Here is a 56,738-nt window from a genome sequence, read left to right as displayed (position 1 = left end):
CAGTGTCCGTGCCCTCTGCGGGTCGCGCACGCTGACGCCGACCCGGGCGGCCGGCACTCGGGTGAGCAGCCTCTCGACGATCTGGCGTCCCAGCTGTCCGGTGGCTCCGGTCACGATGATCATGATGTGCGCTCCTGTGCTCACGAAGACTGGTTCCAGTGGAATCAATTGAACGGTACCACTGATAATAACGACGAAACCACACGTGCGATATCGTTGATTCATGGCATCGCGTGAGCATGGTCAAGAGGGCGTTCCTGCGGGCAGGTCCGGCACCGCATCCCCAGCGCGGGAGCAGCCCCGGCAGCGAGTGATAGACGCCGTCATCGGGCTCCTGACGCGCGAGGGCCGTGACGCGGTCACGACCCGAGCGGTCGCCGACGCGGCGGGCTTGCAGCCCCCCGCCATCTACCGGCTGTTCGGCGACAAGGACGGGTTGCTCGACGCGGTGGCCGAGTACGGCTTCACCGCGTTCCTCGCGACCAAGCGCGTCGACCCCGACCCGCAGGACCCCATCGAGGACCTGAGGGCGGGCTGGGACATGGCGACCGAATTCGGTCTCGCCAACCCCGCGCTCTTCACGCTGATGTACAGCGAACCCACCCGGGCCGACTCCGCCGCGTTCAAGGCGGGCATGGAAATCCTGAGAGGCCGAGTCCGGCGGCTGGCCGCAGGCGGCTGGCTCCGAGTGGATGAGGAACTCGCGGCTCAGATCATTCATGCCACGGGGCGTGGTGCGGTGCTCACCTGGCTGTCGTTGCCTCAAGACCGGCGCGACCCGGCCCTGTTGACCGCGCTGCGCGAAGCCATGGTCGCCGCCGTCACCAACGAGCGGCCGGCCGTTCGGCACCCGGGCCCGGCAGGCGCCGCCCGCGCCTTGCGCGCCGCGCTGCCCGACCAGACGAACCTCAGTGTCGCCGAGCAGCACCTGCTGGGGGAGTGGCTGAACCGCCTTGCCGCCGAAGGATGACCGGGACGGCCCGTGCGTCGACGTCTACGTCCATGTCCCTGTCGGAGGGCGCAACAGCAAAGGCCAGGAGAGATCTCTCCTGGCCACTCTCAACTTATAGCGGGCCGGGGGGCTTGCCGCAAGGCCCCCGTGCGGGCGCAGAATCATCGGCCGAGGCCACAACCTGCGGAAATGAGGGCACTACGTGCGTGTGTTGTTGTCGACGTCCCGGGGACGCGCTGGCGTCGAACCGGCCAGGCGATCGGACGGGTGCGTTCCGCACCCCCGGGCGGGCCGGCCGAACCGCCCGCCGGAACCCAGGCATCCCGGCGCGGAGGCGGGCCTCATCAGGGGTTCCGCAGAAGTGGATGCGCCGGTGATTCGACGGGGCGGCGCAGAGCGCCGGAGCCCCGCTGTCTCGGAGGTGTCGAAGTGAGCGAGCGGTATGTGAGGGACCTCCGCGAGGTGGACCAGACACAGATCGCAGCCGTGGGAGGCAAGGGCGCGCACCTGGGCGAACTGTCCCGGATCGAAGGGATCCACGTACCCGGCGGTTTCTGCGTCACCACTGACGCCTTCCGGCGCATCGTGGCGGAAGCACCGTCCATGAGCGATCTGCTCGACGACTTGTCGCGCTTGAGCGCGGACGACCGGGACGGAATCCGCACGCTCAGTGAGCGGATCCGTCGGACGGTCGAAGGGATTGTCGTCCCGGACGATCTCGCGGAGGCGATCAGCGGTGCGTATGCCCGGCTCGGTGGGCGAGCCGCCTGTGCCGTCCGGTCCAGCGCCACGGCGGAGGACCTGCCGACGGCCTCGTTCGCCGGTCAGCAGGACACGTATCTGAACGTCGTGGGCCCGACGGAGATCCTGCGGCACATCGCCCGGTGCTGGGCCTCGCTCTTCACCGAGCGGGCCGTAACCTATCGCCGGCGCAACGGCATCGACCATCGGTCGGTGCGCATGGCCGTCGTCGTCCAGCAGATGGCCTTCCCGCAGGCGTCCGGCATCCTGTTCACGGCCGACCCCGTTTCGGGCAATCGTAAGGTCGCCACCGTGGACGCCGGCTTCGGCCTCGGCGAGGCATTGGTTTCCGGGCTTGTGAACCCGGACGTCTTCACGGTGCGGGGCGGCGACATCATCGCGAAGACGATCGCCGCCAAAGAGCGCGCCATTGACGCCAGGCCCGACGGCGGTACGCACGAAGTGGCGATCGACGCCGACCGGCAGCGGCAGCCCGCGCTGACGGATGCGCAGGTCCTGCGGCTCGTCCGGCTCGGGCGGCGGATCGAAGCGCATTTCGGGCGTCCGCAGGACATCGAATGGTGTCTGGTCGACGACGACTTCCGGATCGTCCAGAGCCGGCCGATCACGACGCTGTTCCCCATCCCCGAGGCCGACGACACGGAGAACCACGTCTACGTCTCCGTCGGGCACCAGCAGATGATGACCGACCCCATGAAACCCCTCGGGGTCTCCGTGTGGCAGCTGACGGCCATGGCGCCGATGCACGAGGCGGGCGGGCGGTTGTTCGTCGATGTCGCCCGGCGTCTCGCCTCGCCCGGCACCCGTGCCGGTCTCCTGGACCTCATGGGAAGGGGCGACCCGCTGGTCAGGGACGCCCTGGAGACCGTCCTCGAACGTGGTGACTTCATCCCCTCGCTCCCGGAGACGGGCCCCGGCGCGCAGCCGCCCGGCGGCTCGGGCGCCATGGCTGAGCAGACCCCCCACGGGCCCGACCCGGCCATCGTCACCGAGCTGATCGAGCGCAACCGGGCCTCCAACGCCGCCCTGGAGCGGGACATCCGGACGAAGACGGGGCCGGCACTCTTCGACTTCCTTCTGGAAGCCTTCGCTGAGCACAAACGAGTGCTCAGCGATCCGCTGAACCTACAGGCGATCATGGCCGGGATGGAGGCCACATGGTGGCTCAACGACAGGCTGTACGAGTGGCTCGGCGAGAAGAACGCGGCTGACACGCTCACGCTGTCCGCCCCTGACAACATCACGTCGGAGATGGGTCTTGACCTGCTCGATGTCGCGGACGTGATCCGCCCGCATCCGGAGATCGTGACGTTCCTACAGGGCGTTCACGAGGACGGCGTTCACGAGGACGGCCTTCACGATGGCCTCTCCGGCGGTGGCCATCACGACGACGGCTTCCGCGCCGATGGCCTTCCCGACGAGGGAGTCCAGGACCAAGGTGTCCGGAGCGGGAGCTTCCTGGACGCATTGGCGAAGCTCCCGGGCGGCATCGAAGCACATGACGCCATCGCGGCCTACCTCGACCGATACGGCATGCGCTGTGCCGGCGAGATCGACATCACGAGGCCTCGCTGGGCGGAGCGCCCCATGACACTCGTGCCCGCGATCCTCGACAACGTCAGGAACTTCGAGCCCGGTGCCGCCGAACGGCGCTTCGAGCGGGGTCGGCAGAAGGCGCTGGAGAAGGAACAGGACATCCTGTCGCGCTTGCGGGCGCTGCCTGACGGCGCGCAACGCGCCGACGACACGAAGCGGATGATCGATCAGGTCCGGGCCTTCATCGGGTACCGGGAGTACCCCAAGTACGGCATCGTCAGCTGCTCCTTCATCTACAAGCGGGCCCTGCTGCGCGAGGCCGAGCTTCTCGTGCGGGCCCGGGTGATTGCCGAGCGCGAGGACATCTACTACCTCACGTTCGAGGAACTCCGGGACGCCGTCCGCTCGCATCGGGCGGACGGCCGGCTCATCGAGCGGCGCAAGGAAGCGTTCCGGGCGTACCAGGCCCTCACCCCGCCCCGGGTGCTCACCTCGGACGGTGAGGCGGTGACGGGTACGTACCGGCGTGACGACGTCCCGGCCGGTGCACTGGCCGGCCTTCCGGTGTCCGCCGGTACGGTCGAGGGCAGGGCCCGCGTCATCCTGGACATGGCGGACGCCGACATCGAAGCGGGAGACATCCTGGTCACGACGTTCACGGATCCCAGCTGGTCCCCGCTCTTCGTCGGTATCGCGGGGCTGGTGACGGAGGTGGGCGGTCTGATGACCCATGGCGCGGTGATCGCGCGGGAGTACGGATTGCCGGCGGTCGTGGGTGTGGAGCGGGCCACCCGGTTGATCCGGGACGGGCAGCGGATCCGCGTGCACGGAACCGAGGGGTACATCGAGATCCTGTCCTGACGGCGGGCCCGTGAGCCGCAGCGGACCCATGGGCACCGGCTTCCCGCGTACGCACCGGCGCCCTGGTGCACCGGCTTCCCGGTGTGTCCTGCACCAGCGCCCCTCAGGTGTGCCGGTGGACGCCACGGATGCGGATCGGACCGCGAGCCGTCTGCGGGTCGACCGGTCGGCCGCCCTGAAGGACCTCCACCTCGCCCTTCGCGACCAGTCGGCGAGCCGCGCGCCGGGTCGGCTCCATCAGCGCGCGCCAGCCGTCGTCGTCCCCTTCGTACGCCGCCCGCGCGGCGTCGGAGGGGCAGATCGAGGAGCTTGCGGACCGCGCCTTCAGCAGCTCCAGGATGGTCCGCTCAAGTCGCCGGTCTGTCTCTGTTTCGCCGTCCGCCACGCTTCCAGTGTCGCCCGGGCGATCGCGGGTGCAAGGCGGCGTGGCGCACACGGTTCGAACGGAGCCGGTGTCCCCGTGATCCGGTGTCCATGTGATCCGGCGTCCCCGTGATCCGGCGTCCCCGTGATTCCGAGTGGTGAGGCCATCGCACGTCCTCTTTCGCGATTGACCCTTCGCGCAGATGTACTGATGGAGACGGGGGCGCACCCCGACCTATAGTTACCGGCTGTCCGCCGATCCGGCGTCGAGGGAGGCCGCTCATGGCCAATGCGTTTCAGGAACTCAAACTCAAGGCGATGTTCGCCGCGTTCGACACGGACGGTGACGGATTCCTGCGTGAGGAAGACTTCGCCGCGCTCGTCGACCGCTGGTGCCGGCTACCGGCGGTGGGCCCGGGAACGGAGCTGCGGGCCCAAGTCGAAACGCTCTTGATGGGCTGGTGGGCAGCACTGCTGGAGGCGGGGGACGCCAATGGCGACGGCTCCGTCGACATGGACGAACTGCTCTCCCTCGTGGACCGGCTGCCCACGATGATCGCGGAGGTCACGGCCACCGCCGACACCATCTTCGATGCCGTGGACGCCAATGGTGACGGCCGCATCTCCCCGGATGAACACCGCATGCTCGTCGAGACCTGGAACGGTCAGCCCGTCGACATGACGGGTGTCTTCGAGAGAATCGACCTGACGGGTGACGGTCACCTGAGCCGCCAGGAATTCGCGGTGCTGTGGCGTCAGTTCTGGATCAGCGACCGGCCGGAGGACCCGGGCAACTGGCTCTGCGGTCGGATCCCCGGCCAACGAGGCGCCTAGCGAGCGGGGTTGGGGCAGTTGGCGGTCCGTCCGGTTCGAGCGTACCGCCGGCTGCCCCAGTGCGTTCGTGTTCACGATGCGCGTCGACGCCATGTGCGTAAATGAGTGCGTGAACGATTGATCGAGTACGGGGGGAGGTGGCCGGCTCGGCGGGTCCGGCCTCTGTGACCGCCGAACAAGGCTATGGACAGCTTCGAGATCGATGAGTATTTGGTGCGCTCGCTTGTGCGCGAGCAACATCCCGACCTCGGTGAACTGGAACTGCGTGAGGTGATCGGCGGCTGGGACAACCAACTGTGGCGGCTCGGTGACGAGTTGGCGGTCCGTTTGCCACGCACTGAGCGGGCGCCGTCGCTGTTGCGCAAGGAGTTCCGGTGGCTGCCCGGCCTGGCACCGAGTCTCACCCTCCCGGTGCCGACTCCGCTGCGGATGGGGGAGGAGTCCGTACGGTTCCCCCGGCCGTGGACCGTCGCGGCCTGGGTGCCGGGTGAACCGGCCGATCGCGCGCCGATCGACGACGTACGCGGTGCAGACGTATTGGCGCGCTTCCTCAGGGCGCTCCACACACAGGCGCCCGCCGGGGCGCCCGTCAGCCCGGACCGGGGCGTTCCGCTCGACCGGCTGTCGGAGGGCTTCGAGCAGGGACTGGCGGAAATCGCCTCGGGCTCGGGGGATGACCTGCCGGGGGCCCGTCTGGTGACGGACGCTGAGGTCCGGCGCGTCCGGGACATCTGGCGCGAAGCGGTCGCGGCTCCCGACTGGGAGGGGCCGCAGGTGTGGCTGCACGGCGACCTTCACCCCGCGAACGTCGTCGTCTCGAACGGCACCCTCTGCGGCGTCATCGACTTCGGTGACATGTGTGTGGGGGACCCGGCAGTCGATCTCGCCGCCGCATGGGTGCTGCTACCCGCGGGGGCGGCCGTGCGGTTCTTCGACGCATACGCTCACGCGGACGAGGCGATGATCCGGCGCGCACGGGGGCTGGCCCTGCTGAAGATCGTGTTCCTTCTTCTCATGGGCCGGGCCGGGGACCGGGGCCTACCCGGCGGCAAACCGGCCTGGGGCCCCGCGGGCAGGGCGGCGCTCGACCGTGTTCTGGCGCCTCAACAGACGCTGAGCTGACCCGAGAAGGTTTGCCCCGCCGGGGTTCGTCCCAGCCCGCACCGGGTGTTCGGCCGCTGGGACGAAGCCCCTCTTGGAGATCCTGCGCGATCCGCTGTCGCGCCCAGACGGAAGGCGGACGGACGGCAGACGGAAGGCAGACGGAAGGCAGTGTCGACGCGTGACGGCCGTACGGTCACCGCGACTGCGCCCTCCGCACTTTGACGACATGAAGTACGCACCAAAGTGCCTTCCCCGCAAGGAAGTTGGTGCATACGGTCGCCCTTGTCAGTCGAGACGACAATGTCAAGGAGACAGCATGAACCCCAACCTTCGTGCCGCGGCCGCCACAGCCGCGCTCATCACCGGGCTCCTCGCCGCCGGCGGCGTCGCCAACGCGGCCGAGAGAACCGACGCCCAGAACCTCTCCGCTCACATCCAGAAAGCCGTCGTCGCCGAGCAGCAACTCGGCGGGACCACCGGCGGGCCCATCCTCGGTCTCATCCTGACCGCCCCTGACGGCGCCGAGACCGCGTCCTCCTGACGGCCCGGAGGTGCGCATCGTGGACGATCACGGCGAAGACCACATCACCTGGTGCCCGAGCGGCGACGCCCACCGTCCGGAATCCCTGGTCCTGGGCGTCAGATCGGGAGAGAACGGCCAGGTCGTCTATCTCGACGAGCCGGTGCCCGCGGCGGACGTGCTGTCGAGCATCCCCGAAGGCATCGCGCCCCACCGGATCCTCCGGTTCGCCTCGCACTGCACGTCCGGCTGCGCGAACCGGGTGGGCGACGACTGCGGTCTGATCCAGCGCATTCAGACCCTGCCGTCGGCACACGGCACAGGACCCGTGCCGCGGTGTCACCTCCGTCCGCGCTGCAAGTGGTGGAACCAGACAGGAGTGGACGCCTGCCACCGCTGCCCGGCGCTCGCCACCCTCAACTCCGCCGACGACCGGCTCGCCGCGCTGGTCGCCGATCCGGCCACGACCATCGAGCAGTTGGAGAACTGGATCGCCGCGGCCGAGTGAGTACATGAGCAGGTGGGCCGCACGGCCGAGTGGCCTGATGACCAGCTGGACCGCACAGCCGGGCTCCAGGGGACCAGGGGCACGCCGGCGGGAGCGTGCGCCCACCTGCCGCCTCCTGGTGTGCACACCAGGATTCTGCCCGGACCGTGGACGCCCTCGTCCATCTCGCCGCCGCCCACGTACCCACGTCGACCCCGTACCGGCCGGTCGCCTCACGGGATTCGGTGCGACCCGGGGCAGCGACTGCGTTCGCCGGAGCACGAGTTGGGCCGGACTGCCAAGACCGCCGTTTCGAATCAGACACAGCGGCTAAACGGACTCCATGTCGGAAACAGCGAAGAACAACGAAACCACGAAGAGCACCGCGGCCAAGACCACTGCCCGTACGGCGAGTAGCGGAGCCAAGGCCGCCGGGGCCGCTGGGAGCAAGGCGTCATCGGCCGCGAACAACGCCAAGGCGGCAGCCTCGGAGGGTACGGACCACGCCACCAGCAGCGTGCTGGCCCTGCGCTCCAAGGCCAAGGCCGGTGGCGAGATGCTGTCCACGATTCCGGGCAAGTCTGTCCAGGTCGCGTCGACCGCGTGGACCGTGGTCCGCAACCGCAAGCAGATAGTGGCCTGTGCGGGAGGTGGCGCCCTGGCGGCCCTGGCGGGTGCCTACGCCCTCGGACGCGTGGCGGTCCGGCACGGCCAGGGGCCCTTCACGCGCGCTACCGGCGGTCGTTTCTGACCGGTGGCGTGCGCGCGTCCAACGTCGGGCGGGCAGCCGCGGTGGACGCATCCGTGTCCGCCCCTCGTACGCCGACTTCCCTACGGGAGGCCCGCATCGGCCGTCGATCGGGAAGCACGCGGCGCCTGGGCCCGGAGGGGCGCGACCACGCTGATGCCGGCCCCCGCTCGTGGGGGCCGGCTCAGTCGGCTGTCCGGCCCGGCCACCTGGTGAAGCGCCGCAAGCCCCTTCGACTGCGCTTGAGGGGTGTGTCCTCCGGAGCGGCGGCCCCCTGGGCGGCGGTGAGAGCCGCCGCCGGAGGCCCGGCCGGGGCCTCCACGTACTGGCTGCCGCGTTCGAGCCGGTTACGGACGGCCAGGGCCATGGTGTGGTGGGCCTGGTGCTGCACCAGGCCTTCCGCGGACAACCGGTCCCACATGTAGAGCAGTTCCTGTCCTCGGGCGGCCACCTGGCCCTGGTCCTCCAGCCGTTGCCATGCCGCGGTGGCGCGGGCCACCTCGGGCGCGGCCCGATGGAGGTCGGTGCGGCACCGGATGCGCGCGACGGTCAGCGCCAGGACGGTGGAGACCGTGTAGTCGCCGCGCAGAAACGCCATGTACGCCTCGATCGCCCGTGCCTCCAGCGAGAGGTCGTCCTCCACGCCCCTGCGCAGTGTCAGGTGCTCCCGCAGAGCGCTGGCGAGGACGAACGCGGCGTGCAGCTCCTCCCGTTGGGCGTGCTGGATGATCCGCTCGACGCGGGCGAGCGGAGGGAACGCCTGCTCCTCCGCGGCGGTTCGCTCATGGCCGGGCGCCAGATCCTCCGCGTCGGCGATCGTGTAGCTGGAACCGTCCGGGTGCACCCGGAGCCGCGCCACCTGCTGAACGGTACGGTCGATGACGGTGGCCGCCACCGGGGCCCCCAGGGTGCGGGCGAACATGGCCACGGCGTCAAGGATCGCCTCGTTGGGCGGCCGGGTGCCGCCCATCGTCAGCAGATGGCCGTTGACCACCGTCGACCCGTCCTCGGCCACATAGGCGTCCAGGCGGACCAACGGTTGAGCGCTGAGCGCCGGCAGGTTCCTCTCGTCACGAGGTGCGGGCAGGTTCCCCTCGTCGCGGGGTGCGGGGAGTTGGGACATTCCGCTCAGCCTCCGGGTCGGACCACGCCGAGAATGGGCATGGATGCGGCCGGCGCGGTCGTGATCGTACGCCCGGGCCGTGGAGCGTGGACGATCTGTCCGCCTCCGATGTACATGCCCACGTGCGTGGCGTCGTTGAAGTAGATGATCAGGTCCCCGGGTTGAGCGGACGAGAGGCTGACGTGGCGAAGGCCCTGCCACTGGGCCTGCGAGGTACGGGGGATGGGGTGTCCGGCATGGGCCCATGCTACGGAGGTCAGCCCCGAGCAGTCGTACGACGAGGGGCCCACGTCACCCCACCCGTACGGTTTGCCGATCTGGGCCATGGCGAACGCGACGGCCTGCCCTGCCGCTCCGCTGGCCGGTCCGCCGCCCGTGGGCCCGCCGCCCTTGCTGTCCGACGGCCCGCCGTTCGAACCGGAGCCGGGCCATTTGGCCTTGGCCTCGTCGGTCTGCTGCTTCTCCAACTGGGCGAGCCCGGCGACCTGTTCCTTCTCCAGCCCCGCCTCGATGCGCTCGGCGTCGGCGATCTTCTTCTGGATCTTCTCCTTCGCCCCGGCCTTGTCCGCGAGGGTCTTCTTCAGCTCCCGCAGGTCCTTCGCGGCGGCCTCGGTCTGCCGGTCGAGCTCGGAGCGGGCGGTCTTCTGGGACTCGTAGATGTTCACGAGGTTCTGGCTGGCCTGGCCGGCCTGAGCGGCATCGGAGAGCGCGTGTTCGGGATGGTCACCGAGCAGCAGCTGGATGCCCGTGGAGCCGAAATAGCCACCCCGGTACTGCGTTCGGGCCGCCGCGCCGGCGAGATCGTGCAGGACGCCCACCCGACTCTGGATGTGGGCGAGGTCACTCTGGAGGGACGTCAGCCGCTTCGACTGCTCGGTCGCCTTCTCGTTCGCGGCGTCATAGGCCTCGGTCGCGACCTCCGCCTCGCGGTAGAGGCCGTCGAGCTGGCTCCGGATCTGTTCCAGGGTCCCGCCGTCGCCCGGCTTCGGGTCGTTGGGAGCCGCGTAACTGAGCCCGGGCATCAAGGTGATCGCGCAGACAAGGGCCGTCACGGCGGCCCGGCCTCGCAGCTGTCTACCGCCGGTCGACACGTTCATCAGCGCCACTTTCGGAGGCCGGGTACGAGAGTTCGGATGACGACCTACCATCACGGTGGTCAAGTCGGGTCATACGGAGATCCGTTCGGCCCACGAACACACTACCCTCACACGCACGGCCGCTCTCCGTGTCCCCATGTGTGTCAATGTGCTTGCGGCCAATTCATCGGCCACAGTTGGCCGATTCTCGCCCCTGGCCGGGAGTGGGGGAGGCCGTGAACGGTCGTCGGCGGCCTCGCCCGGGCCGGGTGCGCGCGGTCGACGCCCAGGTGCCGAGTCACTCGGCCCGTTCATCCCGTTCTCGGCACAGGAGGCGCCATGCGGACCGTGGCAGAGGTCGAAGAGTTCGCGCGCCGCGCGCACGAGGGGCAGGTCGACAAGGTCGGCGTTCCCTACATCGAGCACGTCCGTGCCGTTGCCGCCGGTCTCGTCCCCTTCGGGGACCACTTGGTGATGTCGGGACTGCTGCACGACGTCATCGAGGACACCGACTGGACGGCAGAGCGGCTGCGGGCCACCGGGGTGCCGCCGCACGTGGTGTCCGTGGTCGAGGCCGTCACGAACCAGGCCGGAATGCCCTACGAGGAGAAGATTCGACGCGTCACGGCTGATCCCCACGCCACCCTCGTCAAGATCGCCGACAACGCGCACAACAGCCACCCCGCCCGCACGGACCGGCTACCGCCGGACCAGCGGATCCGGCTCGCGACGAAGTACCGGTCCGCGCGTGACCTGTTGTGGGCGGCCGCGGACGAACGGGACATCGAGGCGATCGTCTCGATCGTCAACCCGAGCCTTCTGGGCGAACTGGCGGAGCGGCGCGCGGCGCGGTGAAACAGCGGCGCGCGTGGCGTGCCTTTCCCGGATACGGCCCATGGCGTCCGTGGGCGCGAGCCCATCGAGTACGGGCCACGTGATGAGGTCAGGGGCGAAGGCCGACGCGCCGGAGCGTCAGGGCCGACAGATCGGCGAGTACGTCCGGATCCGCGCGGCGCCAGGCGTCGGCCAGGCCGCCCGGCGGGGTGGGGAGGGTGGCCAGCGGCCGTTGCGGGCCGGTGAGCGCCCGCAGGGCGAGCAGGTCCGCGCCGCCGGGTGCGTCGAGCAGACGACGGGTGGTGGCGGTGCGGCGGATCCAGCGCATGCGCGGAATGAGCCACAGCACCAGGATGACGGCGGTGGGCAGGACGATCAGGGCGACGGTGGTGAGGGTGGCGATATGCCCCACGGTGTCCTGCAACGATCGGCCGGCGTCGGAAAGACTGGTGCCCGCGTCGGCGGCGGACTGGAGCGGTTTCTTCAACGAGCCCCCTACGAAGGGCACCTTCGAGGCCGCGTCGCCGGCGTCGCCGAGGTTGGACGCGAGGCTGTCACCCGCGCTCTGTGCCTTGCGCCCGGGCTCGGCCAACGTGAGGATCGCGTCGCGGACGGCGAGGGCGAACTTCACCGTGACCGCGATCAGGAGCAGGGCGATCACATCCGCGATCAGCTGACGACTCCGGCGAGCTGGGGTCTGGGCGTAGAGACGCATGGACGTGCTCCTGTTCCGACGATGGCAGCGGTGAAACAGCCGACGGGTGGTGCGGGGGGTCGAGCGTGAAGGAGTGACCGCGGTGCGCGGCGGGCGGACTTGACGGTACGCGGGGAGGGCGGTGCTCATGGAGGTACGCGCCCATGGGGTTCGCGTCCGTGAGGGGGTGCGCCCGGAATGGGGTGCGGGCCGTGATGGTGGCGCGCGTGGCCGCCGGTGCCGGTCGAGGGCCGGTCGCCGAGCGAACGCGCCACTTGTCCGCCCGGGCGGTTGTCGCTCCGCCGTTCGGTGACGTTCGGTGGCGGATGGGCGGAGGGGACCCCGGTGGTGCGGGCGCGCTGGTACCGCCCGCTCAGGCCGTCTGCTCGCTGCCCTTTGGCGGGCTCATGACGGGGTGATGCTCCGAGCTCGGCGTCAACTGACGCTCCATACGCTGGAATCGGTCGATGTTGGCCCGGCGCATCCACCACACGCCACCGACGAATCCGGCCCCGATCGCCATCCAGGCGATGGCCGCCAAGACGCTGCCGCGGACGAGAAGGAGGATGCCGAGTCCAACGAAAACCAACAACATCCCGGCCGTGAAGACCCAGATCAGCTTGCCGCGCATCAGCTTCAGGCGTCGGCGCACCAACCGGAGCATGGCCTGGCGCAGAGCGGGGTCGTCGGGAACGGCGCCGCGACGCACCCGCCGCTCCAGAACCGGCACGTCGTCGGTCTCCAGACCGGCCTCGCGGGCATCGGCCCGCCGGCGGCGCAACATGAGCGCGGTGAAGGTGATCGCGTAGAACCCGGAGCCGACCAGGACGGGCACCCAGTTGTCGAGGCCGAGAGAGAGCAGCCGCATCCCGACGCCGATGGCCAGCGCCAATAACCCCACGACCCACCACTTGTCGATCCACCGCCGCTGCGACCTCAAGTCCGTTGTGCGGTCCGTCATTTCGGTCCCCTCCCGACCCACGCGGGCACGTCCTCCCGCACGCCCATGACGGCCGGGTACCCCGTGGCCTCCGTGTGACACGGGTCACGCCAGGGCTGTGGTCGCGGGGCTGTCGGTAGGTCGGTCCGGCGCTGCGTCAGCTGGTGCACGGCAGTCCAACCAGGTCTCAGGGAGCGGCCGTTCGGCGATGAGGAGCGAGTGTCCGGCCATGCTGTGAATGGACGGATCGCCCGCAGTCCCGCAGGCACCGCCGTGAATGGACGGATCGCCCGCAGTCCCGTGGACAACGCCGTGAATGGACGGATCGCCCGCAGTCGCGTGGACGGCATCGAGCAATCGCCGGTACGCGTCAGGGCCGCGTCGCGCCGGAGCGGCGACCTCGGGCCGGGCCCGGGTCACGATGCCCCGGGACGCGAGGAGGCGCCGCACGTGCGGGCCGTGCTCTTCGAAGAGCGGTGTCACATTGTGGAGGGTGGCTGGTCCGTCGGGCGATCCCCGGCGCGGGACCGGCGCCGGTGAGACACTTGGCACTGTGGAGTTGAGCCAGGCATGCGTGGCCGCCGGTATCGGTGCGGTCGCCGTCAGTGAGCACACCGGACCCCCTCGGCTGCACCGGGCGCTTCCCGTCCTCTCGTGCCGTCTGGTCGTGAGCCTCGGGACTCCGATCGACGTCCGTTACGGAGACCAGGCCCGGCGGGTTCAGGCCGTGGTCACCGGCATGATGCGGCCCGGGACCGGAACGCCGTCCCTGACGCTGCGCCCTCACCAGCCGATGGTGTACGTCGAGCTGTCACCCGTGGCCGCCCAACGGCTGACCGGCGTGCCCCTCGGCGAAGTGGACGCGGGTGGGCTCGACGCCCATGACCTCCTGCCGTGGCTCGGCCTGGTGAGCGAGGAGCTGGCCGAACTGCCGGCCGAAGGGCGCGTCACGCTCATGCGCCATCGGCTCCTCGACCATCTGGCACGGGCCGGCCGGCCCGATGTCTCCCCGTACGCGGTCGAGGCGCTCAGGGTCATCCGCGTCGGCCACGGCCGGATACCGGTGGAGGACGTGGCCCGGCAGGTTCACCTGAGCCCGCGCCGGCTGCGGCAGGTGATGGGGAGCGCGGTGGGGATCGGCCCGAAGTTCGCCTCGCGCGTGGCCCGGCTCACCGCCACCCTCGGCCGTGCGGGAGAGGGCGCCGGTTCCTGGGCGGACATCGCCGCGGAGTGCGCCTACCACGACCAGAGCCACCTGGTGCGTGACTTCCAGGACCTGATGCGGACCACCCCGACCGCCTGGCTCGCGGAGGAAGGCCGAAATCTACAAGGCGAAAGCCGCCCCCTCCCGTGACGATCGAGTCATGACCAGTGAACTCCAGCCCAAGCTGCTCGTCTCCGACGCGGACGCCGCGATCGATTTCTATACCAAGGCCCTGGGCGCCACCCTGACCGAGCGGGTGGCCGACGACCAGGGGCTCGTGATGCACGCCGAGATCTCCCTGGGGGCGGCCACCTTCGCGCTGGCGCAGAGCGTCGAGGAGTGGGGATGGTGTGACCCCGTGTCCGTGGGCGGGTCTCCCGTGCTCCTCCAGATCGACCTGCCCGACCCGGCGGCCACCGCGGACCGTATGGCCCAGCTCGGCAGCGAGATCGTCATCCCGATCGAGGACCGTCCCTATGGCAAACGGCAGGGCCGGGTGAAGGACCCGTTCGGCCACCTGTGGGTGCTCAGTGGCGACACCCCCTCCTGACCGCACCCGGCCCACCGCCGTACCACGGGGCGAAGCTCTCGGCCCCTGGGCCGGGCGGCCTGGCTTCCCGGGGCGGTGGGTCGTACGTGCCGTACGAGGTGGCCGCCCTGGACGACGCATCGTGCGCGCGGGCGGTCCGACTCCCCGACCGGGCCCGCATGAAGGGGCACGGCATAGGGTCACGTGGTGTGTCACATCCGGTGACGCACGTGATCCGTTCTCAAGGAGCCGCAGTTGACCCCGTACTCCCTCGCCCTCTACGTCGATGCCGTGACGACCGGAACTGTGCTGGGGCTGCGGCCCACGGATTCGCCCGAGCGGGTCACCGAGGTGCTCGGGCCGCGCTTCGGGGACAACGACTTCGGCAGAAGCATGGTCCGTGACTACGGCCTCGTCGAGTTCTACTGGCACCGTTCGCGGTCCGCCGATCCCTGGATGGGCCATCACTTCACCTTGCAGGTCCACCGGTTGGCCCGTGGGGCCCGCGGCAGCGTGAACGAGAGGCTGCGCGAACGGTACGGGCGGTTCACCCACCGCCTGCGGTTCGAGAAGCTGCGGCGCCTCCTGGAGCGACGCGGTGTGCCGTTGGTGGAGGTACCGGATCCGGGGAACGCTCCGTACTACCGCACCTTCTGGCAGCCCGATTCGCGGGTGGCTGTCTCGGTCATCGCCGCCTACGGGGAGTACAGCACCCCTGACCACATGCGTGTGGGCGATGTGTACAGCATCCTGGCTCCCCTGACCGCGGACGAAGTGAAGTGGCGCCGGGCGCGTACCGTGTGACCGCCGTACGTATGCGAGCGAACTGCCGGATCCGTCCCGGCCGTTGACCCGCCCGGTCGTTCGGGGGCCATCCGGCACGGTGGGCCCTCCGACCACTGGTCCGGCCGGACGTTTCCGCCGGTCGTGGTGGGTAGCCTCCCCGGATGACTGTGACATTCGACGACGCCGTCCGTGCTCGGCTGCGAGCCCCCAACATCTGGTACGTCGGCACCGTGTTCGCCGACGGGGCACCGCAGGTCAGCCCGATGTGGGTGGATCTGGAAGGTGAGGGGGAGCTGGCGTTCAACACCTCGGTGGGCCGGGTGAAGGAGGAGAACCTGCGCCGGGATCCCCGCGTCTACCTGTCACACGCGGACGCCGACGACCCCTTCGACCGCGTGCAGATCAGCGGTGTGGTGGCCCGCTTCATCACCGGCCAGGAAGCGCACGAGCGGATGGACGGGCTGGCCCGCAAGTACCTGGGCAGCGACGGCTTCGAGTGGATCATGCCGGGAGAGGAGCGGGTCGCGGTCGTCGTGCGTCCGGTCAAGGTGCGGCACATCGTCGGGGTGGAGCGATTCCGGCCCGGCGGGCCCCGCCCCGCTCGGTGAGGTCGCATCCGCCGTGGGGAGGACCCCAACTCGCCTTTGCAGCAACCCATGTGGCCGCGCCGGGGCGGACCGGTCGGACAGTGTCCGGCCGGGTTTGTCGTAGGTGTGTAACGGAGCGGGCCGGGTGCAACGGGCCGGTCCATCGGTCCATCTGGACAGGCGGCAAGGCGCGCTGGGCGCCTTCGCGAAGGGGCGGGATCTCACCACGCGGTGGAGATCCATGGAAGGGAAGTCCATGACCAGGACGAAGAAGACCGACCGGACCGGAATGAAGACGCGGGGCGGCCGGCTGGCCGTGATCGGCGCGCTGGGGATCGCCACCGGGGCCCTGGGCCTGTCCTCCGTGACTCTGGCAGCCGCGCCGGCGTCCGCCAAGGGTGCCGTGGAGATCACGGCGCCGCACACGGCCCAGGTCGGCAAGACCATCACGGTCAAGGCGAGCGGCGGTGACGACAGCGCGGGGTACCTGCATCAGCTGTGCGTCGAGGAGAACGGCTTCGGCGAGGGGTGGCACCAGGAGACGTGCAGCGCCGCGGCCAAGGGCGAAGCGCGCGTCACCGCGCAGGGCACGTCCGCGCGCAGTGGCACGCTGCGCTTCCGGGCGGTGCTGTACGGCCTTACCAGCGCGCACGACCAGCATCCCGTGCGTCTGCACTCCTCCGACGTGGTGACGGTACGCGTCCGCTGATCAGCGAACGCGCCGCAAGTGGCGCGGCCGTGGACAGCGCGTGGGAACGCTGCCCGCGGCCGCGTACGGCGGACCTCACCGCTTGCCGCGGATCCTGGCGGACGGGGCAAGCGGTGAACGCGGTGCGGAGGACGACGTCGGCGGCCAGGACGGGGACCGCCTGGTCCGGGCGGGTGGCCGGGGCTGGTGCGGCTCGGGGGCGGGGCGTGGGGTAGCTTTCTGGTCCCTGGGGTGGGGTTTGGGCTGGGATCGTGGAGGCAGTGTGTTCAAGCGTCTTCTGCCTGTTTTACCGGTAGTTGATCTGGAGGCCGAGGTGGGCTTCTATTCCGCGCTGGGGTTCACGGCCGAAATCACGTATTCCGGTTTCACGTCCCTGCGGTGCGGGCCCGTTCTGTTCGGGGTGCACAAGCCGCAGAGCTCGGAATATCACGTGCCGCCGTGGGATCTGGCCTGGCAGATCGAGGTGGTTGACGTCCATGCGGTGCACGACCTGGCGCTGCGGCGCGGACTCGCGGTCCTGAAGGGTCCCGAGCCGCACGCGGCCGGGTTCTGGACGGTGCAGCTCAGGACGCCGAACGGCTACCTCCTCACCCTGGAAGGGCCGCCTCCCACGCCTGGCCGGCGCTGAGGTCGGCCGCTGGTGCGCCGGTGCGGCGTGCTCGTGGGGCGCGGCCGACACTGCTTACCGCTGAGCGTCCTCCTTCAGCATGTCCGCGCACTTCTCCCCGATCATCATCGTCGTGATGCACGGATTCACGGTGACGAGGTCCGGCATGGCCGAGCCGTCGGCGACCCGCAGGCCCTCGATGCCCTTGACCCGCAGCCGGGCGTCCAGCGGGGCGCTCCGGTCGTCGTCCGCGCCCATCTTCACGGTGCAGGACGGGTGATAGACGGTGTTGTGCGTCGTGGCGATGTAGTCGAGCAGTTCGTCGTCGGTCTGCACATCGGGCCCCGGCGCGAGCTCGGCCCCCGCCCACGGAGCGAGCGCGGGCTGGGCCGCGATCCGGCGGCCGAGCCGCAGCCCGTACGTCATCACCCGGACGTCGTGCTCGTCCGTGAAGTACCGCGGGTCGACGCGCGGCTTGTCGCGGAAGTCGCGCGTCCGCAGCCGTACCGTGCCGCGCGAGCGGGCGCGGGTCACGTTGGGCGTGAGGCAGAACGCGTTCTCGCTGGTCGGGTAGCCACGCCGGTACGTGTTCATGTCGAACGGCATCGAGCCGTAGTGGAACATCAGGTCGGGCCGGTCGAGGCCGGGGACCGTGTCGACGAAGATGCCGATCTCCCACCACTGCTGCGACGTGGTCACCATGGGCTGTTTGGCCTCCCACATGATGACGCCCTCGGGGTGGTCCTGGAGGTTCTCGCCCACGCCGGGGGCGTCCAGGACCACGTCCACACCCACCTCGCGGAGATGATCGGCCGGCCCGATGCCCGAGAGCATCAGGAGCTTGGGCGTATCGATCGCTCCGCAACTGACGATCGTCTCGCGCCGCGCGGTGACCGTACGGGAGTGGACCAGATCCGGATCCAGGTAGGCGGCGCCCGTACAGCGCCGGTCGGCGTCGATCAGGAGGCGCTTGGCCCGCACTCCGGTGCGCACCTCAAGGTTCGGGCGCTTGCCGAGCACGGGATGCAGATACGCGACGGAGGCCGACTGGCGCATGTTGTTCTCGTCGGAGTTGATCTGGAACCAGCCCGCGCCCCGCAGAACCGTCGTACCGGTGTTGAAGGTGGCCGTGGGGATGGCCGCCTGCGCGCAGGCCTTGAGGACGGCGCTGCCGCACGGGTCGTTGGGCTGGACGGTACGGATCTTGACGGGGCCGGTGCGGCCGTGGTGGTCGCCGGGCCCGTCGTTGGTCTCCAGGCGCCGGTACAGCGGGAAGACGTCGGCCGCGCCCCAGCCCGAACAGCCCGCCGCCTCCCAGGCGTTGAGGTCCTCGGCGGGCGCCCAGAAGGCGATGCAGGAGTTGTGCGAGGAGCAGCCGCCGAGGACCCGGGCGCGGGCGTGCCGCATGAAGCTGTTGCCGTGCGCCTGTGGCTCGACGGGGTAGTCCCAGTCGTAGCCGGATTCCAGCAGGCCCATCCAGCGTTCCAGGCGCAGGACGTTGTCGTCCCCGACATCGCTCGGCCCCGCTTCCAGAAGGCAGACCGTGACCGACGGGTCCTCGCTCAGGCGGGCGGCGACCACACATCCGGCGGTGCCGCCGCCGACCACCACATAGTCGAACTCGTCCACGTCCACTCCTTCTCGGTACGGTCTGGCGTGTGCTGCTACGGGGCGCCGTGGCCCATGGGCCCGGAGGGGCCCGCCGCCGAGTGCTCGGCGAGCACGCCGGTCTGCTTGCGCTGGACGAACCAGTAGTAGAGGAAGCCGCCGACGCCGACGACGCCCACGAACAGGACGCCGCCCCAGCGCAGGTACCAGTGCTGCGGTCCGGTGGCGTTGTAGACGGCGGCGCGCGGCCACAGCAGGTTGACGGTCATGGCGGCGCCCCAGAGCACGGCCAGGATGTTGATCGGGATCCCCAGCCGGCCCAGCGAGAAGCGGCCGGGAGCCGGCGTCCAGTTGCCGCGCAGCCGCTGGACCAGCAGGGGGAGCGTCACCAGCAGGTACGCGATGTAGATCATCACGATGGCGATGCTGGTGACGACGGAGAAGATCTGCGGCTGGTTGATGTTCACGACCAGGATGACGATGGCCACGAACCCGATCAGACACGTGGCGAGCACGGGTGTCTGGAACCTCGGGCTGATCCGGGCCAGTTTCGAGCCGCCCGGCAGATTGTTGTCCCGGGCCATCGCGAACGCGAGCCGAAGCCCCGCCGTCTGCACCGACAGCGCGCACACGGTGATGGCGATGACGACGCACCACAGCACGACCACGCCGACGGTGTTGCCGAGCGCGGCCTTCACCACGTACTGGAGTCCGTCCACGGACAGCTCTTTCGCGTGCAGGTCGGGGGCGGCGAGCAGCGCGAAGAGGAGGATCAGCCCGCCGAGGAGGAAGGAGGCGATGAGCGCGCGCAGGATGGCGCGCGGCGCGTTGCGGGACGGGTCCACGGACTCCTCGCCCAGCGAGGACGCCGTGTCGAAGCCGTACATCACATACGCCGAAGCCAGTGAAGCGGTCAGGAACGCGCCGAAGTAGCCGAGCGACTGCCCCTGTCCGTAGCCGCCGGTCTCGACGATGGCGCTCGGGCCGCGGGTGATGTGCGCGGCCAGCAGCACGATGAGGACGACGGCCGCGACCAGCTCGATGAAGACGCCGCCGGAGTTGATGGTGGCCATCAGCTTGACGCCGAACGCGTTGACGAGGGTGGTGAAGAGGATCAGGATCGTGCCGAGCAGAACCGCGTTGGCGGCCTTGTCGTACTTGCCCGTGCCATCACCGATCACCTGGAAGATGCTGGAGATCTGAGGAAGCGTCAGCTGATAGGCGAGGGCCACGGCGGCCAGCGACACCATCGTCGCGACCGTCATCATCCAGCCCGCGAGCCAGCCGACATGGGGACCGCCGGAGTGCTTGGACCAGTTGTAGACCGAGCCCGCGACGGGGAAGCGGGCGGCGAGTTCGCAGAAGCACAGGGCCACCATCAGCTGGCCGAGGAAGACCATCGGCCAGGACCACCAGTAGGCCGGACCGCCGAAGCTGACGCCGAAGTAGAACAGCTGGAACGTGCCGGTCAGGATGGAGATGTAGCTGATGCCGGCGGCGAAGGTGTGGAAGTTGCCGAGCGTCCGCTTGAGGCCGGGCTTGTAGCCCAGCTCGGTGAGCGCCGCGTCTTGGTCGGAGGACGCGCTCTTGGCCGGTTCGTCCGGGCCGGGCCGGGTGTCCGCCATGACAGGTCTCCTCGTTCCGTACGGGCAGGCAGGGGCAACGGGCCGGGGCCGGTCAGTCGAACCAGCGCTGCGGCTCGGGCGCGGTGTTGCGCCAGATGTGCTTGGCCTCGCTGTATTCCGCGAGTCCGGCGGGGCCCAGTTCGCGGCCCACCCCGGACTGCTTCATGCCGCCCCACTCGGCCTGCGGGACATAGGGGTGGAAGTCGTTGATCCAGACCGTGCCGACCCTCAGGCCGGCGGCCACCCGGTGCGCCCGGCTCTGGTCCGTGGTCCACACGGCGCCCGCCAAGCCGTAGACGGTGTCGTTGGCGAGCGCCACGGCCTCCGCCTCGCCCCGGAACCGCTCGACGGTCACGACCGGGCCGAACGATTCGTCCTGGATGACGGACATCTGCGGGGTGCACTCGTCGAGGATGGTGGGCGGGTAGTAGAAGCCGTCCGCGAGCGCCGGGTCGTCGGGCCGGGCGCCGCCGAGCCGCAGCACGGCGCCTTCGGCGACACCCGCGGCCACGTACGCCTCCACCTTGTCGCGGTGCGCGGCCGAGATGAGGGGGCCGGTGCGGGCGTGCTCGTCGAAGGGGCCGCCCATCCGGATCTGCCCGGCGCGTGCGGCGAGTTCGTGGACGAAGCGGTCGTGCAACTCGTCCTCGACCAGCAGCCGGGCTCCGGCCGAGCAGACCTGGCCCGAGTGCAGGAAGACGGCCATGAGCGCGTAGTCGACGGCGGTGTCGAAGTCCGCGTCGGCGAAGACGATGTTGGGGTTCTTGCCGCCGAGTTCGAGGGCCACCTTCTTCACGGTCGCGGCGGCGGCCGCCATGATGCTCCGGCCGGTGGCCAGGCCTCCGGTGAAGGAGACCAGATCGACCCGCTCGTCGGTGGTCAGCGGCGCGCCGACCACCGCTCCGGAGCCGAGTACCAGGTTGGCGGCCCCGTCCGGAAGCCCGGCCTCCTGGAGGAGCCGCATCAGCATGATCGCGGTGTGCGGTGTCAGTTCGCTCGGCTTGAGGACGAAGGTGTTGCCCGCGCCGAGCGCGGGTGCGACCTTCCACGCGGTCTGTAGCAGCGGGTAGTTCCAGGGTGTGATGAGGGAGCAGACACCGACCGGCTCATGGACGACGCGGCTGTCGACGGTCGGGTTGCCCGTGTCGACGACCCGGTCCGTGCCGCCGGCCGCGACGAGGTTGCCGAAGTAGCGGAAGCAGTTCGCGATGTCGTCCATGTCGTACTCGGACTCCACCAGGCGCTTGCCGGTGTCGAGCGACTCCGCCCGTGCGAAGTCGGCCTTGTCTCGTACGAGGAGGTCGGCGACGCGGAGCAGCAGCGCCGCGCGCTCCGCGACGGGCGTGCGCGGCCACGGACCGCGGTCGAACGCGTCCCGCGCGGCGGCCACGGCGGCCGCAGCGTCCTGTGGGCCGGCCTCGTCCACCTGGGCGACCAGGGTGCCGTCCGCGGGACATCTGATGTCCCGCTTGCGCCCTTCCGCAGCCGCCGTCCACCGGCCGGCGATGAACAGCTCGGGCATGGCAATCCTCCAGGTCAGGACGTACGGGGCGATCGTCACGAGCACACTGGCCGGTGCGGGGTGCCCCGTCTTCACGACGGACAGTCGACCTGCCACACGTAACACGCCCCGGGCCGGTCCGCACGGGAGCCCGACGACACCGAGGGCGCGGGCCGTCATCCAGCGGCCGGTGCCGCGACGTCCGTACGAGTACGTGCTCGGCCGCCGCCCGGGTCCGGAGCGACGTGCCGCGCGCATCAGTCTCAGTTCTGCGCGCGCAGGTGCTCGGTGAGGACCGCCCGGACTTGCGCGAAGCCCCCGTCGGCCGGGACGAGCCACTCCCGGTCGTCCCCGTCCTTGTGTGCCTGCTCGCTGCTGAAGCGGATCTGATCGGGGCGCGGGACGAAATCGACCGTCAGGCGTCGGCATCGTCGACGGGCGGATGGAAGGCGAAGGTGCACCGGAGGCCGACCGCTTCGCTCGCTTCGCTCGACACATGTCCCTCGACTCGTGCCCGCCAACGTCACGAAGTGGGAACGTCAGTTCCGCACAGGCCTGTTCAGATGTCTCCCGGCTCCCTTACCGTGAGAGTCCCATGAACCACACCCGTACCACTGTCATCGTGCTCGCCGCCGCGGGGCTGCTCCTCGCGGGCTGCTCAAGCAGCGACCCGGCACCCGCCAAGACCCCCGGAGCCGCCGGCTCGGGCTCACCCTGCGCGGGCAAGAAATGGCCCCAGGCCGTCCCGGCGGTCACTGGTATGCCGCTCGCCGACGCCGTGGCCGACCCGCTTCTCTGCTTCCACATCACCGAGGCGGTCGCGCCCGACGGGCACGATGCCCTTCAGGACCCCGTCGACGACACCGACTGGGTCATCACGGGATCGAAGCCCGGCGCAGGCACCGCCGTCACCCAGGACCAGCCGGTCACGCTGACCATCAGCAACCCCAACAACTGACGCCGTGTCGGAACGAGTTGGGCACGGCTGGTGTCGTGCGGCCCGACGGGGGCCGATCGCGGGAGCGGCGTCCGAGACCGTGCGCGGTCCGTTCTCGGACAACCCGCTCCACCGGTACCCGCCCGTCCGTAGCATGTGAAGGCAGCGGGGAAGGCTGTCTGGGGAGACATGCGAATCGTCGGACGAGAATCGGAGTGCGCCCACCTGACCGCGCTGTTGGACGAGGCGCGCGCGGGCCGAGGCCGCAGCATCGTGTTGCGCGGCGAGCCGGGCATCGGCAAGACAGCCCTCCTGGACTACCTCGCCGAGCAGGCGCAAGGATGCACCGTCGTGCGGGCGGTCGGCGTCGAGTTCGAGTCGGAACTGGCGTTGGCGTCGTTGAGCGAGCTGATCGGGCCGCTCTCCCCGGTGGTGGGGGGCCTTCCGGCGTACTACGCCGACGCGCTGACGCTCCTGATACCGCAGAAGCCGGACGACACCGCGGGGTCACCACGCACTTCGGCCGACCGGCACGCCATCTACGCCGCGACCCTCGCGCTGCTCACCGCAGCCGCCGCCCGCCGCCCGCTGCTGTGCCTGATCGACGACGCGCACTGGGTCGACGACGCTTCGGCGGCAGCCCTGCTGTTCACCGCACGCCGGTTGCTCGCCGATTCCGTGCTGATCGTGTTCGCGACGAGAGAGGTCCCCGGGTTCGAGGCGCCCGGCATCGAGACGCTGCACCTGGAGGGCCTGAGCGAACAGGCCGGCCTGGAACTGCTGGCCCGCAGCGGGAACGTGTCGCCCCTGGCCGGCGCGCGTCTGGCAGCGCTGACCATGGGCAACCCGCTCGCGCTCATCGAGCTGCCCCGGGTGCTGCCGCTGGAGTCGGCGGACGGCCTCAGCGAACTGCTCGAACCGCTGCCGACGACGAAGCTGCTGCAACGGGCCTTCGCCGCGTCCCTGGTGACGATGTCGGACCGGCAGCGGCAGGCCCTGCTGGTGTGCGCGGCGGCGGGGAGCGCGGACATGGAGGTGGTGGCGCGGGCGCTGGGAGCGCTCGGGCTCGACCTCGTGGCGCTGGACGAGGGCGCCGTCAGCGGTCTGGTGCGGATCACCGGACGGACGGTGACCTACCGCCACCCGTTGATCAGGTCGGCCGTCTACTCGCAGGCCGGGCCGGGTGAACGGTGGCAGGTGCACGCCGCGCTCGCCGATGCGTGCACCTCGCCGAAGGACGCGGACCGCAGGGCCTGGCATCTCGCCTGCGCGACGGTCGGGCCGGACGAACAGGTCGCGGTGGCGCTGGTGGAAACCGCCGACCGGGCCCGACGGAACGGCGGGATCGTCGCGCAGGCCGCCGCCCTGGAACGCGCCGCCGAACTGACCGGTGAGGCAAGGCGCCGAGCCAAGCGGATGTGCGCCGCTGCGACGATCTGGTCGGCCGCCGGGGCGCTGGACCACTCCGAGGCGCTGCTGGACCAGGCGGAGGCACTCGCGGGCGACGACATCACCGCACGCATCGAGGTGTTGGGGGAGCGTGCCTACCATGCCGTGCTGCGCGGACGCACCGGCGACATCTTCGACGTGCTGGTCGCGGAGGCCGCCGGCGCCGGACCGCAGGACCGCCTGGCGGCCGGCCGGATCCTGAGCCTGGCCATGAACGCGCCGCTGGCCAGGTGGGACGTCACGGCGACCCTGGAGGTCTGCGCGAAGGTGATGGCGCTGACCGCTCCGGACGGTCACCCCAACCCCGGCTTCCCCAAGGGTGCCGTACGGATGGCGCTGGCGCAGGTGCTCGCCGGGCAGGCGGCCGGCGCCGCGCTGGCCCGGGACTGTGTCGCGGTCTGCGAGCGGCTCGTGCCGAACGGGGCGTGTGCCGAACTGGCCGAAGTGCTGACGTACATCGAGGAGTACGCCCTGGCACGTCGTATGGTCGAGCGCGATGTCACCGCGGCCCGAGCGGTCGGCGACATCGCGCTCCTCGGCTACGGCCTGCGGCGGCGGGCTCAGCTGGAGCTCCGCCTCGGCCGGCCGCTCACGGCCTACTCCGACGCGCTGGAGTGTGCCGGCATCGCCGACGCGATGGCACAGCCGACCACCATCGCTGCTTCCCGCGCGACGCTCGCCCTGGTCACCGCGGTCCTCGGCCGCGCGGACGACTGCGCGACGTATGCCGAGGAAGCGTTGCGACTGTGCCCGGACGACGACCTGGAGACCGAGGTACGGGTCCGGTACGCACGGGGTCTCGTGGCGCTGGCCGGCGGCAGGACGGCCGACGCCGTCGACGAACTCGGCCGGGCGGACAACGCGTTGAGTGCCGTCGTAGAACCGGGCGTCGTGCCCGTCGCCGCCGATCTGGCCGAGGCGCTCATCCGCGTCGGCCGGCCCGCGGAGGCGCAGCGGGTACTGGACCACCTCGACGCCGGAGTCGAGACGACGGGTCGCTCGGCCCGACGGGCGGCGGCCCTGCGAAGCCGGGCGCTGCTGGCCCGTGGTGCCGCCGCGGGGCCTTTGTTCGCCACGGCGTTGAAGGCGCACGAGGACGTGGACGAACCGTTGGAGCGGGCCAGAACACTGCTCTGCCAAGGCCAGTGGCTGCGCCGGTCCAGAAGGCGGCAGGACGCGTACGCGCCGCTCGCGGCGGCGCTGGAGATCTTCGAGTCGGCGGAGTCGACGCTGTGGGCCCAGCAGGCCCGCCACGAACTGTCGGTGCTGGGCCTGCGGAGCCTGCCCCGTGCCGAGCGTCCGGGGCTCGGCGTGCTCACGCCGCAGGAGTGGCGGATCGCCTGGGCGGCGGCGCAGGGGCGGACGAGCCGGGAGATCGCGGCCGAAGTCCTGCTGTCCGTACGCACGGTGGACTACCACCTGGGGAATGTCTACCGGAAGCTCGGGGTGTCCTCCCGCCGGGCACTGATCCGCCAGCTGGGCGGATCAGGAGAACTACCGGCCTGACGCCGGATCATCACAGAGGCCGCGGCTGCCAGCAGGTAGGCACGGCCCCTTCCCGCTGTTCAGGGGCCGTCCTTATTACCTGGTAGCTCTACGGATTCGCGGCGCATGGCCGGTCGACATACTGGATTCCATCGATCGGCAAGGGCACGCACCACGGGGGGACCGGCGGGCCGGCACCAGCTCGGTGCACGATGCCCGATGCCGACGTGAGAGAACCGGAGATCGAGATGCGCTTCGCGCAACGACTACGTCTCGCCACATTCGCAGAGGGGAATTCAATGAGGACACGTAACATCACGGGCCGGGCAGCGGTTTCTGCCGCAGCCGTTCTCGCCGTCGTCCTGGGATCGGCGGGCATGGCCAACGCCGCCGGCACGGCCTCGCCGGCCGCCTCGGCGCACAGGGCTTCCTCGGCCCACGAGAGCCCGGCGGCTACGGGGGCGACGCTGACCGAAGCGTCGATCACGTTCTTCACCCTGGACGACAACAAGGACCACGACACACTGCTGACCGTTCAGGTCCTGGACGGCAGCAGCAGGGTGGCGGCTTCGGCGACCGGCTTCTTCGGGGAGTTCAAAGACGGGTCGTCCCACCCCGTTCCTTTGAAGCTACGACCTGGATTCACCTGGGACGCTTTACAGACGGGCCACTTGCGGCTCAACATCCAGCCCCACGGTGACGACACGTGGAAGTTCGGCTACGAACTGGACCTGAGCTTCTCCGACGGGGACTTCGCGCCCACCGTCGAAAGCCGTCTGTCCCTGAGCGAGGACAACAAGACGCTCCTCGACGCGCTGCAATTCTGATCCGAACCCGGCTCGCAGCATCAATGGCCTCCCCGGCCCGAGCCCGATGAGCAGTTCCTCCGCCTCGGAAGAGGGGGAGGAGCTGCTCACTGCGGTGAGCCGGGAACGGGTGCCAGCCTGTGATCACCCTTCAACACCTTTATGACCGGGGCGAGTTGCGCCATGGCCGGTTGCGTTTCTTTGTCTGGCCTCGCACGCAGCGCCATGGCTCCCCTTGCCTGCCCGGGGCCTGGTCTGACCCTTGCCCGACGCGGGTTGCCCCGGCGTCCCAGGTCCCCAGCGCCGGTGCGGTGGGCTCGCAGCCCGATACCGCCCCGCCGGGCCGGCCACGACGCCGGCCTCGATGTCGGCCAGGTTCCGTCACGCCGATTCGGGCCTGACGGCGGGCCGAGCGAACGGCGCCGCCCCCTGTTGCTGGGGCGGCGCCGTTGTCGTTCTGGCGCGTCGGGTCGTGGGTGCCGAGAATCCCGGCGCGATCGGGGGAGAGCCTGGTGCCGCCCGGCATCCGCCGCTTGGTGGTCAGTCGGGTCGGCGCTCGGGGCCGCCGAAGTCAGGGCCGCCGAAGTCAGGGCTGCTGAAGTCAGGGCTGGTGAAGTGGGGGCCGGTGCGACCGGGCCGGTCCTCCGGCAGGCCGTCTTCGTCAGGGTGCGGGGCATCGGGCCCACGGTGGGCGGCGGGGCTGAGGTGGTCGGGATGACGGCTCATCGGTTCGCCCTCGTCCGGCCTGGTGGGGGAGGCAGGGCGGGCGTAGCCGGCTGTGGGGACCCGGCGGAGCGGACGCTGTGGGGCAAACGGGTCTGGGTCAGCCAAGGTGTCCCGAAGGAGCGGGTAGATCCCCCGCTCCAACAGCGCGTGACGCCAAGCCTCGCGGGCACGCGCGACCTCTTGGCTCCGCTCGTCGCCGACGTCCTCCTCGGCAGCCACCTGCGTGGGTCCGTTCCGTAGTGCGGTGAAGAGCAGTCCGATCGCTGCGGCCAGGATCGCGGCCGTGGTCAGCGACGCAAAGACCCATCCGGTGGTCAGCACCGTGCCGGCGAAGGACGGCTCCGGCTTGAACATCTTCAGGACGTAGCCCACGAGCAGGAAGATCGCGGCCGCGGCTCCACAGAGCACAGGAGCGAGCACGGCGATGACGCCGCCGAGGCCTCCTCTCGAAGCGGCCGCCGTGACCCGGTCCGGAGTCGCTGCCGCCAGGGGCGACAGCTCGACGGCGAGGTCGGATTCCGGAGCCGCTGCCTCGGCCCTCAACTCCTCGCGCACCGCTACGTAGTGCGCGTACTCGCCCTCCGCGCTCGCGATGACCGACGAGCCGGCGGAGAGCACGATCGTACGCAACTGCTCGATGTTGAGTCGTTGGCCGACGTCGGACAGCTCGGGCCGCTCGGACGAGGTGAGCAGCGCTGTGTCCAGGATGCGCTCGAACTCCCGCTGGTCTTCGGGCAGTAGGCGCGGGCTGCGGGGGACTCGACGATCCCAGCCCGGCGATTTCAGGCGGTCGGACGGACGGCCCCGGTCGGCGTCCATCGCCCTGAACGGCGGCACGGGAGCGGCCGGCGGAAGGCCTCCGTCGTTGTCCTCCCCCCTCGACGGCGGTGTGACAGGGACCGTCGGCGGTGTCTCCTCAGCCGGGCTTGTCTCCTGGAGCTGGGGCACGCTCCTGGGTGCGGATGGTCGCGCGCGGATGCCCAGGAGCGAGGTGAGCACACGACGGCCGAGGGGAAGGCCTCGCTGCAATGTGACGGCGGCCGGTCGGCCACCGACCTCTCCGGGGGCGCCGAGCACCGCCGCAACAACCCTTCGGGTCACGCCAGTCCGCGTCATCGGGCCGCCCCGTCCCCGCCGGCGGACGGCCCTGGACGCGGAAGGGGCGATGCCGGACGGGCATGGCCACCGGGTGTTCGGTCCGGGGCGCGAAGGGTGTGGGGCGACTGCCCGGCCGCTCGCGCTTCGTCGGACCCGGTGGCCGGCCGGCTGCCGGAATCGCCCGCTCCGGGCTGCCCTTCCCCACGGCCCGTGAAAGCGGCGGTCACCACCCCGGATGTCAGGGGCCCCTCGGGCCCGGGAGGAACGGCCTGGGCCGGGTGTGCGGGCCAGGGAACCGCGCCGAGCGGCACGGGGAACCGAGGCCCCTCCTCCGTACCCGTACCCGCGCTCGGACCCGGGCCCAGCGCCGTCTGCTGCGATTCGGTGACGAGCTCGCTCACCGACTGGATGCGTCCGAGCTGGGTCAGGATCACAGGGGCGGAGATCCCCACGACGAAGGCCGCGTACGCGCCGCTGATCTGCCCGGTGGTACCGAGGAGCACGGCGGCGCCGGCGCCCAACACAGCGTGCACGATCGCGGCCACGGGATCGGCGACCGGGTCGAAGTACCCCTGGAACGCGGGTGAACCCGCTTCCGTCCCGCCGGGCAGCGCCCGATGGACGCGACGGTCCGACTGCCACTCCAGGAACCGGTTGTACGCCTCGATGAGCCCCCGGAGCATGCCTCCCCCCGCCCCTAACAGGATCAGTGTCGGCACATCCACGATTCCCCCGCATTCCGGACGGCACGGCCCCCACCTCTGGAACCGGCCCTACGAGCCTAGAGGCCGACGCGCTCCCGGCGGAAGAAGCCGGTCAACTTCACGGCCCGCGCCTCGGCGCCGAGTGGCCCGGCCGGTGATCCCCCTACGATCGGAAGTTCGTTGTGGATGAGGACGGAAGGATGAACCGGCGTGACGGACGGGCGAGTTGTGATAGTGACCGGTGGAGGAACGGGCATCGGGGCGGCCACCGCCCGGCTGCTGCGTGAGGGCGGGGACCGCGTGATCGTCTCGGGACGGCGGGCCGAACCGCTGGAACGCCTGGAACGGGAGACGGGAGTGCTGGCGCACCCGTCCGACGTGGGCGATCCGGAGGCCGCCGAGAGCCTCGTCCGCGCAGCCTTGGGCGCATACGGGCGACTTGACGGCCTGGTGCTCAATGCGGGCATCGGGCGCGGCGGAGCGGTCGGCGATCTGTCGCTCGCGGACTGGGACGAGGTGATGCGCACGAACGTCACCGGTCCGCTCCTGCTCCTGCGCGCGGCGATTCCGCATCTACTGGAGGCGCGCGGTTCCGTGGTCGCCGTCGCGTCGGTGTCCGCCCTGCGCAACGGCGCGAGCAATGCGGCATACGCCACGTCCAAGGCAGCCCTGCTACAGCTGTGCCGTTCGCTCGCCGTCGACTACGGACGTCAGGGACTGCGTGCCAACACCGTGTGTCCCAGCTGGGTGCGGAGCGAGATGGCCGACCGGCGCATGGCGCGGTTCGCCGTGGAGGCGGAGCTGGGGGACCGCGGTGTGGAGTCCGGGTACGACGAGGCGACGAGGATCCTGCCCATGGGACGGCCGGGCGATCCGCGTGAAGTCGCGGAGGCGATCTGCTGGTTGCTCTCTCCAGCGGCGTCCTACGTCAATGGCGCGGTGCTCACCGTCGACGGCGGGGCCACCGCGCTCGATCCCGGCACGCTCGCGTTCGACTTCCAGATCGTGCCACGTGCCACCGAGGAAGGCTGACCCCTGTCCGATCGACGGCCCGCACCATCGACGGCGTTCACTGGAGTCGCCCGCATGCCTGAGCACCCATACCTCGCCGCCGTCCGCGAGTCGTACGACACCGTCGCCTCCGAGTACGTCGCCCGGGTCAAGGCTCCGTCGGAGCTGGATCCGCTGTCCCGGGGAATGTTGAACGTGTTCGCGGAGGTGGTGCGTACGGCCGGGCTGGGGCCCGTCGCCGACCTCGGCTGTGGGCCCGGCAAGGTCACGGCCTACCTCGCCGAACGGCACGTACCCGCGTTCGGGATGGACCTGTCACCCGCCATGGTCGAGCTGGCACGCAGGGCCCACCCGGAGCTGTCGTTCAGCGTCGGATCGATGACCGCGCTCCCGATCGCGGACGACGGTCTCGGCGGCATCCTCGCCTACTACTCCACCCATCACACTCCGCCGGCGCTGCTCCCCGTGGTGTTCGGCGAGTTCCACCGAACGCTCGCACCGGGCGCCTGCTTGATGCTGGCCGGTCACGTGGGCGCCGACCAACACCTGCGTCCCACCCAGGCGTACGGCGGTCATCCGGTGTCCTACGAGTCCTATCTGCTGCCGCCCGACCGGATCGCCGAAGCGCTGAACCAGGCCGGGCTCGTCCTCACCGCACGGCTGGTCGAAGAGCCCGCGGAAGGGGCACAGCGGACTTTTGCCACCTTCCTTGCACGGAAGCCCGAACGGCCCTGACGTGGTGAGCCGTGGAACGCGCCCTTCTACGATGCACCGGTGGCCCGGTGGCCCGGTGGCCCGGTGGCCCGGTGGCCCGGTGACCACCACGCAGCGCGCCACCGGAGTCGACCTCTTCGGTGTCGAGCGGATCGACCTCAGGGAGGTCGCGGCGCCGGTGTTGTCACCCCGCGACGAGTCGGCCCGGGACCGGGTATGGGAAGCGGCCGTCCAGTCCACCCCGGCCCTCTTCGACGGGCCCGTGGTGGCGTGCGCGGGACTGGAGCGGACCGGCCCGCACACGCTGCGCCTGTCCTGGGCCCGGGTGACCTATCGGCACTACGCGTTGCGCCGGGTTCCCGGGGCGTCCGCGTTGCCGTCGCTGTTCGTGAACGTGGTTCAACCGGTCGATGACGGCCGTGTGGCGGCGGTGAGAATGGCGCCCGCTACCGCGGCTCCTGGACGCTGGCAGCTGCCCGGGGGCTCCGTTGAGCCGCCCCCGGCCGGCACGACGCTGGACGAGGAGGCGCTGGCCGGGCAGGCGGCACGTGAGCTGGCCGAGGAGCTGGGGATCGAGGCGGCTCCGCGGGAGTTGCGGCGCTGGGCCGTGACCCGGGGGGAGAACGGCAGTGTGGGGCTGACTCATGTCGCCCCGGCTCTGTCGGAGGCGGCGCTGCGAGAGGGGTTCGCCACCGCTGCGGAAGCCGAGCGGGCCCGGGGCCGGGAGCCGGAACTCGATGGAGTGGCACTGGTGCGCTCGCCGGGCGAGCTGAAGGGCTTGAGCGGCCCGCACGCGGACTATCTGGAGCCGGTGATCGGCCGGTACGCGAGTCAGCGAGCGGGTTGACCCGGCCCCGCGTCCGGCGCGGGACCCGCTCGACCAGGACGGCTCCCAGCATGGGGGGCGCGAAGCCCGCACCGCATCCACTGCCCGCGACAGCGGACAGATCCCCCAGCGGGTCATCGACGGCGGGGACCGGAAACAGGGTGCTCTGGTCGGCACGGTGGTGCCGTTGGCGCGCGAGTACCGCCGCCAACTCCTGCTTCGGGGTGGCGACTTCCTCGGGGCGAGCCGCAAGGCCAGGTCGCTCGTCGAAGGTGGTCCGCCACGCGCGGGGCCACGAGGGGCCACGCGCCTCGGGATGTCGGCGCCGGGACGCCGTGGCCGTGGCTCAGCGGCCGTCAGGGGGTGCGGAGATGTTGAGTGAGGAAGAGCGCCGCGCGGTCGAGTGCCTCGTCGGCTTCGTCGAGGGGGCCGCCGGCGAAGGCCTGGAAGACGTGGGGAGCGTCGGCGGTGATGTCGAGAATGACGTCCACTCCCGCCTTCTGGGCCCGGGCGGCGAAGCGGGTGGAATCGTCCAGCAGGATCTCATTCGTGCCCACCTGGACCAGGACCGGGGGGAGTCCGGTCAGGTCGGCGTGGACGGCCGGGCTGAGCAGGGGCTGGGCGGGGTCCTGGCCCGCGAGGTACATGGCTCCGGTGCGCTGCACGGCAGCTCGGGTGAAGATCGGGTCGATGCCTTCCTTGGACGTCATGCTCTCGCCCGTGCGGGTGGCGTCGAGACCGGGGGAGAAGACGACGATCGCCGCGGGCAGCGGCAGGCCCGCGTCACGGGCGGCGAGGGCGGTGGTGACGGAATAGCCGCCGCCGGCGGAGTCCCCGGCGAAGGCGATGGCCGAGGCGTCCAGGCCGCTGTCGAGAAGGGCGCGGTAGGCCCGCAGGTTGTCCTCAAGGCCGGCCGGGAACGGGTGCTCGGGGGCCAGTCGGTAGTCCACCGAGTACGAGCCGAACCCGGTCCTTGAGACGAGTTGCGCGGTCAGACACAGCGCCGTCTCGGGGGAGCCGAAGACGAAACCGCCGCCGTGGAAATAAAGGATCGTGCCCGGACGCGCGCCGACGTCCGGTTCGACGTGCAGGGCGGGGCGGCCGCCGAGCGCCGACTGGGTGGTGCGGACGTCGCCCGGCACGATCATCTGGGCCATGAGCGCCCGGAATCCGGCGCGTAGCTCCTCGACCGAAGGCTCCCCGTCGGGGCGGGGCCGACGGAGCATCGCGTCGATCTTGGCGAGCTGTTCCTTGCTCATCCGTACCTTCTCTCACCGATGTACCTTCCTCTACACTATATGCCATGGCATATAAAAACTCGGATGGCGCCGCTGAGCTGCACGGATTCTTCTCCGATCTCGTTCGCTGCGAGACGCGCCTCTACAACGCGCTCAACGATCGCCTGCGCCGGCAGCACGGCCTCGTCACCTCGCAGTTCGAGTTCCTGCGCTTCCTGCGCGAGCACCCCGGCTCCCGAGTCGCCGACCTGGCCGCCGAGTTCGCGATCGGCGTCGGCGCGACCAGCAAGGGCGTCGACCGTCTGGAGAACCAGGGGTGGATCGTCCGCCAGGCCAACCCCGCCGACCGCAGGTCCTCCCTGCTGGCCCTCAGCGACGAGGGCTCCCGACTGCTCGCCGCGGCCGAGGAGACCTTCACGGTGACCCTGCGCGGGCTGCTCGGGGGCGCACTCGACGAGTCCGGGGCGGCGGCGGGCCGGGCCCTGTCCCGGCTGCGCCTCGCGCTGGAACGTGAGCAGATCGGCACCCCGGCGGGCTGAATCCCGCGCCCTGCCCGACTGTCGGGGAATGCCCGTTCCGGCGCCGCCCGGGGCCGAAGTTCGCGGAGGTGGATTGCGGGGAGGTGTACTGCTCCGCTCAACTTGCTTTCCGGAGCGTGTAGTTGTTCGAAGAATGGGGGATGGCCAGAGCTTTTCGTTGATGCCCGCCGCCCCTCCTCGTCGCGGGCCGTTCCGGGTGGGTGAGGCCGGCGGATGGCGGCTGCCGCGATTCTCCCTCTCCCGATGGCCGGGATCCGCACCGCACGGCTCGAAACGGGCGTCTGAGTACGTGGTTACGCACTCCACGACGTGCGAGGTCGGTACTCGGCGGGGGCCGTTGTTTGCTGGTGCGCGAACAAGACGGCTGCCCGGAATTAGGCGGCGATAAATGGCCATGCGGTATAACTCTTCCGTCACTGCGCTCTCAACGACCCCACGCGTGTCGTGGGCTGCCTTTGCCGTGCTCGACACCGTTCGGCAGGTATGGCATAGTCGTTTCGGATTCATCTTCTTTAAGCAGAAGAAGACGGCATGCTCGATTTTGGTTTCAGGGACGTGCACATCCCGGAAGATGAACAGAACCCCCCCCCGGCGCTAAGGAGCACGAGTTGCCCATTTCCAGGCGCTTGATCTCGCCCGAGGGGCATATCTGGAAGACGGAAGAAATTCTGGCCCGTATCTCGGGAGCCACCGAGTTTTTTGCGCGACGCGGCATAGTGGCCGGCTCACGGGTCATGATGAGCGGGGCCAATTCTCGCGAATGGGTCGTCAATTTGCTCGCGCTCGTCCACCTTGATGCCTCGGTGGTCCTGGCCGATCACCGTGCCGCCCCGGCGCAGCGCTCGCAGATCCGTGCGCAGGCGCGCGTGACGCTGGAAGTCGGCGACGGTCCGGGCGATGCCTCCCCGTCACAGCCCGCTGGGGACCGCGAGGCCCCAACGTCACAGCTCGCCCGCGCTCGCGAGGCCCCAACGTCACAGCTCGCCCGCGCTCGCGAGGCCTCAACGGCACGGCCCGCTTCAGGCACGGCGGCCGGGCCCGGTGTGACGGCCTGGGCGCGGCGCCGGGACGCCGCGATCTCATGGTCGTCGGGTACGACGGGCAGCCCGAAGGCAATCGTCCGCTCCGGACGCTCGATCCTCGACAATCTCGCACTCAGCGCGGAACGGATGGAGTACCGGACCGACGACGTCTTCCTGCCCGTCCTGCCGTACTCCCATCAGTACGGTCTGTCGCTGGTCCTCTGCTGGTGGCTGGGCGGGGGCACGCTCGTCGTCTACGGGCCGACCACGCGCCTGGACCGCGTACTTGAGGTGGGCATCGACCACGGCCTGTCCGTCGTCGACGGAGCCCCCTCGACCTATCACACCCTGCTCAACCTGCTGGACCGCCGACCCCCTCTCGTAACCGCGCTGAAGGGCGTTCGGGCCTGGTGCGTGGGCGGTGCCCCGCTGGGGCGCGGTCTGGCGGCCCGGTTTCATGCCCGTACGGGAGAACACCTGCTCGACGGCTACGGCGCGACCGAGGTGGGAAACATCGCGCTGGCCTCCCGCGCCGACCCGGTGGGGTGCGGCACACCACTGCCCGGCGTGATCGTCGAAGTCCATGACGACCACGGCAGGCCCCTCCCTCCTGGCCGGCTCGGCGAACTCGTCGTGCGCAGTGGCGGCCTGATGACCGGTCACCTGGACGATCACGGTGAGATCATTCCGGTTCCGGGCCCCGTTCACCGCACCGGCGACATCGGTCTGCTCGACGATGCCGGGCGCGTCTTCCCGGTCGGGCGCAAGCACGCCGTGCATCGCGACGGCCACACCCTCTACCCCGACCACCTAGCCGCGCGGGCCGAGTCCGCCGGCGCGCAGACGGAGGTCGTCGCTGTCCCCGACGCGCGTCTGGGCTCCCGCCTGGTGTTCGTGATCGCGGACCCGGACGTACACGAGCCTGGTCACTGGAAACGGGTCCTGCGCGCCGTGCTCGCCCGCTACGAACAGCCCGACCACATCGTGGTGCTTCCCGCGCTGCCGCTCACGAGCTCGGGAAAGCCCAACCTGGCCGTTCTGGAGAAGATCGCCATGACTTCGCTGTCCGCGTCGTACGACACGTCCACCGCCGCTTCCACCGACACGTCCACCGACCTGTCCACGGCCGGATCCACCGACACGTCCACCGACTCGGCATCGTCCGAGGCGGCCGACGCACCCCCCGACTTATCCGTGTCCGAATCAGCCACGGGCTTATCCGTGTCCACCGCGACCGGCGCCCCCACCGGGCTGTCCACGGTGGGATCGACCGTTCGTGCGAACGAATACCGCATTCCCTTCGCCGGCCGCGTCGACGCGGTGCGTGCCGTGCGCCGCCATGTGGCCGAGAACGAGGACGCGGTGATGGCGATCCTCACCGAAATCTCGCCGCACCGCACCGCGCGTGCGGAGCTCCATGCGTTTCTCGCCACGCTCGACGGCGCCGAGGAGGAGATCCGCAGGGGCCGACCCGGGAGTCTGCCTCTGGCCGCCGTCTTCATGCCCTCCAACATTCCGCTGTATTCCTACGCGCTCTATTTGCTCGTGGCCTCCCTTTACAGCGACCGAATCGTCTTCCGGCCGTCTTCCGAGACGAAAAGTCAAATGCTGCGCCTGCACGCCCTGCTGGCGCCGGTTCACGGATTGCCCATCGAGATGTACGAACTCAGCCAGCGCAAGTTCGTGACGGGACCGGTCCGTGAGGCGGACCTCATCGTCTTCACCGGAAAGTACTCCAATGCCGAGGTCATCCGCGAAGGACTGGCGGAAGACCAACTCTTCCTCTTCTTCGGACACGGCATCAACCCCTTCGTGATCGCACCCGACGCCGATCTCGCCCACGCCGCACAAGACGTCACGACGATCCGGCTCTACAACTCGGGCCAGGACTGCTTCGGCCCTGACGTCGTGTTCGCGCCGAAAGGCCGCAGCGAAGAATTCCTCCGCCTGTTGTCCGCCGAACTCGCTTCGCTGCGCTTCGGGCCGAACGACGACCCCGACGTCGACTACGGTCCGATCTGCTACGACTCGGCGCTGGTGAACTGCTCGGACTACCTGGTGCGGCACGCGCGTCACATCCGGCACGGCGGACGCATCGACCTGCCGTCCCGCAGGATCGAGCCGACCGTGCTGCTGTGGGGCTTCGACGACAAGATCCCTCTCGACGAGATGTTCGCGCCCGTGTTCAACGTCGTGTCCTACCCCAGTGCGAGGCTGTTGCGCGAGCGCCTGGCGAGCCCCTACTTCAGCGAACGCGCGCTGGGAGCGATGGTCTACGGGAACGACCCGGAGACCGTGCGGGTCCTGTCCCAACGCCACCACACCTGTGTCAACCACACCCTGCTCGACGCCGAGGACGGCAACCGCCCGTTCGGCGGATTCGGGCTGAGGGCCAACTACATCTCCTACGGCGGCGATCGGCACGCCGAACCGCTGCTCATGTCGCAGGCAGTGGCGCGGAACCTCCCGGCGGATCCCGGTGCCGCGGCGGGTGAGAAGTGACCCGAGCGAGCAAGCGGTATGCCGGAGCCTGGTCCGCGATCGTCGACCTGCTCGTGGCGAACGGGGTCGACACCTGTTTCGGACTGCCCGGCGACGACCTGGACTTGCTGTGCGCCTTCGACGCCGCCGGCCTGGACCTCGTGCCGTGCCGGGACCAGCGCAACGCGATGCACATGGCGACCGGCTACGCGTTGCAGTCGGGCCGGCTCGCCGTCTGCGTGCTGGGCAAGGGGCCGGCCGTCACGCACGCGGCCACCGGTCTGCTGGAGGCGCGCGAGTCGGGTGCGCCGGTCCTCGTGCTCGCCGCCGGTGCGCCCGAACAGCGCCGGGGGAGCGGGGGGTTCCAGGAACTCGACCAAGTCGCCGTGACAGCGCCCCTGGTGCGCTGGGCACACCGGGTGGGCCACCCCGACCGGGTCGTCCCCGCGACGGTGACGGCGCTGACCCGAGCGATGGGGCCGCCGCCCGGACCGGTGTACCTGGAGCTGCCGGACGACGTCCGCACGGCTGAGATCACGGTCCGCGGCAATGTCCCAACTCTGCCTGAAACACTGCTCCTTGACCCAAGCTCCGTGACGCCGGGCCCGGCGCTGGCGGCGCTCCGCGCGAGCAGTCGTCCAGTGGTGCTGGTGGGCGGCGGAATGCGGCACCGCAACGAGGCCAGCGCGGTCGAGCGGTTCGCCGAACGCCTGGGCGCGGCGCTGTTCACCACCGCGTCCGGCCGAGGAGCCGTCGACGAGAACCATCCGCTGTTCTGCGGCGTGGCAGGCCTCTATGCCGCCGCCCCCGCCCGTGAGTTGTGGTCGTCCTGCGACCTGGTGGTGTCGCTCGCCGGACGGCTGGAGGAGACGGTCGTCGAAGGCGGCACGCCCTGGCCCCCGGTCACCGTGGTGCAGGTCAACATCGACCCGGGCGGACTGTCGTCCGAGTTCTCCGGCCCGCGCGTCATCGGCGACGCCCGGCACGCCGTGCTCGGCTGGACCCGGGCGCTCGGCGATGACCTCGGGGCCGGGCACACGGACGCGGCCGGGCGCTGGAAGAAGAACGTCACGGACGCGACCGGGCAGTGGCGGAACGAGATCGCGGATGCCCGCAAGGCCATGTCGCTCGCGGTCGAGGAAGAGTTGGCCGGTGCCGCGACACTGCCGGGAATCCGCATCGCCGAGTTGCTCGCCGCGCTCGATGCCACTGCCGCCGAGCGGCACGTCCTCGTCCAGGAGAACGGGCTCCAGGACATGTGGTCCTACTGCTTCCCCTTCCACATCGGCGGCGGATCCATCGTGCCGTCCGAGCAGACCCCGTTGGGCTTCGGGGCCGCCGCGGCCATCGGGGTCAAGCAGGCCGCCCCGGACCACGACGTCACCGCGTTCATCGGGGACGGCGCCTTCCTCGCGGCCCGCGCCGACATCGCCGTCACCGCACCGTCCCACGGCGGCGTCCTCTACGTCGTGCTGTGCAACGGAGGCTACGGCTGGCTCGACGCCCAGCGCGCCCGCCTCGGCCTCGACGCCGAGCGCTATCCCTTCACCCGGCCGGGCGCGCCGCCGCCCGCGGTGGACGGGCCGGACATCCACTACCGAGTGCTGCGCGACAAAACCACGCTCACCGAGGAGGTCGTCGCCGCACGCCGGTTCTGTTCCCGGGGAGGCACGGCCGTGCTCATGGTGCCCGTAGCCCCCGACGACATCCCTCCGTGCGTCAGCGAAGCCGAGGTGGTTCCCCAGTGACAGCGGCAACGGAGCGAGGTGACGCCCGGCGCCGGGTCATGGTCACCGGGTACGGCGCGGTAACGCCGCTGGGCCACAGCGTCGGCGAGACGTGGACGGCGATGCTGGCCGGCCGCAGCGGCATCGACACCGTGGACGCGATCGACGTGACCGACCTCGGCGTCCGCATCGGCGGCCAGGTCCGCGGATTCGACCCCAGCCGCTACATGCCCCGGACGGTCAGCCGACGCGCCGACCCGTACGCGCAGTACGCCCTCGCCGCGGCGCTGGAAGCCTGCGAACACGCCGGACTCGTCGTCGACGAACAGCTGGCACCACGGGCCGCCGTGATCATCGGGAGCGGGTACGGACCCGTGGGGTCCATCTACCGCGCCGCGAACATCCTGCGCGACAAGGGGCCGCGCGCCATCAGCCCCTTCACCCAGGTCACGACCGCCATGGACAGCGCGGCCGGCGAGATCACCATGCGGCTGGGCACCCAGGGTCCCAGCCGGGCCCAGAGCACGGCGTGCGCCAGCGGGGCGGACGCGGTGGGCGCGGGGATGCGCATGATCAGCCACGGCGAGGCCGACGTCGTTCTCGTCGGCGGCGCCGACGCCTGCGTCACCACCGTAGACCTCGCGGGCAGCGGCAACGCCCGGGCGCTGTCCAGACGCAACGACGACCCGACGGCGGCGTGCCGCCCCTTCGACGCGCACCGCGACGGGTTCGTGATGAGTGAGGGAGCCGCCGTGGTGGTCCTTGAGTCCGCCGAAGTGGCCGAGAGGCGGGGAGCAACGGCCCTGGCCGAACTCATCGGGTACGGAGCGAGCTCCGACGCCCATCACTGGACGGCCCCGCACCCGGAGGGACGGGGCGCCTGCCTCGCCGTCGAAGCGGCGCTGCGCGACGCGCGGATATCGGGACCGGACGTGGACTACGTCAACGCCCATGGAACCGGAACGCAGTTGAACGACGCCACCGAAGCGGCCGTCCTGCGCAAGGTACTGGGGGATCGCGTCGACCGGATCCCGGTCAGCTCGACCAAATCGATGACCGGGCACATGATCGGAGCCGCAGGCGCGGTCGAGCTGGTGGCCTCGATCCAAGTCCTGCGCACCGGTGACGTCCCGCCGACCGTCAACTGCGACGAACCGATCGACCCGGACATCAACTTCGTACCGCACCAGGCGCAGCACCACGACGGCGTACGGATCGCTCTCAGCAATTCGTTCGGCTTCGGTGGCCACAATGCCGTTCTCGTGGTCCGATCCGTATGAGGTCCCGGTCGTGAACCACCTTCACCAACCGGCTCCGAGCCCAGTCACCGCCACGCGCGGCGGGCCGCTGACCTGGATCCAGCAGTGGCACTGGTTCGAGCACACCATCCCCGCGCAGCGCCGGGTCAACCCGACGCCGCTCGCGGACCACTGCCACGTCCCGCCCTCGGTCACCGTCGCCGACGTGCTCGCGGCGCTCGCGTCCCTCACCGCCCGGCACGAGGCGCTGCGCACCACCGTCGACCCGCTCCGCCCGATCCAGCACGTCCACCGCCCGGACTGGGCTCCGCTGCCCGTCGACTACGCCGACGTCCCCGACGCCGACGCCGACACCCTGGAGGCGGCCACAGCGGCTCTGGCCGCCCGCCCGATCGACCCCGAGCGGCACCCGCCCTGGCTCGCGCGGGTGCTGCTCAGGGCCGGGAAGCCGCTCGCGGTCGTGATCGCGGCCCACCACGTACTGATCGACGGCTGGGGTCTCGCGGTGCTGATCGACCAGCTGCACGCTCAACTGTGCGGTGGCGAGGCGGTGTTGGAGGCATATCCGCACCCTCTCGACATGGTTGCCACCCAGCCCCTGGAACGCGCCCGCGCGGCCGAGCTCGAATGGCTCACGCGTCTCGCGAGCAACCCGGCCGGCGTGCTGGCCCCCTTCGGCGGGACCGACGACGGCACCGGGCGCCATCGTCTTCAGCACCGCTCGGTGGACGCGTACGCCGACCTCGACCGTCTGGCCCGTCGTCATCGGGCGAGCCCGGAGGCCGTCGTGCTCGCGGCGCTGGCCCACGACATCGCCACCCGCACCGGCGAACACCGGTTCCTCGCGTCCGTGGTCGTGTCCAACCGCGCCCGCGCCGCGCTGCGGAACAGCATCGGCGTCCGGGCCCTGACGGTCCCGGTACAGATCGACCTCCGCCCGGGTGCGGCGTTCGGCGAAGTGGTCGCCTCCGTCGCCGCAGCCTCCGCCGCGGCCTACCGGCACGGCCAGTGGCGCCCCGCCGAACTGGTCGCGTCCCAGGCGCGAATGGACCGTCGCCGCGGCGTCGTGACCGTACCCACCATCGAGTACAACTGCTACTCGTGGCCACGCGGCTATCTGGTCCCCGCGCAGTACCGGCCGCCGGACGGGACCGCCACCTGGATCACGAGTGCACCCGACGAACCCTGCGAGACGCTCTACGTGGACCTCGGCCGGGACGAGGGGGTCGTCACCCTCGACGTCACCGTCGGAGACCATCTGCTCGACGCCGAGCAAGCCCTGGAGCTGCCGGTCCGGTTGTGCGGTCTTCTGCGCGTGCTCGCCGACGGTGCCGAGTGCCCGGTGCCGGAACGGCCCCTCACCCCCGCCGCCCCCGGATGGTGGCGCGCCCCGCAGGGCTGGGTGCGCCTGGCCGACGTCGAGGAGGTGTTGCGCGGTCATCCAGGCGTGCACGCGGTGACGGTGGCGCCCGGCGGGGAGACCGCGGGGGAGTGCGAGGCGCCCACGGGGGAGGGCGAGGAGAGGAAGGGGGAGCGCGCGGGGACGAGGGGGGAGGGCGGCGGACCGCACCTCGTGGCGTACGTCCGCATCACCCCCGGCGTCACCCCCGGCGACCTGCACCGCCACGTTCTGGACCACCTCGGCGAAGTGCCCGGTCTGGTGGCCCCGAGGCGTTACGTCCTGAGCCCGGCGGCCGACCCCGAACCCGGCGGGCTCTGCGACCGGCCGGACACCGCCACCGACGGTACGGAAGCCCTGTTGATCCCGTCGCGCCCGGCCGCGACGTGCGCCGAACGGGCGTTGGCGGCCGCCGTGGCCTCCGTCGTGCCCGGCGGTCTGCCGGCCGGCACCCTCGACAGCCCCGACGCCGTGGACATGCACCGCAGCCTCGCCGACCACGGCGTGACGCTGGTCGCAGTACCACAACTACTCGCGCTGCTCCGCCAGTTCGGCTTCACCGGGATCGCGTCGGACGAGCTGGCCGGAACGGCCTCGCTCGGCCATCTCGCCGCAGCCCTGGAGCCCCTACCGCCCCGCGACCCCCGTGGAGGAGATACCTCACCATGACCGCGTCCCACATCGCCGCACAGTCCGTGGACCGCCTGGCCCCGTGGGCCTTCGGCGCCTTCGTCGAGGCGAACACGCACGACACGGCCTACCGCCCGCCCGTGGTGGACGGCCCCGTCGGACCGACCATCGTCCGCAACGGCCGCGAGCTGGTGAACTTCGCCAGCATCAGCTTCCTCGATCTGGAGCGCCACATCCCCGTACAACGCCATTTCGCGGAGGGGGCACTCGCCCACGGCTTGAGCACCAGCGGATCCAGGATGACGCAGGGGATCTGCCGCCCGCACCAAGTACTTGAGGACACGATCGCCCGTCACACCGGCAAGGAACGGGTCATCAGTTTCGCCACGGGGCTCCTCGCCAACATCGGGTTCGTCCACGCCATGAGCAGTTCCGCGCACTTCGACGCCGGGATCGAAGTGCGCAACCGCGACACCGTTTTCGTCGTCGACCGTGATGTCCACTGGAGCATCTGGAAGGGCCTGGAGGGACTCGACTACGGACGCAACGTCCATGCGTTCCGGCACAACGACGTCTCCGATCTGGCGCGCATCCTGGACCGGGTCAGCGCCCGCAAGACCGTCGTGATCGCCGAGAGCATCTACTCGGCCGACGGCACCATGGGGCCCATCGTCGACATCCTCGACGCGTGCGACCGGCACGGCGCCGTCAGCATGATCGACGACGCGAACGGGTTCATGGTGTACGGGCCCGAGAACCGTCCGTACGCGCGGGAAGCGGCCGCGATCCGGGAGCGGGCCGACTTCGTCATGGTGTCCCTCTCGAAGGCCATCGGTCTGGAAGGCGGTGCGATCGCCGGGCCGGCCGCGGCCATCGACGCCTTCGAACTGCTCTCCGGCACCTCGATGTTCACGGCCGCCATCCAACCGCCCACCGCCCATGCGGCGACGCACACGATCGACGCCCTCGCCGGCGATCCGGCGATCGTCGACGACTACTTGGCGCATGCCGCACGCTTCCGCCGACAGATGCACGAGGCGGACACGCCGACCACGCCGACCGAGTCGTACATGCTCTCGGTGCCGATCGGGAACGACGCCGCCGCCCTTCAGATGCGGGAGTGGTTCGTCGAGGACGGCTACCTCGTGCCGGTCTTCTCCTACCCTGCCGTCTCGCGCAACCGGGCGCTCCTGCGCCTGTTCCCGCACGCCGGCCACACCGAGGAGCAGATGGACGGCTTCCTGCGCACCCTTCTCACCTACCGGCGCCGCCTCGGGATCTGACCTCACCGCCGCGGTTCGGCCCGTCGTCCGGTGACCGTCTCATGTCGCCCCCCCCTCAAGCCTCAAGAAGGAGAAGCCCCGTGGTGAACAACACCGACAACACCGGCAACACCGTTCGTGCTACCGGCAGTACGGGCAACACCGACATCCTGACCACCCTTGCCGAGATCGTCGAAGAGGTCGCCGGGGTCGACTCCGCCGCGGTGACCGCCGAGAAGTCCTTCGTGGACGATCTCGACATCGACTCCCTGTCGATGGTGGAGATCTCCGTGGCGCTTGAGGACAGCTTTCGGGTGAAGATCCCCGATGACCTGATCACGGAGCTGAAGACCGTCGGCGACACCGTGAGCTACATCGCCGACCACCGATGACCACCGGCGGACGGCCCAGCCGTCGGACCGCACCGACTGCTCGCCCCCTCCAGGTCAACATCACGGCTCTATCCGGGAGTTGGGCGTGAGCATCCTGGAACGCTTCCGCCTCGACGGCCGCGTCGCCGTGGTCACCGGTGCCTCCTCCGGGCTCGGGGTCGCCTTCGCCACGGCGGTGGCCGAGGCCGGCGCCGATGTCGTACTCGGGGCGCGGCGCACCGAGAGGCTGGAGGCAGTGCGCGCGGCCGTCGAGGAACGCGGCCGCCGCGCCATCGCGGTGCACACCGACGTCGCCGAACCGGAGGACTGCCGGGCGCTGGTCGACGCGGCTGTGCGAGCCTTCGGACGGGTGGACATTCTCGTCAACAACGCCGGGATCAGCAGTGAGCTGCCCGCGACGGAGGAGACCCCGGAGCAGTTCCGCGAGGTCATCGACATCAACCTCAACGGGGCTTACTGGATGGCTCAGGCGGCGGGCGCGGTGATGCCGCCCGGCAGCGCCATCGTCAACATCTCCAGCATCCTCGCGCTGGTCACCGGCGGTCTGCCGCAGGCCGCCTACTCGGCGTCGAAAGCCGGCCTGCTCGGCCTCACCCGAGATCTCGCCCAGCAGTGGACGCCCGGCAAGGGCATCCGCGTAAACGCCCTGGCGCCGGGCCTCTTCACCTCCGAGATGACCGACGGCTACGGCGAGGGCTATCTGGAGGCGGTGATGCCACGGGTGCTGTCAGGTCGCATCGGGCAGCCGGAGGAACTCGCCGCGGCTCTGGTCTTCCTGGTCTCCGACGCGTCGTCCTACATCACCGGCACCACCCTCACGGTCGACGGAGGTACGCACATCGCCTAGTGACGAGCGGGGGTGGGACACACGGATGGGCCACACGGATGGGCGGCACGGATGGGCGGCACTTGGCGGCGACCGCACCGGGCAGCGGGACCGCGGGTGCGGAACGGGGTCGCGGCGCCGATCCTGCCCGGCCGAGCGGTGTGCTCGTCGGAAGCGAGGGGACGTGGTCAAGTTGTTGATCAGTGCGAGGGACACGCTTTCCCGTCCGGGTTCACCCGGACGTGACCAGGATGGCGACGACGCGCCATGTATCGAGTCGACGAATCAACTGGCTTGTGGGTCAGGCCAGTTGGCATTGCACGGCCGCATGGCTGACGACGGTCCGCCGTGCGGTGGCACCGATGCGCGCGGCGCCCCGGGGAACCGGCGATGACGGCGGAGCCGACCGCCCGTTCCCTACCGCGTGAGCCGCTCGGCGACGCGCACCTGCGCCGTCTGATCGTGGGCCAGGGCCTGGCGGCCGTGGTCGATGCGCTGTTCCTCATATGGCTCACGCTCTTCGTACTGAAGCTGTCGGAACCCGGGATGGCCACAGGATTCGTCCTCGTGGCCGTGGCGCTGCCACGAGCGGCGCTGCTGCTCCCCGCGGGAGTGCTGGTCGACCGCCTCGGCCCCGCCCGAATCGCGGCCGGTGCCGCCTGGCTCCGCGTCGCGGTCCTGCTGGCCCTCTGCGCCCTGGTCACCTTGACCTCGCCGACGGTGACGGCGGTCGCGCTGCTCGCCGCACTGCTCGGTGTCGCCGACGCCGCGTACTTCCCCGCGGCCCTTGCCCTGCTGCCCGGCGTCGTGCCCACCGACAGGCTTGCCCGGGTCAACGCGCTGGTGCAGGGCGCGGAGTCCGGGGGCGACCTGATCGGCCCGGCAGTGGCCGCCGGAGTCATCGCCGTAGTCGGCTTCGACGCGACGCTCGGGGGGATCGCGGCGCTGGCCGCGCTGGCCGCCGTCGCCCTGAGCATGCCCATCCGCGCGATACGGCGCGGCGAATCCGCCGGGGACCTTGCTGATCCGGAGCCCGCCGAGGGTGAGCAGCTCAGCACCGCACGTGCCCTCGGCGGGGGCTTGAGCTACGCCTGGCGTGAGCCGGTGGTGCGAGGGATGCTGGCGGCCATCGCCCTGATCAATATCGCGGTGGTGGGCCCCGTGCTGGTCGGGGGCGCTGTGCTCGCCGATCAACGGCTGGGCGGCGCCGGCTCTTTGGGCATCGTGCTCTCCGGCTTCGGTGCCGGATCGCTGGCCGGGTCGCTCGTGGCGGGGTGGCGACCACCGGCCCGGCGGGGCTGGACGGTGGCCGGCGGGGTCGCCGCGATCGGCGCGGGCATGGCCGGACTGGCGGCCGTGGACGATGTCGTCGCCGCCACGGCGGTGGTCTCCCTGATCGGCCTCGGCTCCGCGTTCCTCGGAGTGGTCGTCGTGGCCACGCTCCAGGAGCGAGTTCCGCAGAAATTGCTGGGCCGTGTGCTCAGCCTCGTCGTCCTTGCCACGGTGGCGTTCGACCCGTTCTCCTACATGCTTGCCGGAGTCCTCGTTCCGCTCGGCACGACGGTGCTGTTCCTGGTGTGCGGCAGCGCCGTCCTGGTGTGTGCCGCCCTGGTCGCCCTGAGCCCCGCGATCCGCTCCCTGCGGTGACCGCGCCGCTCAACGAGGATGCCGCTCAACGAGGCTACTGAGACAACTGTCGCAAGGTGAGGCCGAGTTCACCCCAGTCTTCGCGCTGCCGCCGGAACCCTCCCGGACGCGAGCGACAGTGATGTCGGCATCGCCATGGCCCGGGGCGCATACGGGCCGCAGCACGGGCTCCTGCCGAGAGTTCGGCAGGAGCCCGTGCTGCGGTGAACGGCGCAAGGACGGCACCGCCCTCGATGAGTGGCGGTGCCGGCGACTTCAGCTAGCTCTCGCCGCCGACCTGGCGGTTCGACCTCACTTCAGGTGGCGGGTGAAGAACTGGGCGGCGGCTTCCCCCGCGTACTGCGGGACGCCGGTGTGCCCGCCCAGATGGGCGTGCAGGGACTTCTCCTGGGAGCCGAACGCGTCGAACAAGTCCAGGGCCGCCCGCCGATCGTTCCCTTCGTCGTCCCACTGCAGCAGGACGTGCAGCGGAATGGTGACCCGGCGGGCCTCCTCGAACATGGCGCGCGGGACGAAGCTCCCCGCGAAGAGGCCGGCGGCCACGATGCGGGGCTCGACCACCGCGAGCCGGACTCCGATGGAGATCACTCCTCCCGAGTATCCGACCGGGCCGCTGATCTCGGGCAGTGCCAGGAGGTCGTCCAGGGCGGCCCGCCATTCGGGGACCGCCTTGTCGACCAGCGGGAGGATGAGGGCGTCAATGATCTCGTCGCTGACCGGTTCGCCGGCCTTCAGAGCCCGGCGCAGCTCGGCGCGCGCCTGCTCGGCGGCGGGCCAACGAGGCCGTTCGCCGCTGCCCGGCAGCTCGATGGTGGCCGTGGCGAAGCCGTCTGCCGCCGCGTGCCGGGCTCGGGCCACCAGTCGGGGGTACACCTTGCCCAGCCCGAGGGGAGGGGGACCGAGCAGGATCAGCGGCGTCGGGGCGGACGCGGACGCGGGTGTCCACAGGATGCCGGGGATCCCGCCGAGGGTGAAGGCGCGTTCGCGGACGCCGTCGTCGAGATGTTGATCGGAAGTGAAGTGCATGATCGTGCCTTTCGGGAGTGCACAGGAATGGCGCTCCCGGACGACCTGACTATCGCCCGACCGTGGCCCCGGAGGGGAGCACCCATGTCGATACTGCGTTCACGGGTACCACCTCCTCGATCTCTCGCACGGCCTCGGCAAACATAGCAGCGCCCGTCCGCGTTCCCAACGGGTTATTTCTGAGCCTCCCTGGTGGGCGCCGGAGAGATGCCAGGGTCGGCTGCGTGTGGGGCGGTCGCTGTACGGAAGGGCCGTCGTCCCGTGTGCGCACCCCCATGGGATTGACCAATGGATTGACCAGACCGGGGGGGGCTCACCATGTCGGCATGACTGACCAGGGTGGGGATCCGGTTTCCGTGTGGCGCGTGGACGATCCGGGCTGTTGGCGGGGTACGTGATTCCGGCGGTGGTCGCGGTGCGCCCATTGGTCTGCTGGGGCTGGTGGTTGCTGGATCCGGAGGCGGCGACGGCTCGGTCGGTCGGCCTGTGGTCGGCGCTGGCTGCGGGGTTCGCGCTCTTCTTCTGGTGGTTGCTTCTTCGGGTCCGGTTGGAGGTCGGACCCGAAGAGATCATCGCCGTAAACCCAGGGGGGACCCAACGGTTGAGGGTGGAGGAGGTTGCCTCGGTGCGGCTGGGGACATGGGGCGCCGAGTTCTGCCACGTCGACGGCTTCAAGACCACGGCCTACGCGTTGAGCCACTCGGCCGGCGGAAGGCCGCAGGACCTGCGCTTGGAGCAAGTGCGGGCGGCACTCGGCGCGGGGCCCGCCGTGAAACCGCGGTGACGCTCGGTACGATCACATCCCGTTCAAGGGCGGGCCGACACCTACACGCGGGGGAGTTCACATGGCCGTCATCCACCACACCACCATGACGCCCACCAAGCTGGAGCTGCTCACCGGCTGGCTGCCGAGGCAGAGCTGGTACGCGGGCGATCGAGAAGCCCCGGCGCTGGTCAAGGCAGGAGGGTTCCGCTTGGACGATCCGGACGGCGAGGTCGGGATCGAGTTCATGGTCGTGGTCGACGCCGGCCCGCAGCGGCCGGTGGCGTATCTGGTGCCACTGGCCTATCGCGATGCGGCCCTGGAGGGTGCCCCGGCGGAGGCGTTGATCGGCACGTCCGAGCACGGCGTGCTCGGCACCCGCTGGATCTACGACGGTGTCCAAGACCCGGTGGTCATGGCGCAGGTGCGCGCCCTCCTGCGGGGCGAGGCGGCGCCGCAGCAGCAGAACGAGAGCGACGCCCCCGACCCGACCGTCACCGTGCACGGATCGGGCCCGGCCGAAGGGCTCGACGTTCGGGTCAACCGGCTGCTGGGGTCGGGGGAGGACGCTGAGCCGTCCTCCGTGCGCCTCGTAGCCGGGTGGACGTGGCCGGACGGAACAGCCGCGCGGGGCGTATTCATGGCCGTCGCTCAGCGTTGACCCGGGCCTGGTTGAACAGGTGGCGGGCCCCGGCCGGCGGCCCGCACGCCGATTGCGTGGCGCAGTGCGGCGGGAAGGCCTGGGGCGTACGCCCGCGTACCTCCCTCCCGGGTGCACCCTCCATCACTGGGCACGCCAACTGGCCGAGCCCCAGGCCCCGTTGTGACGCACACAGCCGCCGTCCGCGACCACCAGGCCCTCGCCGGTCTGGCGGCCGGGCCGCAAGGACAGGGCGATGCCGTGGTCGTCGGTGGTGCGGATGGTTTGCAGACCGCTTTCTCTACCGGTGACCGGGTCGGTCCCCGGACCGATGGTCACCTTCCATCCTCGCGAGGACCAGTGCTCGCGAAGGCGGTCGACGGCCGCCCGATAGCCGGCGTCGCCGTCCGCGAAGTCCGGAGCCCAGGAAACGGACGGCTGGTCCCGGGTGACGCCATCCCGGTCGACACCGAGGTCGTCCACGCAGGATGCGCTGGTGCTGGAGCTTCCCAAGGTCACCGAGCTCGGATTCGACCCCAGGAACAGCACGGCCTCCTCGCCGGCGGCTTCGGTGTCACGTACGTGTTGCAGGAACTGCGCCTCGGAACGGACCGTCCCGCCCGATAGCGCCGTGCAGCCCTTGGCGAGCCCCACGATGAGGAGCACCACGACGGCCCCGGCAGTGGAAAGCCCCAGGACCTGGTACCGGAGGCGGGAAGTGGGTGCGGCGGGAGGAGTCGTCGTCATGACGCCATCCGAACACCGCCACCCGGGGCGACGACACCGTCGCCCTACTCAGTTCTGGTACTCAGAACGGCCCGGGTGCCCAGCTGCTGTGGTGGTCGGGGCGGGCCGCCGCACAGCCCCAGGGAGGCGCGAGGCGAGAACTTGAGCTCAGCCCAGATCGAGCAGCATCGCGTCATGCAGATCCCCGCCCTCACCCCCAAGCCGCGCCTCGCCGATCTTGCGGTATCCCCACGACCGGTAGGCCGTCGGTGCCGCCTCGCTCGCCGGGTGGACGTTCAACAGCACCCGCTCGGCTCCGGTACCGTCGAGCAGGGTCTCGTGCAGTCGCCGTGCCACCCCCTGGCCGCGCCACGCTACGCGGACAGCGAGCTCCATGAGTCCGAACGTGCGGTGCCCGTTCTCGCGCCGCATGTCGTCGGACACGGGCTCGGTGAGCTCGTCCCACCACACCGTGTCGGGCCCGAGAAGGCATCCGTAGGCCATGCCGACCGGCTCGCCCTCCGAGTTTCGGGCCAGAACGGCGCGGAAGGCGAGCCTGCGCGTCACTGCGGGGAAGTGGCGGAAGGCTGCGGCGACATCGTCCGCGGTCTCGCGGTAGGGAGGCTCAGCGAACGCTTCGGCGTAGACCAGCTTGAACGCGTCAGCGGCTATGACCGCGGCCGCTCCGTCCATGGGCGTTGTCGAGATGGTGTCTCGCTGCGGCATGTGGGTCTCCGGGGATGGTCAATGGTTGGTGTGTCCGTCGCTGATCTCGTCGTCCGGCAGCAGCAGCCGTGGCCCGGCTCGGGTCAGAGGAAGTGCCCGCTGGCGAGGTAGGGCGCGGGAACGGGCATGCCGCGTACTGCGATATAGCCTTCCTGGCCGATGTCGAGCCGTGCGGCCAGGCCGACGTCGATCGCCCACTCATTGGGAGTGGTGATGCAGTTGACCAAGGTCGATCCTTGCGACGAGGCGAGTGCTTCCCACAACAGTTGCTGTGCCGTTCCGGGGTCCGAGGCGGCCAGCAGCGACGCACGCCCACGGTCGTCGAGGTAGACGTATCCGGGCGTCGACCGGTCGCGACTGACGACGAGCCGCAGTGTGTCGAGCATGTAGTCGTGGTCCGGCCCGTGGCCCGCCACACGCAGGCTCTGATCGAGCTCGTCCATCCAGGCGAAGTCATCGGTTCGGCCCTCCCGGAGGCCGTCGACCACGGGAAGAGTGGACCGGTCCACGGTGCCGACCATGCGCATCTGCGGGTGGAGCGAGAACTCCGCCGCCCGGTACCGACGTGTGGCGCCGGGATGCACGCTGGAGGAGAAGATGCCGGGCCGCCCGCCGGCATGGGCGAGGGCGGCATCCAACAGCCGCTTGCCGATGCCCTGTCCTTGATGGCTGGGCAATACGCCGTAGGTGGCGAGGAACCACAGGTCGCCGCGGTTCTGCGACATGGCGAACCCCACTGCTCCGGCGGCTCCGGCCGCCTCGTCAACCGCGACCCAGCATCCCTCCGGATCCACGTTCAGGAAGAAGCGCATACGGTCGATCCACTGCTTGGAGGCGGCTGCGGACCGGGGCTCCGGCTCCGGATCGCTGACCCGCCTGGTGCCGCGCTCCGACTCGAAGAACGTCACGGCCGAAGCCGCCTCCGCAGAGGGGAGATCGTCCTCCCGCAACAGCCTGATCCGTACGGATTCCATTCCGCGAGCGTAGCCATCGGCGAGGCCGGGACGCATGCGCTTTTCCCGCTGGGGGTGGCTGTCGGCCCGATCGCCGATGCGGTGGTGGTCGGATTGGCGCTTCCCGGAACGACCCATCGCGAGTGGTGGATGCGGGGCGATTACGGTCTCCGCGGAGTCGCACGGGTCGGGTTGCCGAGGCCGGGCCGATCGGCCGAGGCGATCCCGTCAAGGATGAGTTCCAGGCCGGTCCGGAAGGCCTCCCGCGCCTCCCGCTCCAAGTACGGTGTCGTGTCGGCCAGTTCCTCCCGCCCGTCGTCGGCGGCGGCAGCGGTGGCGTGTGACTCCAGGGCCGCAAGGGCCGGGAAGCGCTCGGCGAAGTCCGGGGCCACCTCGGCGAGGAGGGCCGTCCGCTCCGCCCACCATTCCTCGTCGGACACCCCGGTCTCCGGCGCCGCTTGGCGGCGTTCCGCGGCGATGCGGGCCATCCCCCGGATGAATTGGAACAGCACGGCGATGACCCGGCGGGTCCGCAACGGGTCCAGGCCGACGCCCCCCATGATCCGTACCACCGTCTCCAACTGCGTGTACTCACCCGGCCCGAGCACCGGCCTGGCCTGGGACACCTGGAGCACCCATGGATGCCGTAGATAGAACGCCCAGGTGTCCTCGGCCCACTCCGCGATCGCCTCGCGCCACCCCGCGGCGGTGTCGTATTCGGTCGGCAGCTCGGCCAGCACGCGGTCGTGCATGAGATCGACCAGCTCGCTCTTGCTCGGCACATAGGTGTAGAGCGCCATGGCCGTCCGGCCCAGCCAAGTCCCTACCGCACGCATCGACAGAGCGGCCATTCCCTGCTCATCGGCGACGGCGATGCCCGCGGCCACGATCGTGTCGACATCGAGTCCGGGCTTGGGTCCGGGGGCGGCCCTGGTGCCCCGGGAACTGGCCGAGCGCCAGAGCAGAGCCATCGAACGACGGGCGTCGCCCTGTCCGGCAAAGATAACCACCTTGCAACTCCTTACGGCATAAAGTAACGTCGTCCGGCGCATCCCTTTACGGTGTAAAGATATCAGGTGGACCCGAGGTATCGCCTCGGGATGCCAGCACTCTTGGAAGGTTCTCGATGGCAGCGCTCCCTGTTTCCTTCATCCAGGTCACCGACATCACCCGCATCACCCCGCGCACGGCCCGAGTCACCTTCGACGCGGACCGGATCGACGACTCCGTCGGCCGCACTCCGGACCAGCAGGTCAAGCTCTGTTTCCCGCGGCCCGGCCAGCGCACCCCCGTCCTGCCGGAACAGAACGACGATGCGACCGGCTGGTACCAGGCCTTTCTGGCCATTCCGGAGAGTGAGCGGCCGTGGATGCGCAGCTTCACCATCCGCCGACGCCGGCCGGGAACCAACACCCTGGAAATCGACTTCGTTCTGCACGGGGACACCGGGCCGGCCACCAGCTGGGCCGGATCGGCCGGGCCCGGTGGCCGGCTCGGCATGGTCGGCCCGTCGTCGCTCTACTCCGCGCCCGTCTCCCTGACGGAATCGATCGCGAACTCCGACTGGCTGCTCCTGGCGGGCGACGAGACCGCGCTCCCGGCCATCGCCACCCTGCTTGAGGCACTGCCCGAACGATCCCGCGCCCTGGCCTTCATCGAAGTCGCCGACGCGGCGGAGCGGCAGGACCTCGGGACCGCCGCGGACGCCACCGTCAACTGGCTCTACCGCGACGGCACTTCGGCAGGCCGGAGCGACAAGCTGATCGACGCCGTACGCGAGGCCGAGTTCCTCCCCGGCCGCCCGTTCGCCTGGCTGGCCGGAGAGTCGGGGGCCGTCCGGGCACTCCGCCGTCATCTGGTCGACGACCGGGGACTGGACAAGCGCTCCATCGACTTCAGTGGCTACTGGCGGTTCCGGATGACCCAGGACGACGCGCCCACCGCGGAGGACATGGCCGAGGCGCAGGAGCGGCTCGCGGCGTTCCAGGCCTCCGCCGACAGCCATCAGGGATGAATGTCCGTGGCGGGGTCGGCACTCGGCTGTGCCGCGCTCCGCGGAGCCCCGCCCTTACCGCCCTTCGTACCAACCGAGGAGCACATGTGAGTACCGACGCCATCAAGGTGACCGGTGCACGGGAGAACAACCTCAAGAACGTCTCGGTGGAGATCCCGAAGGGGAGCTTGACGGTCTTCACCGGCGTCTCCGGCTCGGGCAAGTCCTCGCTGGTCTTCGACACCATCGCCGCCGAGGCCCGGCGCCAACTCAACGAGACCTTCACCGCCTTCGTCCGCAACTTCCTGCCCGACCACGGCCGTCCGGCCATGGACGCCATCGAGAACCTCTCCGCCGCGGTCGTCATCGACCAGCAGCGCCTGGGGGGCAATCCGCGCTCCACCGTGGGCACCGTCACGGACATCAACCCGCTGCTGCGGCTGCTGTTCTCACGCGCGGGTGACCCCGCGGGCCTGCCGACCAGCGCCTTCTCGTTCAACGACCCCCAAGGCATGTGCCCGGACTGCGAGGGACTGGGCAGGGTGGTGGAGCTCGACCTCGACTCCTTCGTCGATCGGAGCAAATCCCTCAACCAGGGCGCGCTGCTGCACCCCGACTTCTCCACGGACAGCTGGTACTGGCTGAGTTACGTGAGATCGGGCCTCTTCGACAACGACAAGCCCCTGGCCGACTTCACCGAGCAGGAGTTGCGCCTGCTGCTCCACGGTGAGATGCCACAGAAGCTGCGTCTCGACTGGCAGGGCAACGTGCTCAACGTCACGTACGAGGGTGTGGTGGCCAAGTTCACCAGGCTCTACATCAAGAAGGAGGACATGTCCGAGCGCAGCCGCCGGGTTTTCCAGCGGTTCGTACGCTCGGCCCCCTGCCGGGACTGCGCGGGCACCCGCCTCGCACCCGCCGCCCGTGCCGTCCGGATCGCCGGCCACCACATCGCCGACCTCACCTCCATGGACGTCGAGCGCCTGGGGGCGGTCCTGGCGGGGTTGGACGTGCCGCAGGTGAAACCGGTCCTCAAGGACCTGGTCTCCCGCCTTCGGCACCTGGTCGACATCGGTCTCGGCTACCTGAGCCTGGACCGGGAGACCAGGACGCTTTCGGGCGGCGAATCGCAACGGATCAAAATGGTCCGCCATCTGTCCAGCGGCCTGACCGACATGCTGTACGTCTTCGACGAACCGAGCGTCGGACTGCACGCGCGCGACGTGCACCGGCTCAGGGAACTCCTGCTCGAACTGCGGAACAAGGGCAACACGGTGCTTGTGGTGGAGCACGACCCGGATGTCATGGCGATCGCGGACCATCTGGTCGACATGGGCCCGAAGGCCGGGACGCTGGGTGGTGAGGTGGTGTACGAGGGCGGCTTCACGGGCCTCGTGGCCGCCGACACCCTCACCGGCCGCCACCTCCGCCACCGCCTGCCGATGAAGGCCGAGCCCCGTCGCCCGACCGGGGTGCTGACCGTCACCGGCGCGAACAGCCACAACCTCCGCGATGTCACGGTCGACTTCCCCACCGGTGTCCTGACCGTCGTCACCGGCGTGGCCGGGTCGGGGAAGAGCTCCCTCGTCAACGACGGCTTTCTGCCCCGGTACCCGGACGCGATCGTGATCGACCAGTCCGCGGTGACGGGCAGCCGGCGGTCCAACACAGCCACCTACACCGGACTCCTCGACCCGATCCGCAGATTGTTCGCCAAGGCCAACGGGGTCAGCGCGTCGCTGTTCAGCGCGAACTCGAAGGGCGCCTGTGCCAACTGCCAGGGCCTGGGCGTGCTCTACACCGACCTCGCGTTCCTGGAGACGCTGAAGTCCGTGTGCGAGGTCTGCCAGGGCCGTCGCTTCGCCGACGAAGTCCTCGGCCACCGGCTGCGCGGCCGATCGATCAGCGACGTACTCGCCATGACGGCGGCCGAGGCGCTGGACTTCTTCACCGAGCCCAAGCTCCGCCGAACCCTGCACGCGCTGAACGAGGTGGGTCTGAACTACGTGGGGCTCGGCCAGCCGCTCAGCACCCTGTCCGGTGGCGAGTGCCAGCGCCTCAAGCTCGCGGCCGATCTGCACCGCGTCGGCAGCGTCTACGTGATGGACGAGCCCACCACCGGCCTTCACATGGCCGACACCCACCGGCTGCTCGGCATCGTCGAGCGCCTCGTGGATCAGGGCAACACCGTGATCGTCATCGAGCACAACCTCGACATCGTCAAGAACGCCGACTGGATCATCGACCTCGGCCCCGAGGGCGGTGGTGGCGGTGGAAGGGTCCTGTTCGAGGGACCTCCGGCCGAACTCCTGAAGGCCACCGGCTCACACACCGCCGAGCACCTGCGCCGGGATCTTTCCGGCGCCTGACGCACGCGTCACCGCCGGTCACCGTGATGTTCGGCCCGGCCGCCGACCACGTCCGCCGACCAGGCTGCCCTCCCGTCGCCGGGGGAGACGGGCCGGGGCTCTGGAGGCTGGTACGCGAGGACGCCCTCCGTCCGCAGGGGTGCGGCGGAGGGCGTCCTGGAGCGGGCCTCAGTCGATGACGACGATGCCGCTCTCACGGCCGCCGGCGGCACCGTCGGTGGCCCAGCCGTAACCGCTGCCCGCGGTGTGGACGTGGGAGGTGTGGGCGAAGCCGTTCCAGTGTCCGGCGACGAACGGATCGTCAGCGGTGACGACACCCTCGTACTGACCGCCGACGGCGACGTCCGCGTAGGCGGGGGCGGCCAGACCGGCCATGGTGAGCGCAACGGCGGAAGTGATCACAACTCGGGCCAGCATGCTCTTCATCAGAGTTCCTCTCAGCGGGGGGACGTCCCCCGAGTTAACGCAGACGGGAGGCCCAGCCGGTTGCTGTACGCGCCAACGTACGGAGCAGATCACCCAATTCGCCCCATGCGCGGGGCGCCTGCGCTCGTACATCGCGGACGGTGATCAATGGAAGAATCGCCAGGGTGACGGTACGAAACAGTGATATCGAGAAAGCCGCCGGGGTGCTGCGCGCGGGAGGCCTTGTGGCCCTCCCGACCGAAACTGTCTACGGTCTCGGCGCCAACGCCGAGGACCCCGCCGCGGTCGCGCGCATCTTCCAGGCCAAGGGGCGGCCATCCTCCCACCCCCTGATCGTTCACATCGGCGGCGCGGACAGTCTCGACGAGTGGGTCGAGGACGTTCCCGCTACGGCACGGCTGCTGGCCGGACACTTCTGGCCCGGTCCGCTGACGTTGGTGCTGCCGCGCGGTCGGCGGGTGCCTCGCGAAGCAACCGGTGGTCTGGACACGGTGGCCGTGCGTGTGCCCGCCCACCCCGTGGCGCTGGCGCTGCTTTCGGAGTTCGGCGGGGGCATCACGGCCCCCTCCGCCAACCGCTTCGGCTCGGTGAGTCCGACAACGGCCGACCACGTCCGTGCGGAACTCGGCGCAGCCGTCGACTTCGTGCTGGACGGCGGCCCGTGCGAGGTCGGCGTCGAGTCGACGATCGTCGACGTCACCGGCGACGTGCCCAGCGTTCTGCGGCCCGGAGGGGTGACGCGCGAGGAACTCGAAGCAGTGCTGGCACGTCCGATCGCGGTCCCCGCAACGAGTTCCGTCCGGGTACCGGGCCAGCACCCGTCGCACTACGCGCCGCGAGCACGCGTGATCCTTGTCGAACCCGACAAGGTCGTGGCCGAAGCGGAACGGGCGCAGGAGCAGGGGCATCAAGTAGGCGTCTTCCTTCCGCCCGCCGCCCCGGCTCCGT

Annotated in this window: 52 protein-coding genes (2 of these 52 cut by a window edge); 34 read left to right on the top strand and 18 right to left on the bottom strand. The window is 70.4% G+C overall.

The window, feature by feature from the left end; genetic code table 11:
• Positions 1-123, bottom strand: the 5' end (the start) of a protein-coding gene (locus ACFYNP_RS24970) for an SDR family oxidoreductase (protein ID WP_388788294.1). It extends 741 nt beyond the left edge of the window; the window shows 123 of its 864 coding nt (coding positions 1-123); the start codon lies at positions 121-123; the stop codon falls past the left edge of the window.
• Positions 124-310: 187 nt separating this feature from the next.
• On the opposite strand from ACFYNP_RS24970, the gene ACFYNP_RS24965 reads away from it, so the two are divergent.
• Positions 311-970, top strand: a complete 660-nt coding sequence (locus ACFYNP_RS24965; RefSeq protein WP_388788292.1) for a TetR/AcrR family transcriptional regulator — start codon at positions 311-313, stop codon at positions 968-970.
• Positions 971-1,381: 411 nt separating this feature from the next.
• A complete protein-coding gene (rph, locus tag ACFYNP_RS24960) occupies positions 1,382-4,111 on the top strand; it encodes a rifamycin-inactivating phosphotransferase (protein ID WP_388788290.1) in 2,730 nt (909 codons plus the stop codon).
• A 103-nt stretch (positions 4,112-4,214) separates the two neighbouring features.
• Here rph and ACFYNP_RS24955 read toward each other — a convergent pair whose 3' ends face one another.
• Entirely contained in the window at positions 4,215-4,496 is a 282-nt protein-coding gene (locus ACFYNP_RS24955; protein WP_388408796.1) for a DUF3253 domain-containing protein, read from the bottom strand.
• 260 nt (positions 4,497-4,756) lie between these two features.
• On the opposite strand from ACFYNP_RS24955, the gene ACFYNP_RS24950 reads away from it, so the two are divergent.
• The 5 genes from ACFYNP_RS24950 (at position 4,757) to ACFYNP_RS24930 (ending at position 8,170) form a co-directional block, all read left to right on the top strand.
• Positions 4,757-5,308, top strand: a complete 552-nt coding sequence (locus tag ACFYNP_RS24950; RefSeq protein WP_388788287.1) for an EF-hand domain-containing protein — start codon at positions 4,757-4,759, stop codon at positions 5,306-5,308.
• Positions 5,309-5,491: 183 nt separating this feature from the next.
• Complete coding sequence (locus tag ACFYNP_RS24945; RefSeq protein ID WP_388788284.1) at positions 5,492-6,430, top strand: aminoglycoside phosphotransferase family protein; 939 nt, start codon at positions 5,492-5,494, stop codon at positions 6,428-6,430.
• 298 nt (positions 6,431-6,728) lie between these two features.
• Complete coding sequence (locus ACFYNP_RS24940) at positions 6,729-6,953, top strand: hypothetical protein (RefSeq protein ID WP_100573522.1); 225 nt, start codon at positions 6,729-6,731, stop codon at positions 6,951-6,953.
• A gap of 19 nt (positions 6,954-6,972) precedes the next feature.
• Positions 6,973-7,440, top strand: coding sequence for a hypothetical protein (locus ACFYNP_RS24935; protein WP_388408788.1), 468 nt, complete (start codon positions 6,973-6,975; stop codon positions 7,438-7,440).
• Positions 7,441-7,762: 322 nt separating this feature from the next.
• Positions 7,763-8,170 (top strand): hypothetical protein, encoded by a 408-nt coding sequence (locus tag ACFYNP_RS24930; RefSeq protein ID WP_388408785.1) that lies wholly within the window; start codon positions 7,763-7,765, stop codon positions 8,168-8,170.
• 181 nt (positions 8,171-8,351) lie between these two features.
• Here the strand turns inward: ACFYNP_RS24930 and ACFYNP_RS24925 are convergent, their stop codons facing one another.
• Both ACFYNP_RS24925 and ACFYNP_RS24920 read right to left on the bottom strand, forming a co-directional pair.
• A complete protein-coding gene (locus ACFYNP_RS24925; RefSeq protein ID WP_388788281.1) occupies positions 8,352-9,290 on the bottom strand; it encodes a hypothetical protein in 939 nt (312 codons plus the stop codon).
• A 5-nt stretch (positions 9,291-9,295) separates the two neighbouring features.
• Positions 9,296-10,387, bottom strand: coding sequence for an NlpC/P60 family protein (locus ACFYNP_RS24920; RefSeq protein WP_388788279.1), 1,092 nt, complete (start codon positions 10,385-10,387; stop codon positions 9,296-9,298).
• 318 nt (positions 10,388-10,705) lie between these two features.
• Between ACFYNP_RS24920 and ACFYNP_RS24915 the strand changes: the two genes are divergently transcribed.
• Positions 10,706-11,221 carry an HD domain-containing protein gene (locus ACFYNP_RS24915; RefSeq protein WP_388408778.1) on the top strand — a complete coding sequence of 172 codons (516 nt, stop codon included), beginning with the start codon at positions 10,706-10,708 and terminating at the stop codon, positions 11,219-11,221.
• 88 nt (positions 11,222-11,309) lie between these two features.
• Here the strand turns inward: ACFYNP_RS24915 and ACFYNP_RS24910 are convergent, their stop codons facing one another.
• Entirely contained in the window at positions 11,310-11,915 is a 606-nt protein-coding gene (locus tag ACFYNP_RS24910) for a hypothetical protein (protein WP_388788276.1), read from the bottom strand.
• Between the two features lie 352 nt (positions 11,916-12,267).
• The gene (locus tag ACFYNP_RS24905; RefSeq protein ID WP_388788273.1) at positions 12,268-12,855 is read right to left on the bottom strand and encodes a hypothetical protein; all 588 of its coding nucleotides are present in this window, start codon (positions 12,853-12,855) and stop codon (positions 12,268-12,270) included.
• Between the two features lie 646 nt (positions 12,856-13,501).
• On the opposite strand from ACFYNP_RS24905, the gene ACFYNP_RS24900 reads away from it, so the two are divergent.
• The 6 genes from ACFYNP_RS24900 to ACFYNP_RS24875 all read left to right on the top strand — a co-directional run bounded on the left by ACFYNP_RS24900 (position 13,502) and on the right by ACFYNP_RS24875 (position 17,277).
• Positions 13,502-14,188 carry a helix-turn-helix domain-containing protein gene (locus ACFYNP_RS24900; protein ID WP_388788270.1) on the top strand — a complete coding sequence of 229 codons (687 nt, stop codon included), beginning with the start codon at positions 13,502-13,504 and terminating at the stop codon, positions 14,186-14,188.
• 10 nt (positions 14,189-14,198) lie between these two features.
• The gene (locus ACFYNP_RS24895) at positions 14,199-14,588 is read left to right on the top strand and encodes a VOC family protein (protein ID WP_388408766.1); all 390 of its coding nucleotides are present in this window, start codon (positions 14,199-14,201) and stop codon (positions 14,586-14,588) included.
• A gap of 234 nt (positions 14,589-14,822) precedes the next feature.
• Positions 14,823-15,371, top strand: a complete 549-nt coding sequence (locus ACFYNP_RS24890) for a hypothetical protein (protein ID WP_388408764.1) — start codon at positions 14,823-14,825, stop codon at positions 15,369-15,371.
• Between the two features lie 143 nt (positions 15,372-15,514).
• Positions 15,515-15,961 carry a TIGR03618 family F420-dependent PPOX class oxidoreductase gene (locus ACFYNP_RS24885; protein ID WP_388788267.1) on the top strand — a complete coding sequence of 149 codons (447 nt, stop codon included), beginning with the start codon at positions 15,515-15,517 and terminating at the stop codon, positions 15,959-15,961.
• A gap of 235 nt (positions 15,962-16,196) precedes the next feature.
• Positions 16,197-16,649, top strand: a complete 453-nt coding sequence (locus ACFYNP_RS24880) for a hypothetical protein (RefSeq protein WP_388788265.1) — start codon at positions 16,197-16,199, stop codon at positions 16,647-16,649.
• Positions 16,650-16,911: 262 nt separating this feature from the next.
• Positions 16,912-17,277 carry a VOC family protein gene (locus ACFYNP_RS24875; protein ID WP_388408757.1) on the top strand — a complete coding sequence of 122 codons (366 nt, stop codon included), beginning with the start codon at positions 16,912-16,914 and terminating at the stop codon, positions 17,275-17,277.
• 54 nt (positions 17,278-17,331) lie between these two features.
• Here the strand turns inward: ACFYNP_RS24875 and ACFYNP_RS24870 are convergent, their stop codons facing one another.
• From ACFYNP_RS24870 to ACFYNP_RS24860, 3 genes are read right to left on the bottom strand one after another with little or no spacing between them, the layout of a single operon-like run.
• Entirely contained in the window at positions 17,332-18,891 is a 1,560-nt protein-coding gene (locus ACFYNP_RS24870) for a GMC family oxidoreductase (RefSeq protein WP_388408754.1), read from the bottom strand.
• Positions 18,892-18,920: 29 nt separating this feature from the next.
• A complete protein-coding gene (locus tag ACFYNP_RS24865) occupies positions 18,921-20,489 on the bottom strand; it encodes an APC family permease (protein ID WP_388408751.1) in 1,569 nt (522 codons plus the stop codon).
• Between the two features lie 52 nt (positions 20,490-20,541).
• Positions 20,542-22,011, bottom strand: a complete 1,470-nt coding sequence (locus tag ACFYNP_RS24860) for an aldehyde dehydrogenase family protein (RefSeq protein ID WP_388788570.1) — start codon at positions 22,009-22,011, stop codon at positions 20,542-20,544.
• 574 nt (positions 22,012-22,585) lie between these two features.
• On the opposite strand from ACFYNP_RS24860, the gene ACFYNP_RS24855 reads away from it, so the two are divergent.
• The 3 genes from ACFYNP_RS24855 to ACFYNP_RS24845 all read left to right on the top strand — a co-directional run bounded on the left by ACFYNP_RS24855 (position 22,586) and on the right by ACFYNP_RS24845 (position 26,688).
• Positions 22,586-22,948, top strand: a complete 363-nt coding sequence (locus ACFYNP_RS24855; RefSeq protein ID WP_388788262.1) for a hypothetical protein — start codon at positions 22,586-22,588, stop codon at positions 22,946-22,948.
• 168 nt (positions 22,949-23,116) lie between these two features.
• Complete coding sequence (locus ACFYNP_RS24850; RefSeq protein WP_388788259.1) at positions 23,117-25,882, top strand: AAA family ATPase; 2,766 nt, start codon at positions 23,117-23,119, stop codon at positions 25,880-25,882.
• Positions 25,883-26,160: 278 nt separating this feature from the next.
• The gene (locus ACFYNP_RS24845; protein WP_388408743.1) at positions 26,161-26,688 is read left to right on the top strand and encodes a hypothetical protein; all 528 of its coding nucleotides are present in this window, start codon (positions 26,161-26,163) and stop codon (positions 26,686-26,688) included.
• A 519-nt stretch (positions 26,689-27,207) separates the two neighbouring features.
• Here the strand turns inward: ACFYNP_RS24845 and ACFYNP_RS24840 are convergent.
• Positions 27,208-28,212, bottom strand: coding sequence for a hypothetical protein (locus tag ACFYNP_RS24840; protein ID WP_388788256.1), 1,005 nt, complete (start codon positions 28,210-28,212; stop codon positions 27,208-27,210).
• Between the two features lie 293 nt (positions 28,213-28,505).
• Positions 28,506-29,174 (bottom strand): hypothetical protein, encoded by a 669-nt coding sequence (locus ACFYNP_RS24835; RefSeq protein WP_388788253.1) that lies wholly within the window; start codon positions 29,172-29,174, stop codon positions 28,506-28,508.
• A 231-nt stretch (positions 29,175-29,405) separates the two neighbouring features.
• Here ACFYNP_RS24835 and ACFYNP_RS24830 point away from each other — a divergent pair, with 231 nt between their 5' ends.
• From ACFYNP_RS24830 to ACFYNP_RS24820, 3 genes are all read left to right on the top strand, one after another.
• The gene (locus ACFYNP_RS24830; RefSeq protein ID WP_388788250.1) at positions 29,406-30,227 is read left to right on the top strand and encodes an SDR family NAD(P)-dependent oxidoreductase; all 822 of its coding nucleotides are present in this window, start codon (positions 29,406-29,408) and stop codon (positions 30,225-30,227) included.
• A gap of 54 nt (positions 30,228-30,281) precedes the next feature.
• The gene (locus ACFYNP_RS24825) at positions 30,282-30,941 is read left to right on the top strand and encodes a class I SAM-dependent methyltransferase (RefSeq protein WP_388788247.1); all 660 of its coding nucleotides are present in this window, start codon (positions 30,282-30,284) and stop codon (positions 30,939-30,941) included.
• Between the two features lie 79 nt (positions 30,942-31,020).
• Positions 31,021-31,767, top strand: coding sequence for an NUDIX domain-containing protein (locus ACFYNP_RS24820; protein WP_388788245.1), 747 nt, complete (start codon positions 31,021-31,023; stop codon positions 31,765-31,767).
• Between the two features lie 335 nt (positions 31,768-32,102).
• Here the strand turns inward: ACFYNP_RS24820 and ACFYNP_RS24815 are convergent, their stop codons facing one another.
• Positions 32,103-33,005 carry an alpha/beta hydrolase gene (locus ACFYNP_RS24815; RefSeq protein ID WP_388788242.1) on the bottom strand — a complete coding sequence of 301 codons (903 nt, stop codon included), beginning with the start codon at positions 33,003-33,005 and terminating at the stop codon, positions 32,103-32,105.
• Between the two features lie 44 nt (positions 33,006-33,049).
• Between ACFYNP_RS24815 and ACFYNP_RS24810 the strand changes: the two genes are divergently transcribed.
• From ACFYNP_RS24810 to ACFYNP_RS24770, 9 genes are all read left to right on the top strand, one after another.
• Positions 33,050-33,523 (top strand): MarR family winged helix-turn-helix transcriptional regulator, encoded by a 474-nt coding sequence (locus ACFYNP_RS24810; RefSeq protein ID WP_388788239.1) that lies wholly within the window; start codon positions 33,050-33,052, stop codon positions 33,521-33,523.
• Between the two features lie 608 nt (positions 33,524-34,131).
• Positions 34,132-37,047 (top strand): aldehyde dehydrogenase family protein, encoded by a 2,916-nt coding sequence (locus tag ACFYNP_RS24805; RefSeq protein ID WP_388788237.1) that lies wholly within the window; start codon positions 34,132-34,134, stop codon positions 37,045-37,047.
• Positions 37,044-38,774 carry a thiamine pyrophosphate-binding protein gene (locus tag ACFYNP_RS24800; protein ID WP_388788235.1) on the top strand — a complete coding sequence of 577 codons (1,731 nt, stop codon included), beginning with the start codon at positions 37,044-37,046 and terminating at the stop codon, positions 38,772-38,774. The genes ACFYNP_RS24805 and ACFYNP_RS24800 overlap by 4 nt, the downstream gene beginning before the upstream one ends.
• Positions 38,771-40,033, top strand: coding sequence for a beta-ketoacyl-ACP synthase II (gene fabF, locus ACFYNP_RS24795; RefSeq protein WP_388408717.1), 1,263 nt, complete (start codon positions 38,771-38,773; stop codon positions 40,031-40,033). Before ACFYNP_RS24800 ends, fabF begins: the two co-directional genes overlap by 4 nt.
• A 10-nt stretch (positions 40,034-40,043) precedes the next feature.
• Positions 40,044-42,080, top strand: a complete 2,037-nt coding sequence (locus ACFYNP_RS24790) for a condensation domain-containing protein (protein WP_388788232.1) — start codon at positions 40,044-40,046, stop codon at positions 42,078-42,080.
• A complete protein-coding gene (locus tag ACFYNP_RS24785; protein ID WP_388788229.1) occupies positions 42,077-43,324 on the top strand; it encodes an aminotransferase class I/II-fold pyridoxal phosphate-dependent enzyme in 1,248 nt (415 codons plus the stop codon). Before ACFYNP_RS24790 ends, ACFYNP_RS24785 begins: the two co-directional genes overlap by 4 nt.
• A gap of 83 nt (positions 43,325-43,407) precedes the next feature.
• Positions 43,408-43,695: an acyl carrier protein gene (locus ACFYNP_RS24780; RefSeq protein ID WP_388409707.1), complete on the top strand. Its 288-nt coding sequence runs from the start codon at positions 43,408-43,410 to the stop codon at positions 43,693-43,695.
• A gap of 85 nt (positions 43,696-43,780) precedes the next feature.
• Positions 43,781-44,542 (top strand): SDR family NAD(P)-dependent oxidoreductase, encoded by a 762-nt coding sequence (locus ACFYNP_RS24775; RefSeq protein ID WP_388408709.1) that lies wholly within the window; start codon positions 43,781-43,783, stop codon positions 44,540-44,542.
• 369 nt (positions 44,543-44,911) lie between these two features.
• Positions 44,912-46,168 (top strand): MFS transporter, encoded by a 1,257-nt coding sequence (locus tag ACFYNP_RS24770; RefSeq protein WP_388788226.1) that lies wholly within the window; start codon positions 44,912-44,914, stop codon positions 46,166-46,168.
• A gap of 291 nt (positions 46,169-46,459) precedes the next feature.
• On the opposite strand, the gene ACFYNP_RS24765 is transcribed toward ACFYNP_RS24770, so the two are convergent.
• Complete coding sequence (locus ACFYNP_RS24765; RefSeq protein WP_388788223.1) at positions 46,460-47,194, bottom strand: alpha/beta hydrolase; 735 nt, start codon at positions 47,192-47,194, stop codon at positions 46,460-46,462.
• A 382-nt stretch (positions 47,195-47,576) separates the two neighbouring features.
• Here ACFYNP_RS24765 and ACFYNP_RS24760 point away from each other — a divergent pair, with 382 nt between their 5' ends.
• The gene (locus tag ACFYNP_RS24760; protein ID WP_388788221.1) at positions 47,577-47,978 is read left to right on the top strand and encodes a PH domain-containing protein; all 402 of its coding nucleotides are present in this window, start codon (positions 47,577-47,579) and stop codon (positions 47,976-47,978) included.
• A gap of 61 nt (positions 47,979-48,039) precedes the next feature.
• Positions 48,040-48,618 (top strand): 1,4-alpha-glucan branching protein, encoded by a 579-nt coding sequence (locus tag ACFYNP_RS24755; RefSeq protein WP_388408699.1) that lies wholly within the window; start codon positions 48,040-48,042, stop codon positions 48,616-48,618.
• Between the two features lie 123 nt (positions 48,619-48,741).
• Here ACFYNP_RS24755 and ACFYNP_RS24750 read toward each other — a convergent pair whose 3' ends face one another.
• From ACFYNP_RS24750 to ACFYNP_RS24735, 4 genes are all read right to left on the bottom strand, one after another.
• Entirely contained in the window at positions 48,742-49,344 is a 603-nt protein-coding gene (locus tag ACFYNP_RS24750; protein ID WP_388408696.1) for a hypothetical protein, read from the bottom strand.
• A gap of 147 nt (positions 49,345-49,491) precedes the next feature.
• On the bottom strand, positions 49,492-50,049 hold the full coding sequence (locus ACFYNP_RS24745; protein WP_388788218.1) for a GNAT family N-acetyltransferase: 558 nt from the start codon (positions 50,047-50,049) through the stop codon (positions 49,492-49,494).
• A gap of 83 nt (positions 50,050-50,132) precedes the next feature.
• Complete coding sequence (locus tag ACFYNP_RS24740; protein ID WP_388788215.1) at positions 50,133-51,023, bottom strand: GNAT family N-acetyltransferase; 891 nt, start codon at positions 51,021-51,023, stop codon at positions 50,133-50,135.
• A gap of 140 nt (positions 51,024-51,163) precedes the next feature.
• Positions 51,164-52,012, bottom strand: coding sequence for a TetR/AcrR family transcriptional regulator (locus ACFYNP_RS24735; RefSeq protein ID WP_388788212.1), 849 nt, complete (start codon positions 52,010-52,012; stop codon positions 51,164-51,166).
• 116 nt (positions 52,013-52,128) lie between these two features.
• Here ACFYNP_RS24735 and ACFYNP_RS24730 point away from each other — a divergent pair, with 116 nt between their 5' ends.
• Both ACFYNP_RS24730 and ACFYNP_RS24725 read left to right on the top strand, forming a co-directional pair.
• On the top strand, positions 52,129-53,016 hold the full coding sequence (locus tag ACFYNP_RS24730) for a siderophore-interacting protein (RefSeq protein WP_388788208.1): 888 nt from the start codon (positions 52,129-52,131) through the stop codon (positions 53,014-53,016).
• On the top strand, positions 53,013-55,364 hold the full coding sequence (locus ACFYNP_RS24725; protein WP_388788204.1) for an ATP-binding cassette domain-containing protein: 2,352 nt from the start codon (positions 53,013-53,015) through the stop codon (positions 55,362-55,364). Before ACFYNP_RS24730 ends, ACFYNP_RS24725 begins: the two co-directional genes overlap by 4 nt.
• A 168-nt stretch (positions 55,365-55,532) precedes the next feature.
• On the opposite strand, the gene ACFYNP_RS24720 is transcribed toward ACFYNP_RS24725, so the two are convergent.
• Entirely contained in the window at positions 55,533-55,790 is a 258-nt protein-coding gene (locus ACFYNP_RS24720; RefSeq protein ID WP_388788201.1) for a hypothetical protein, read from the bottom strand.
• 164 nt (positions 55,791-55,954) lie between these two features.
• Between ACFYNP_RS24720 and ACFYNP_RS24715 the strand changes: the two genes are divergently transcribed.
• Positions 55,955-56,738, top strand: partial view of an L-threonylcarbamoyladenylate synthase gene (locus ACFYNP_RS24715; RefSeq protein ID WP_388788198.1) — the 5' portion only. It continues 233 nt past the right edge of the window; 784 of the gene's 1,017 nt are visible here — the first part of the coding sequence; the start codon lies at positions 55,955-55,957; its stop codon lies off the right edge, out of view.

The organism is Streptomyces sp. NPDC006691, assembly GCF_042869955.1.
Classification (GTDB): domain Bacteria; phylum Actinomycetota; class Actinomycetes; order Streptomycetales; family Streptomycetaceae; genus Streptomyces.
This window is presented reverse-complemented; position numbering and strand designations above follow the sequence as displayed.

Excerpts from the sequence above, each read along its gene's own strand:
- ACFYNP_RS24950 (WP_388788287.1), top strand. The coding sequence starts at position 4,757 with ATGGCCAATGCGTTTCAGGAACTCAAACTCAAGGCGATGTTCGCCGCG.
- ACFYNP_RS24945 (WP_388788284.1), top strand. The coding sequence starts at position 5,492 with ATGGACAGCTTCGAGATCGATGAGTATTTGGTGCGCTCGCTTGTGCGC.
- ACFYNP_RS24940 (WP_100573522.1), top strand. The coding sequence starts at position 6,729 with ATGAACCCCAACCTTCGTGCCGCGGCCGCCACAGCCGCGCTCATCACC.
- ACFYNP_RS24930 (WP_388408785.1), top strand. The coding sequence starts at position 7,763 with ATGTCGGAAACAGCGAAGAACAACGAAACCACGAAGAGCACCGCGGCC.
- ACFYNP_RS24925 (WP_388788281.1), bottom strand. The coding sequence starts at position 9,290 with ATGTCCCAACTCCCCGCACCCCGCGACGAGGGGAACCTGCCCGCACCT.
- ACFYNP_RS24920 (WP_388788279.1), bottom strand. The coding sequence starts at position 10,387 with ATGAACGTGTCGACCGGCGGTAGACAGCTGCGAGGCCGGGCCGCCGTG.
- ACFYNP_RS24915 (WP_388408778.1), top strand. The coding sequence starts at position 10,706 with ATGCGGACCGTGGCAGAGGTCGAAGAGTTCGCGCGCCGCGCGCACGAG.
- ACFYNP_RS24910 (WP_388788276.1), bottom strand. The coding sequence starts at position 11,915 with ATGCGTCTCTACGCCCAGACCCCAGCTCGCCGGAGTCGTCAGCTGATC.
- ACFYNP_RS24905 (WP_388788273.1), bottom strand. The coding sequence starts at position 12,855 with ATGACGGACCGCACAACGGACTTGAGGTCGCAGCGGCGGTGGATCGAC.
- ACFYNP_RS24895 (WP_388408766.1), top strand. The coding sequence starts at position 14,199 with ATGACCAGTGAACTCCAGCCCAAGCTGCTCGTCTCCGACGCGGACGCC.
- ACFYNP_RS24885 (WP_388788267.1), top strand. The coding sequence starts at position 15,515 with ATGACTGTGACATTCGACGACGCCGTCCGTGCTCGGCTGCGAGCCCCC.
- ACFYNP_RS24880 (WP_388788265.1), top strand. The coding sequence starts at position 16,197 with ATGACCAGGACGAAGAAGACCGACCGGACCGGAATGAAGACGCGGGGC.
- ACFYNP_RS24865 (WP_388408751.1), bottom strand. The coding sequence starts at position 20,489 with ATGGCGGACACCCGGCCCGGCCCGGACGAACCGGCCAAGAGCGCGTCC.
- ACFYNP_RS24860 (WP_388788570.1), bottom strand. The coding sequence starts at position 22,011 with ATGCCCGAGCTGTTCATCGCCGGCCGGTGGACGGCGGCTGCGGAAGGG.
- ACFYNP_RS24855 (WP_388788262.1), top strand. The coding sequence starts at position 22,586 with ATGAACCACACCCGTACCACTGTCATCGTGCTCGCCGCCGCGGGGCTG.
- ACFYNP_RS24850 (WP_388788259.1), top strand. The coding sequence starts at position 23,117 with ATGCGAATCGTCGGACGAGAATCGGAGTGCGCCCACCTGACCGCGCTG.
- ACFYNP_RS24845 (WP_388408743.1), top strand. The coding sequence starts at position 26,161 with ATGAGGACACGTAACATCACGGGCCGGGCAGCGGTTTCTGCCGCAGCC.
- ACFYNP_RS24840 (WP_388788256.1), bottom strand. The coding sequence starts at position 28,212 with ATGGACGCCGACCGGGGCCGTCCGTCCGACCGCCTGAAATCGCCGGGC.
- ACFYNP_RS24835 (WP_388788253.1), bottom strand. The coding sequence starts at position 29,174 with ATGCTCCGGGGGCTCATCGAGGCGTACAACCGGTTCCTGGAGTGGCAG.
- ACFYNP_RS24825 (WP_388788247.1), top strand. The coding sequence starts at position 30,282 with ATGCCTGAGCACCCATACCTCGCCGCCGTCCGCGAGTCGTACGACACC.
- ACFYNP_RS24815 (WP_388788242.1), bottom strand. The coding sequence starts at position 33,005 with ATGAGCAAGGAACAGCTCGCCAAGATCGACGCGATGCTCCGTCGGCCC.
- ACFYNP_RS24810 (WP_388788239.1), top strand. The coding sequence starts at position 33,050 with ATGGCATATAAAAACTCGGATGGCGCCGCTGAGCTGCACGGATTCTTC.
- ACFYNP_RS24785 (WP_388788229.1), top strand. The coding sequence starts at position 42,077 with ATGACCGCGTCCCACATCGCCGCACAGTCCGTGGACCGCCTGGCCCCG.
- ACFYNP_RS24770 (WP_388788226.1), top strand. The coding sequence starts at position 44,912 with ATGACGGCGGAGCCGACCGCCCGTTCCCTACCGCGTGAGCCGCTCGGC.
- ACFYNP_RS24765 (WP_388788223.1), bottom strand. The coding sequence starts at position 47,194 with ATGCACTTCACTTCCGATCAACATCTCGACGACGGCGTCCGCGAACGC.
- ACFYNP_RS24755 (WP_388408699.1), top strand. The coding sequence starts at position 48,040 with ATGGCCGTCATCCACCACACCACCATGACGCCCACCAAGCTGGAGCTG.
- ACFYNP_RS24750 (WP_388408696.1), bottom strand. The coding sequence starts at position 49,344 with ATGACGACGACTCCTCCCGCCGCACCCACTTCCCGCCTCCGGTACCAG.
- ACFYNP_RS24745 (WP_388788218.1), bottom strand. The coding sequence starts at position 50,049 with ATGCCGCAGCGAGACACCATCTCGACAACGCCCATGGACGGAGCGGCC.
- ACFYNP_RS24740 (WP_388788215.1), bottom strand. The coding sequence starts at position 51,023 with ATGGAATCCGTACGGATCAGGCTGTTGCGGGAGGACGATCTCCCCTCT.
- ACFYNP_RS24730 (WP_388788208.1), top strand. The coding sequence starts at position 52,129 with ATGGCAGCGCTCCCTGTTTCCTTCATCCAGGTCACCGACATCACCCGC.
- ACFYNP_RS24725 (WP_388788204.1), top strand. The coding sequence starts at position 53,013 with ATGAATGTCCGTGGCGGGGTCGGCACTCGGCTGTGCCGCGCTCCGCGG.
- ACFYNP_RS24720 (WP_388788201.1), bottom strand. The coding sequence starts at position 55,790 with ATGAAGAGCATGCTGGCCCGAGTTGTGATCACTTCCGCCGTTGCGCTC.